The sequence below is a fragment of the Halobacteriovoraceae bacterium genome (assembly GCA_020635115.1).
In the GTDB taxonomy this organism is placed as follows: Bacteria; Bdellovibrionota; Bacteriovoracia; order Bacteriovoracales; family Bacteriovoracaceae; genus JACKAK01.
This window is the reverse complement of sequence record JACKAK010000003.1, coordinates 1-57671: the sequence shown is the minus strand read 5'-3', so window position 1 is coordinate 57671 and position 57671 is coordinate 1. Positions and strand designations below refer to the sequence as shown.

General features: G+C 33.9%; 47 protein-coding genes (1 of these 47 running past the window's edge). 28 read left to right on the top strand and 19 right to left on the bottom strand.

What is annotated here, in order from left to right; all coding sequences use genetic code 11:
• Positions 1-1019, top strand: partial view of a response regulator gene (locus tag H6622_04835; GenBank protein MCB9060828.1) — the end only. 1696 nt of this gene lie to the left of the window's left edge; 1019 of the gene's 2715 nt are visible here — the last part of the coding sequence; its start codon lies off the left edge, out of view; it ends in the stop codon at positions 1017-1019.
• On the opposite strand, the gene H6622_04830 is transcribed toward H6622_04835, so the two are convergent.
• Entirely contained in the window at positions 1016-1936 is a 921-nt protein-coding gene (locus H6622_04830) for a GTP cyclohydrolase I FolE2 (GenBank protein MCB9060827.1), read from the bottom strand. The genes H6622_04835 and H6622_04830 overlap by 4 nt on opposite strands.
• 182 nt (positions 1937-2118) lie before the next feature.
• On the opposite strand from H6622_04830, the gene H6622_04825 reads away from it, so the two are divergent.
• On the top strand, positions 2119-3015 hold the full coding sequence (locus H6622_04825) for a 6-carboxytetrahydropterin synthase (protein ID MCB9060826.1): 897 nt from the start codon (positions 2119-2121) through the stop codon (positions 3013-3015).
• Positions 3016-3019: 4 nt separating this feature from the next.
• Here H6622_04825 and cdd read toward each other — a convergent pair whose 3' ends face one another.
• Both cdd and H6622_04815 read right to left on the bottom strand, forming a co-directional pair.
• Complete coding sequence (cdd, locus tag H6622_04820; GenBank protein ID MCB9060825.1) at positions 3020-3427, bottom strand: cytidine deaminase; 408 nt, start codon at positions 3425-3427, stop codon at positions 3020-3022.
• Positions 3424-4749 carry a dihydroorotase gene (locus H6622_04815; protein ID MCB9060824.1) on the bottom strand — a complete coding sequence of 442 codons (1326 nt, stop codon included), beginning with the start codon at positions 4747-4749 and terminating at the stop codon, positions 3424-3426. Before H6622_04815 ends, cdd begins: the two co-directional genes overlap by 4 nt.
• Before the next feature lie 90 nt (positions 4750-4839).
• On the opposite strand from H6622_04815, the gene H6622_04810 reads away from it, so the two are divergent.
• Positions 4840-6297, top strand: a complete 1458-nt coding sequence (locus H6622_04810) for a cysteine--tRNA ligase (protein ID MCB9060823.1) — start codon at positions 4840-4842, stop codon at positions 6295-6297.
• Between the two features lie 10 nt (positions 6298-6307).
• Here H6622_04810 and H6622_04805 read toward each other — a convergent pair whose 3' ends face one another.
• Together H6622_04805 and H6622_04800 are read right to left on the bottom strand one after the other, a co-directional pair.
• A complete protein-coding gene (locus H6622_04805; protein ID MCB9060822.1) occupies positions 6308-6769 on the bottom strand; it encodes a DMT family transporter in 462 nt (153 codons plus the stop codon).
• Between the two features lie 315 nt (positions 6770-7084).
• The gene (locus H6622_04800) at positions 7085-7495 is read right to left on the bottom strand and encodes a hemerythrin domain-containing protein (protein ID MCB9060821.1); all 411 of its coding nucleotides are present in this window, start codon (positions 7493-7495) and stop codon (positions 7085-7087) included.
• 226 nt (positions 7496-7721) lie between these two features.
• Here H6622_04800 and H6622_04795 point away from each other — a divergent pair, with 226 nt between their 5' ends.
• Both H6622_04795 and H6622_04790 read left to right on the top strand, forming a co-directional pair.
• Complete coding sequence (locus H6622_04795; protein ID MCB9060820.1) at positions 7722-8456, top strand: hypothetical protein; 735 nt, start codon at positions 7722-7724, stop codon at positions 8454-8456.
• A gap of 253 nt (positions 8457-8709) precedes the next feature.
• On the top strand, positions 8710-10845 hold the full coding sequence (locus H6622_04790) for a hypothetical protein (protein ID MCB9060819.1): 2136 nt from the start codon (positions 8710-8712) through the stop codon (positions 10843-10845).
• Here the strand turns inward: H6622_04790 and H6622_04785 are convergent.
• Entirely contained in the window at positions 10833-11879 is a 1047-nt protein-coding gene (locus tag H6622_04785) for an alpha/beta fold hydrolase (GenBank protein ID MCB9060818.1), read from the bottom strand. The genes H6622_04790 and H6622_04785 overlap by 13 nt on opposite strands.
• A 173-nt stretch (positions 11880-12052) precedes the next feature.
• Here H6622_04785 and H6622_04780 point away from each other — a divergent pair, with 173 nt between their 5' ends.
• The 7 genes from H6622_04780 (at position 12053) to H6622_04750 (ending at position 18230) form a co-directional block, all read left to right on the top strand.
• Positions 12053-12685 carry a M23 family metallopeptidase gene (locus H6622_04780; protein MCB9060817.1) on the top strand — a complete coding sequence of 211 codons (633 nt, stop codon included), beginning with the start codon at positions 12053-12055 and terminating at the stop codon, positions 12683-12685.
• Between the two features lie 44 nt (positions 12686-12729).
• Entirely contained in the window at positions 12730-13233 is a 504-nt protein-coding gene (locus tag H6622_04775) for a hypothetical protein (protein MCB9060816.1), read from the top strand.
• A gap of 140 nt (positions 13234-13373) precedes the next feature.
• A complete protein-coding gene (locus H6622_04770) occupies positions 13374-13802 on the top strand; it encodes a TraR/DksA C4-type zinc finger protein (protein ID MCB9060815.1) in 429 nt (142 codons plus the stop codon).
• 21 nt (positions 13803-13823) lie between these two features.
• Positions 13824-14360 carry a dCTP deaminase gene (locus H6622_04765; GenBank protein MCB9060814.1) on the top strand — a complete coding sequence of 179 codons (537 nt, stop codon included), beginning with the start codon at positions 13824-13826 and terminating at the stop codon, positions 14358-14360.
• Positions 14361-14491: 131 nt separating this feature from the next.
• On the top strand, positions 14492-15400 hold the full coding sequence (locus tag H6622_04760; protein ID MCB9060813.1) for a hypothetical protein: 909 nt from the start codon (positions 14492-14494) through the stop codon (positions 15398-15400).
• 156 nt (positions 15401-15556) lie between these two features.
• Positions 15557-16783: a VWA domain-containing protein gene (locus H6622_04755; protein ID MCB9060812.1), complete on the top strand. Its 1227-nt coding sequence runs from the start codon at positions 15557-15559 to the stop codon at positions 16781-16783.
• Between the two features lie 175 nt (positions 16784-16958).
• On the top strand, positions 16959-18230 hold the full coding sequence (locus H6622_04750) for a S8 family serine peptidase (GenBank protein ID MCB9060811.1): 1272 nt from the start codon (positions 16959-16961) through the stop codon (positions 18228-18230).
• A gap of 63 nt (positions 18231-18293) precedes the next feature.
• Here H6622_04750 and H6622_04745 read toward each other — a convergent pair whose 3' ends face one another.
• The 6 genes from H6622_04745 to ubiE form a co-directional block, all read right to left on the bottom strand.
• Positions 18294-21833 (bottom strand): hypothetical protein, encoded by a 3540-nt coding sequence (locus tag H6622_04745; protein MCB9060810.1) that lies wholly within the window; start codon positions 21831-21833, stop codon positions 18294-18296.
• A gap of 238 nt (positions 21834-22071) precedes the next feature.
• Positions 22072-23037: a hypothetical protein gene (locus H6622_04740; GenBank protein MCB9060809.1), complete on the bottom strand. Its 966-nt coding sequence runs from the start codon at positions 23035-23037 to the stop codon at positions 22072-22074.
• The gene (gene menA, locus H6622_04735; GenBank protein ID MCB9060808.1) at positions 23038-23937 is read right to left on the bottom strand and encodes a 1,4-dihydroxy-2-naphthoate octaprenyltransferase; all 900 of its coding nucleotides are present in this window, start codon (positions 23935-23937) and stop codon (positions 23038-23040) included.
• A complete protein-coding gene (gene menD, locus H6622_04730) occupies positions 23909-25558 on the bottom strand; it encodes a 2-succinyl-5-enolpyruvyl-6-hydroxy-3-cyclohexene-1-carboxylic-acid synthase (GenBank protein MCB9060807.1) in 1650 nt (549 codons plus the stop codon). Before menD ends, menA begins: the two co-directional genes overlap by 29 nt.
• Positions 25510-26877, bottom strand: coding sequence for an isochorismate synthase (locus H6622_04725; GenBank protein MCB9060806.1), 1368 nt, complete (start codon positions 26875-26877; stop codon positions 25510-25512). Before H6622_04725 ends, menD begins: the two co-directional genes overlap by 49 nt.
• Positions 26878-27591, bottom strand: coding sequence for a bifunctional demethylmenaquinone methyltransferase/2-methoxy-6-polyprenyl-1,4-benzoquinol methylase UbiE (gene ubiE, locus H6622_04720; GenBank protein MCB9060805.1), 714 nt, complete (start codon positions 27589-27591; stop codon positions 26878-26880).
• Between the two features lie 168 nt (positions 27592-27759).
• Between ubiE and H6622_04715 the strand changes: the two genes are divergently transcribed.
• From H6622_04715 to H6622_04705, 3 genes are all read left to right on the top strand, one after another.
• Positions 27760-28734, top strand: a complete 975-nt coding sequence (locus tag H6622_04715; protein MCB9060804.1) for a polyprenyl synthetase family protein — start codon at positions 27760-27762, stop codon at positions 28732-28734.
• A gap of 96 nt (positions 28735-28830) precedes the next feature.
• Positions 28831-29145 (top strand): hypothetical protein, encoded by a 315-nt coding sequence (locus H6622_04710; GenBank protein MCB9060803.1) that lies wholly within the window; start codon positions 28831-28833, stop codon positions 29143-29145.
• Position 29146: 1 nt separating this feature from the next.
• Entirely contained in the window at positions 29147-29476 is a 330-nt protein-coding gene (locus H6622_04705; GenBank protein MCB9060802.1) for a hypothetical protein, read from the top strand.
• Here the strand turns inward: H6622_04705 and pyrF are convergent.
• The 3 genes from pyrF to H6622_04690 are packed head-to-tail and all read right to left on the bottom strand — an operon-like array spanning position 29468 to position 35560.
• The gene (gene pyrF / locus H6622_04700; GenBank protein MCB9060801.1) at positions 29468-30184 is read right to left on the bottom strand and encodes an orotidine-5'-phosphate decarboxylase; all 717 of its coding nucleotides are present in this window, start codon (positions 30182-30184) and stop codon (positions 29468-29470) included. The genes H6622_04705 and pyrF overlap by 9 nt on opposite strands.
• Complete coding sequence (carB, locus tag H6622_04695; protein MCB9060800.1) at positions 30181-34629, bottom strand: carbamoyl-phosphate synthase large subunit; 4449 nt, start codon at positions 34627-34629, stop codon at positions 30181-30183. Before carB ends, pyrF begins: the two co-directional genes overlap by 4 nt.
• Before the next feature lies 1 nt (position 34630).
• Positions 34631-35560 (bottom strand): aspartate carbamoyltransferase catalytic subunit, encoded by a 930-nt coding sequence (locus tag H6622_04690; GenBank protein ID MCB9060799.1) that lies wholly within the window; start codon positions 35558-35560, stop codon positions 34631-34633.
• An 81-nt stretch (positions 35561-35641) separates the two neighbouring features.
• Between H6622_04690 and H6622_04685 the strand changes: the two genes are divergently transcribed.
• From H6622_04685 to H6622_04665, 5 genes are all read left to right on the top strand, one after another.
• Positions 35642-36664, top strand: a complete 1023-nt coding sequence (locus tag H6622_04685; protein ID MCB9060798.1) for a hypothetical protein — start codon at positions 35642-35644, stop codon at positions 36662-36664.
• Between the two features lie 151 nt (positions 36665-36815).
• Positions 36816-38177, top strand: coding sequence for a glutamine synthetase (locus tag H6622_04680; GenBank protein ID MCB9060797.1), 1362 nt, complete (start codon positions 36816-36818; stop codon positions 38175-38177).
• Between the two features lie 16 nt (positions 38178-38193).
• Positions 38194-39339, top strand: coding sequence for an iron-containing alcohol dehydrogenase (locus H6622_04675; protein MCB9060796.1), 1146 nt, complete (start codon positions 38194-38196; stop codon positions 39337-39339).
• Positions 39336-40115, top strand: coding sequence for a gamma-glutamyl-gamma-aminobutyrate hydrolase family protein (locus H6622_04670; protein MCB9060795.1), 780 nt, complete (start codon positions 39336-39338; stop codon positions 40113-40115). The genes H6622_04675 and H6622_04670 overlap by 4 nt, the downstream gene beginning before the upstream one ends.
• Positions 40087-41448, top strand: a complete 1362-nt coding sequence (locus H6622_04665) for an aldehyde dehydrogenase family protein (GenBank protein MCB9060794.1) — start codon at positions 40087-40089, stop codon at positions 41446-41448. The genes H6622_04670 and H6622_04665 overlap by 29 nt, the downstream gene beginning before the upstream one ends.
• Positions 41449-41477: 29 nt before the next feature.
• Here H6622_04665 and H6622_04660 read toward each other — a convergent pair whose 3' ends face one another.
• Entirely contained in the window at positions 41478-43142 is a 1665-nt protein-coding gene (locus H6622_04660) for a carbon starvation protein A (GenBank protein MCB9060793.1), read from the bottom strand.
• Between the two features lie 105 nt (positions 43143-43247).
• Positions 43248-44282 carry an NADP(H)-dependent aldo-keto reductase gene (locus tag H6622_04655; GenBank protein ID MCB9060792.1) on the bottom strand — a complete coding sequence of 345 codons (1035 nt, stop codon included), beginning with the start codon at positions 44280-44282 and terminating at the stop codon, positions 43248-43250.
• Positions 44283-44471: 189 nt separating this feature from the next.
• Between H6622_04655 and H6622_04650 the strand changes: the two genes are divergently transcribed.
• From H6622_04650 to lpdA, 3 genes are read left to right on the top strand one after another with little or no spacing between them, the layout of a single operon-like run.
• Entirely contained in the window at positions 44472-47273 is a 2802-nt protein-coding gene (locus tag H6622_04650) for a 2-oxoglutarate dehydrogenase E1 component (protein MCB9060791.1), read from the top strand.
• A gap of 9 nt (positions 47274-47282) precedes the next feature.
• Positions 47283-48482 carry a 2-oxoglutarate dehydrogenase complex dihydrolipoyllysine-residue succinyltransferase gene (gene odhB, locus H6622_04645; protein ID MCB9060790.1) on the top strand — a complete coding sequence of 400 codons (1200 nt, stop codon included), beginning with the start codon at positions 47283-47285 and terminating at the stop codon, positions 48480-48482.
• A 20-nt stretch (positions 48483-48502) separates the two neighbouring features.
• The gene (gene lpdA, locus H6622_04640) at positions 48503-49906 is read left to right on the top strand and encodes a dihydrolipoyl dehydrogenase (protein MCB9060789.1); all 1404 of its coding nucleotides are present in this window, start codon (positions 48503-48505) and stop codon (positions 49904-49906) included.
• 24 nt (positions 49907-49930) lie between these two features.
• Here lpdA and H6622_04635 read toward each other — a convergent pair whose 3' ends face one another.
• Positions 49931-51277 carry a DUF4339 domain-containing protein gene (locus H6622_04635; GenBank protein ID MCB9060788.1) on the bottom strand — a complete coding sequence of 449 codons (1347 nt, stop codon included), beginning with the start codon at positions 51275-51277 and terminating at the stop codon, positions 49931-49933.
• Between the two features lie 142 nt (positions 51278-51419).
• Entirely contained in the window at positions 51420-52271 is an 852-nt protein-coding gene (locus H6622_04630; protein ID MCB9060787.1) for a hypothetical protein, read from the bottom strand.
• 246 nt (positions 52272-52517) lie between these two features.
• Here H6622_04630 and H6622_04625 point away from each other — a divergent pair, with 246 nt between their 5' ends.
• The 5 genes from H6622_04625 to H6622_04605 form a co-directional block, all read left to right on the top strand.
• Positions 52518-53798: a hypothetical protein gene (locus tag H6622_04625; protein ID MCB9060786.1), complete on the top strand. Its 1281-nt coding sequence runs from the start codon at positions 52518-52520 to the stop codon at positions 53796-53798.
• Between the two features lie 12 nt (positions 53799-53810).
• Positions 53811-55220, top strand: coding sequence for a hypothetical protein (locus H6622_04620; GenBank protein ID MCB9060785.1), 1410 nt, complete (start codon positions 53811-53813; stop codon positions 55218-55220).
• 43 nt (positions 55221-55263) lie between these two features.
• Positions 55264-55476 (top strand): class III signal peptide-containing protein, encoded by a 213-nt coding sequence (locus H6622_04615; protein ID MCB9060784.1) that lies wholly within the window; start codon positions 55264-55266, stop codon positions 55474-55476.
• A 216-nt stretch (positions 55477-55692) separates the two neighbouring features.
• Positions 55693-56781: a porin family protein gene (locus tag H6622_04610; protein ID MCB9060783.1), complete on the top strand. Its 1089-nt coding sequence runs from the start codon at positions 55693-55695 to the stop codon at positions 56779-56781.
• 183 nt (positions 56782-56964) lie between these two features.
• On the top strand, positions 56965-57671 hold a 707-nt coding region (locus H6622_04605), incomplete at its 3' end, for an acetyl-CoA C-acyltransferase (GenBank protein ID MCB9060782.1).

Here is a 57671-nt window from a genome sequence, read left to right as displayed (position 1 = left end):
TAGAAGGAGATAATATTGACAAAGATCTTCGTGACAATTTAGAAATGATCAAAGACTGTTCTTTTAGTCTTATGGGGATTATCAATAATATTTTAGACTATACAAAACTTGAACAAGGTAAATATCAAATTAATGAAGGCGTAATAGACTTACACAAGGTTTTTAGAGAACTAGAAACGGTCTATCTTCTTGAAGCTGGTAAGAAAAATCTAAACTTTAAAGCAACTTTTGACTCTAATGTTCCTTATAAGATTTTTACAGATGAATTAGCGATAAGGCAGATTCTCATAAATCTATTAGAAAATGCGATTAAATTCACTGAAAAGGGAATGATAGAGTTTCATGTTTCTGTCTCTATCGCAGGCAATAAACCAATGATAGTCTTTAAGATCTCTGATACTGGGATCGGAATTGATAAAGAAAATGAATTACAACTTTTTGAATCTCTTTATCAAGGAGATCTTACGAGTTCCAAAAAATATCAAGGTTCTGGTCTTGGACTTTCCATTGTAAAAGAATTTATTGATAAACTTGATGGGACTATTTCAATTGATAGTAAAACCGAACAGGGGACGAAATTTGTAGTGCATATTCCAATCAATTCTAAAAAATCTAAAAAGTTTATTGACGATTTTATCTATTCAAATGAGAATTTAAACGTTTTAGTTGTTGAAGATAATGAAATTAATTCGAAAATGTTAAGAAAACTCCTAGAAAAAAACGGACATACTTGTAAAGTGGCCTTCAATGGGCAAGAGGCCATTGAAATGGTTCGAAAATTTCAATTCGATTTAATTCTTATGGACTTACTCATGCCTGTTTTAGATGGATATGAAGCAACGAGACAAATACGAAAAATGAAAAGTAGAAGTGATCTACCAATCTATGCCGTTACGGCCAGTGCTGAAAATGATATAAAACTGGCCTGTCAAGAATGTGGTATGAATGGAATTATTACTAAACCTTTTAATATTTCAGAAGTTGTAAGGATTCTAAATTCGACCAAAAAGGCCAGTTAGTTTTTTGAAATATAAGCAACTGCATTGTGACTGTGAAGTGATTCCAAGTGATCTACTTTGGCCTTCCAATCTATTATTCTTTTATCTGAATTAAGTACTTTAGATAATCTTCGAGAAGCATGCTCAACAAACATTGGATTTTCACCATTCAAAATGGCAAAGGCCTGTTCATCAACGCGCTTTACTAAACTTTGAGTTTCCGTTGGAAGTGCAATCCTTAGCAAAGAGATGATCTCATCAATTGTAAGAGAATTTCCCATTTTACAAGTTACATCTACCGTTGCAACAGATCGCTGACTATGAGCTGTTGCAATTCCATTTCCTTCAGTCGTTAATCCCTCCGCATATTCTTTTTCATACTGCTTGGCCATTGAAAGTGAACAGGGACAAGTTGAAGAGTACTCATAATTTATTGTTGTCGTTAACAATTTACCCTGAGGTGTATCACTTCCATTGAGAGACACTTTATAATACTGCCAACCCCAATTTTCACTTTTTAAAGAGGGCTGCTTTACTGCGTATTGAAATTTCAAAGTTAGATAAGACTCAGGAATAAGTTCCTCATCATCAAAGTCTCGTAAATCCTTTCGAAAACGCTCTAAAATTCCCTCTATTAAGTGAGAACATAGAGGTGCTCTGTTGACTTCCTCTTGCACAATAGCGCAAAACCTGCTCATGTTAACACCTGTTTTGCCCTCCTGCAGGTAAACAAACATCGAGGCATGTGAATCATGTGACATAAGTGTTCCATCATCGTGCTTAATGGAAATTGGGAGCCGAAATCGTTCAATTCCAACTTTATTTATTGAACAAGCATGTTTATCTGGAATCTTTTGGAAATCATTTAGGCCAGTATCATCTTTTATGTCACAATCTAGGATTTTCTGGTGGTTATTTCTTAAAGCTTCTAAATTCATAAAGAGCTCCTTATGGTTCTGTATATACTTTCATTCTAGCAAATTTACGTGTAAAATAGGTATAAAAATAACGTATATTGCTAGATGGTGATAGTTTTACTATATATATGTTAAATTGCAAGACAAACTATAGAAGTTATTCAATTTGTATAGAGTTTGTCTTGGAGGATTAAGGGCAAAATATGAATATTACATTATTTTATAAGCACGTGACAGTTTTGGATTTTGCTTATCTTGATCATCTCAAGGGACTTGTTGGTGAATCATTGATCGTGAACGTCAAGTTTATCGGCAAAACGGATGATGAAGGCATACTTTATGACTTTTCTTACGCTAAAAAGAAAGTTAAAGAAATTATCGATAGGGACTGTGATCATAGATTAGTTATTCCTGAAAATTTGGCACAATCCAACCAAGGAATTTCACAATTTGAATTTAGTTTTGGACTTGAGGGGGAAATAATTCAATACGAATGCCCTGATCAAGGATTATGCATTATTCCGGCCAAGCATGTGTCACGCTCAAATTTAACAACTCATCTTGAAAATATTATCTTGAAAGAAATGCCAGAGAATGTCATATCCATTGAACTTGAACTTATTGATGAAATCCTACCCGCAAATAAACCTAAATTCCACTACACTCATGGACTCAAAGACCATTATGGTAATTGTCAAAGATTGTTCCATGGACATAGCAATACAGTAGATGTCCTTGTCAACGATCAAAGAATGCCCGAATTTGAAGAAATGTTTGCAAACGATCTTTTTAAAGGAAATATCCATTTTTGTTTCTGGGACAATGTTCAAAATAAAGAAGAAATTATTTCTGCTCATGGAGATATCCCGCTTGGGAGCGTTGAAAATTGCCCAAATGTACAGATTGCGTATGAATCATCCCAAGGTTTTTTTAAAGGTTTAATCCCTGGAAGACACGTCTTTTTCCTACAAGACGAATCTACAGTTGAAAACTTATCAATTAATTTTGCAAAAATTGTCAAAGCTCAAGTAGGGGAAAATGAGAGAGTTGAAGTCAGAGCATACGAAGGAATTGGCAAAGGTTCAATTACGGTACTCTAACAATTTATTCATAGGAATCAAAACAAAAGGGTAGAAGTTCTTTGTAGGTCAAGCTTTTAAATATCTCTTTTGTATTGGCCAGATAGATAATGCTTTCAGAAACACAAAATTCACTCAAATGCTGCAAACATAATCCACAGGGGGGAATTGGTGTTTCTTTGTCACAAACGACGATGAGAAATTCTAACTTACGTTTTCCAGACAAGGCAACACTTGTATTTAAAGCATTTCTTTCGGCACAAATGGTGGCCCCATAACTAACGTTTTCGACATTACATCCTACGTAAATTTGATCATCTCCTATCATTTTCACAGCTGATCCTACGTGAAACTTTGAGTAAGGAGCATAGGCCCTTTTTTGTGCCTCTTTAGCGAGTTCAAAAGCATTATTAACTAGTTGAGGATAATTCATTCTTCACTCCTTTTTATTGGCCTTCCATGGGGGGAACTGACAATCACTCCATTTTCCATAGCGACTTGCCCTCCAACAATTGTATGTGTTGGGTAACCTTTCACTTTTTTTCCTTTAAAGGGCGTCCAACCAGATTTAGAGGCCATCAGTTCATCTGAAAGCACAACTTCTTTGTTCATATCGACAATTGTTATATCTGCATCATATCCTTCATGAATTATTCCCTTTCCTTGTAACGAATAGAGGCTTGCAGGATTTTCACTTAATAACTCAACAACTTTTTTTAATGATATTTTCCCTTCATTTACAAAATTAAGCATAAGAGGAAGTATAGTTTGAACCCCAGGCATACCTGATGGAGACATCGGATAACCCATTTGCTTTTCTTGGATAGTATGTGGTGCATGATCAGATCCAAGCACGTCTACAGTACCTTCTTTCAATCCCTCCCATAGGGCATCTCGATGTTCAGATGTTCTGATAGGCGGATTCATCTGAGCAAAAGTTCCTAGCTGTTCATAACAATCAGGAGCGGTTAGAGTGAGATGTTGAGGAGTCACTTCAACCGTACAAAAATCTTTATTTTCCTTTAGAAATTTGATTTCATCGGCCGAACTTATGTGAAGGATATGAATTTTTCTGCCAGATTTTTTTGCAAGCTCAATGATTTTTTTTGTAGAACTTAGCGCTGTTTCCACATCTCTCCATACTGGATGATCGGCCACATTGCTAGAATTTTTAAGAATATCAATTCTTTCCTGTAATCTCTGCTCATTTTCAGAATGAACGGCAATCGGTAAGCTCGTATTTTCAAAAATTTCAAGAAGTTTCTGATCATCATATAGAAGAAGTGAACCAGTAGAACTTCCTAAAAAAATTTTAATTCCACAGCATCCGATATAGTTAGACGCTTTTTTGAGTTCATTTAGATTATTCTCTGTGGCCCCGATGAAAAAACCGAAATTTGAATAAGAGCGACCAATTGCTTTTTCAACCTTATAAGCAATTTCACCTTCAGTTGTTGTTGGAGGTTTCGTATTTGGCATTTCTAGAAATGTAGTCACTCCCCCTAATACAGCACTTTTTGAACCCGTTTCTAAATCTTCTTTGTGAGTGGCCCCTGGTTCTCTAAAATGGACTTGAGAATCTATAACGCCAGGCAAAACATGAAGTCCTGTCGCATCGATAATCTTTTTTGCTGTATGGGGGAGTTCATCTTCCGTAATAAAGATTATTTTTCCCTTCTTAATACCTACAGAACATTTGGTCTCACCATCTGGTAAAACACATGTACCATTGTTAATAATAATATCAAGTTCCATGAAAATTCCTTATCAGTCAGAACTGGCTGGCCAGTCATATCGTTAAAACTATATTATATTGCCTTAGTGCCAAAGAAATGTGGAGGAAAAATGTCACTTAAAATATACAACACAATGTCAAAAAGAAAGGAAGAATTCATTCCTCTTAAACAAGGTCTAGTGAAAATGTATGTTTGTGGCCCCACTGTCTATGATTATCTACATATAGGAAATTTTAGGGGTGCGATTTTTTTTAACACTCTGAGAAAATGGTTGGAGAAAAAGGGCAATGAAGTCATCTATGTTTATAATTATACAGATGTGGATGATAAAATTATCAACAAAGCATTGCAAGAAGGTGTTAGTGCTGCAGAAATAAGTCAACGTTATATAAAAGCTTTTGAAGAAGATTACGCCAGACTTGGTTTAACTCCTCATTCGCATAATCCTAAAGTAACTGAATATATGGATGAGATTATTGAAACTGTGAAAAAATTGATTGAAAACGATATGGCCTATGTCGTCGATGGCGAAGTGTTTTATCAAATAGAAAAATTCAAAAAATATTGTTGTTTGAGTGGTAAAAACTTTGAAGATTTAAATGCAGGGCAAAGGGTTGAAGTTGATCAGAAAAAAAGAAATCCAGCAGATTTTGTTCTTTGGAAGCCAGCAAAAAGTGGAGAACCTTTTTGGGATTCACCTTGGGGAAAGGGAAGACCAGGTTGGCACATTGAATGCACGGCCATGAGTCAAAAAATATTAGGAGAGACATTTGATATACATGGTGGTGGAATTGATCTGATTTTTCCACACCATGAAAATGAAATTGCCCAAGGCGAAGGGGCCAGCGGAAAAGAATATTGTCGATATTGGATGCACAATAATTTTATAAATATGGATGGCGAGAAGATGTCTAAATCCCTGGGAAATTTGATTCCTGGACGGGAATTCATGGATGAATATCACCCTGAAATTCTTAAATTTTTATTTCTTTCGGCCCATTATCGATCAGTTTTAAATATTAGCGACGAAAAAATCAATGGAGCGATGAGTGGTTTATCACGTTTCTATAATGCTTTAAAGGATGCAAATACCGTTCTTGAGAATGAAAATGTGGGAAACAAAGCACTCAATCAATTTGATAAACTGCTTAAAGTTAGTGGTGAAAAAATTAACACGGCCTTTGATGATGATTTTAATACTTCAGAAGTTTTTGGGGTCCTATTTGATGTGGTTCGTGAATTTAATAAATTAAATATTCTTAAGAAAATGAAGGATGCCAATGCTATTTACACGGCAAAAATTTTCAAAGATTGGTTAATGGATTACGGTAATGTACTTGGATTATTTCAGTATACTCCTGCAGAAATTTTAGCAGATATTGATGAAATTTTAATACGTCAAAAAAATATAGACAGAGTATTTGTGGAGAGTTTGTTAAGAGAGCGAACTCAGGCCAGAGAAGAAAAAAATTGGACAAGATCTGATGAAATTAGAGATCAACTTAATGATCTAGGAATTGAAATTATGGATTCACCTCAAGGAGTAACTTGGGGAATGAAAAAATAATTTCTAAAATCTATTTTGGAGAACTAAGCCTCGAATGGTTTACAAGAAAGACACCAACAAAGATAATTAGGATGCCAACGAATCTTTGCCAATTGAATTGATATTGTGAAAAACCAAACCATCCTTTGTGATCAAATAGAGATCCTGCGATGAATTGTCCTGCAAGTGCTATTGATAAAAAGGTTGTAATACCGATCCTTGGCGCAAAGAAAATCACAGAAGTAACAAATATAGCACCTAGAAGACCGCCAAACCAATAATAAAAGGGGATTGCTTTTAATTGTTCTAATGGAGGTAGTTTATATTTTGTCAGCAAAAGCATTATAAGTAATATGATGGTTCCACCCAAAAATGAAAAAAAGGCAGCGGCAATATTACTTGAGATCTTTGCTGATAGTAAATTGTTCACACCTCCCTGAATGGGGAGTAAGCATCCGATCAAGAATGTTGTAATTATATAAAATATCTTCACAGAATTTTCCTTTTTTGAATCATTTTATTTCTTGATCGAATAAAATCCAAGTCTAAGGGCAATATCTTTTCGTTATTCTGAAGAGAATATCCATTTTCAGATTAATGTAACCTTTTAAATGTTAAATCAGAGTTACATTCTCCATCTTTGTGTATTTTAATACATTTTACTTAATTGTTCCAAATGTGCGATAGGATATTTAGAAAAACAAAACGAGACACTTTCGAATAAATTACAGTTAGATGTAAAAAAATCGAAAGTGCCTAAAAAGTAAAATAATCTCTTTATAAATACATTTCAAAAAGTAAAAAGAGCTTAAGCAACTTCCTCTGCTAATTTGTATAGAACACTTTCTTCTTTTTCAATTCTGTTGGCCAAAGCTGAAAAAAGCCCATTTGCCTCATTATTAAAAGAATTGGAATCCGATTTTATTTTCTCAGAAGATTTCCATCTTGTAACAAAATCAACCCAAGCATCCTTTATCCCACCCATTTCATTTTGAAAGTCGGTTGCAACTTTTACAGCTTCAGTATTAGTTGAACTAATTAATTTGGGATACATATTTTGGTCTTCAGATGCCAAGTGGAGTTTAATTTTGCCTGTCATTGATCCCAGTGTTTTGACAATTTGTTCAGCATTATCAGAACTATTTCTCATTAATCCTTTAATCTCTCCAACCATCGCCACTAGATCTTGGTGCTCTTTACGATACATTGTTATTTTCATTAATAGTCTCCCTATAAATATATTGTGATTTCTTATTGTAATTCCAAGTTGTGTTCACTGCAAGTAGGTCAAGATGGAACAGATGTTTGCTTCAGGTTTAAAAACATTTTATTTCTAGTGTAATTTTATATAGTTGGCCTATTTGATTTAAGTTTATAAGTGAGTAATTTATATTAACCCTACAACATCTTGTAGAATAGTTGATCGTTTTGTGTTAGTTTAATTCATGAAATTTTCCATACTAATGCTAATATTGAATTTAATTTTAGTTGATTTTGCTTCATGCATTGAAGTGAAAGACTGTGAAACACTACTTTCTCATCAATACAAGAACAGGTATACTGTTTTTCACAAAGGCGCATATGGACAAGAAGGCGTTGTCTTTTTTCTTTATGATAATTACACAAAAAATAAGGTCGTGTATAAGCACTATCATGATTTTTTTAACATTGGGAAAAAGCATAAAAAAGAAGCAAACAGACATATAAGAGAACTATTCAGTAAAAATAGTGACACTGCAAGACCTAATAGATCTTTTTTTCATTCTCTCAAATTAAATAGTAAATCAGTTGAACACGGACTAGGAAATATCACTCCAGTTGTCTATTCAGTTGTTTATGACCAGGATGGTTTACCTCGTGGGATTATTATTGAACATATTGAGGGAGAAACACTTTTTGAATTAGTCAACGAAGAGCGTATCTCTTATGAACAAGCAACGAAAATAATTAATAAAGTAGAAGAAATTCTCAATTCATATGAGAAACTGGGTTTTGTTCATGGTGATCCAAAATTAGAAAATATTATGGTTATGCGAGATACTGAAAAATTGGGGGATTTTAAAGTTAAACTCATTGATCCTGATATAAGTGCTGAAAGTGATATGCAAATCTCAAAAGTAAATCAAAATTTCCAATTTTTAAGATCTAAACATTTAATTGAGAAAAAATTAAAAAAATAAATAAAAAATATGTATATGTGTGCTATTTTTTATTTAAAACTTGAATCTTCATTCTCAAAAATATAAGTATTCTAAACAAAAAAGGGCTGAGTCTTTGAAGCTTAAATCAGTTATATTTATAATATTTGTTTTTAATTGCTTGAGTGTAATTGCAAATGATTCACTAAAAGTACTATGTCAAAACAAATTATTAAGACAAAAGATTTTACAAAAAAATGAGATACGCACTATACTGAGAGCGTATGATGAGACTTTGAATACCTATAGTCATGCTTCTGCTCAACTACACTTCCAACACGCACTTTATATTAACCACAAATACAAAAACGCATTTATACGCGGAAAATTGATGAGTCTATTTGGCTATTGGGCCATTAATCATATTCCAGAGATTCAAAAAAAATTAGTTCTCTTTCAACACAAATCAAAAACCCACAAAGATGCTCTGGCAAGCTTGAGTGCATTATTTTCAAGTTCAGAATTGGAAATTAAAGGAGTACAGATTGTCGCTGAAAAAATAGCAAATTCTGCAGCTTTACTTGCAAAAGAAAAAGAAACTTTTTTAAAATCTCTCTCCCAAGACGAAATAATTTTGTTGTTTATGAAAAAGAATACATCCTCTCCAAAAAAATATTTGCAAGTTATCACAAGCAATCAAAGACTAAATGCGAATATTTTGATTACTGCAAATAGAACTAATATACCTAAATCTCATGATGAAATTCTTCAAAAAATTAAAAAGTCTCACCAAAATAACTCTTTACCTATTAGTACGAATATTTCTAAAACTAACTATAGTAAAAGAGAAATGATCTTAAACCTCGTAGATAATATAATTGATAATTTTGTTGAAAATGAAGGTGTAGATAATTTTTCAATATTATCTAATGAGATTCGAAAGATAGTGCAAAACCCATCGGTAGAAATGCAACTTCTAGTCGGAAATAAACTCTACCAATGGTACAAGGCCCACGATCCTTTTCTATTAGAATGGTCAGAGTCTTATAAACATGAATCTATTGAAGTTGTACATGCTATGAATGCAATTGCTTTCAAAGTCTCAAGGGATTTATTTGGGATGGACGCAAAAGAAAAAATAAATATGATGAAAAAATTTGAAAAAAAATTAAAAAGATATTCAACAATAGACCTTTTTCGGTTTAATTCACATATCATAGAAAAACTTTTAACAGATGAACATTTTAAAATAGGTCAGGCCCAAGCTGAACAATTAGAATTGGATAAAAAGAAAAAAGATACTGATTTTTTTTCTTCAGAGCACCTTTTAAATGAATCTGAGATTCCCTTAAGTACTTCTGAGTTACTCAATAAAAAATTTCCAAAGGGAATTCCGTCTTCGTTTACAAAAATAGCTAAACTCCTAGGTATAAATACGGCCATTAAATTTTACAAAGAAGTAGATTTATCCGATGCCTATCTTTACCACTTCTTAAAGGTAATTGATCAAATTGAGCATCTGACAATTACGCATCTTGAAAATGAATTTTATCATGTACTTAAAATTGATCCACAAGCAAATAAATGGCATATGGGTTTTTACAATCTTATAATTAGAAATTTACCTCCAAAACATATCAACATTTCAAGACTTTTCATGGCCGACCTACTTACGAGTCCCAAAATTGGTAAATTTATTAAAAAAAATCAAAGACTAAGAAAAACAAAGAAGAAACTAGCTTTCTACTTTTTTAAGGAACATCCATCATTTGAAGAAAATTTTTCGAAATTTGTAGAAATATCAAATTCACTTTTAATGAAAATCCCATATTATTATCACCATTTTATTTCAGAGGAAGACTATCTTAAAATTATTGAAAATCAATTTGATGCATTTGATTTTTTAAACAAACATCGTAAAATTGTCACAAATGTTTCTAATTTAAAGACAGAAAAAAATAAAATTAGCTCTAAAAATCCAAACAAAAGAATAAAAAAACAAGACATTTCAGATGATCAATTTACAATGTTTTATGAAACAGAAAGATCTCTAATGGAAAATGAAGTTCTACTGCAAGAAATAGCTAATAAAAATCTATCTTTAGTTTCAGGTATGGTTTACTTGGTTGAAACTAATACACCAAATGTATTTAAAAAATTTATGTTTTCAGAAAACTTAATCGATCAACTGAATAGGGCCCATCACACGTTGGAAAGAAAAATAATTAATACACTTTTACAAGCTGGAAAATCTCCTCTTATTGTAAAACTTCACGATTATGTAGATAGTAATGTTAGAAAGTTATCTCTTAAAAGAAAAACCGACTTCAGACCCATAGGCTGTGTAAGGCATGATGGCGTAATTGAATTTATGGAGATCGTACCCCATAGAGATCTTAATGATGAAATCTCAAATTATTATTGTGATTGATTTGAAAATATTTTTATTATTTTTTCTTTGATAATATTTAAAACCATATTTTTAATCTCATCTGTTTCAATGAAAGGTTCATGTTTAGAATCTTTTATAACTATAAGCTCACAATTTTTATGAGTTTTGCATACGTTATTTTGTCCAATATTATCTACAACTTCATCTCGTTGCGCTTGAATTATTGTAAAAGGGACTACTGAAGTAAATTCATTTTTACTTTGAATTTTTTCTCCTATCCGGACTGTTTCTGAAATCCAATGCACAGATGGCCCTCCAATGGCCCCGTCCATCCCCAGCATACCAAACTGATTTTTATTCAAATAAATATCATTTCTAAAATGTTTGAACCGAAAAGGAGAACTTGTAAGTTCATTTCCAATAAAAGAAGTTTTTTTAAAAGGCCCTAAACCAGGCCCAAAATCCTCACCATAACCAAAAAATGTCATCAATTTCAAAATAAGAAGAGCAAACCACTTGGGCATGGCCCCAAAAGAGATCTCAAAAGAAGGGGAGGTAAGAACTGCATACTTAAAAAAAAGAGGATATTTGGTATTCAATAAATGCACGATCACTCCACCCATTGAATGGCCAATAGCAAATCGACTTTGGTAATGTGAAAACTTTTTATCTCGAAGAAGCTGAGCTATTGATTCCACATATTGATCATAATTGTTGATATAACCAACATATTTATTTTGTACTATTCGTGATGAAAGCCCTTGACCCAATTGATCAATAATCAGAATATCAGCATTTACATTTCTTAAGTCATAAATAATTTCATAATATTTCTCTATAATTTCGGCCCGACCAGTTGAAATAAATATCAAGTTTTTCGAGTTCCTATTCACATGTAAATACCGCAGCTGGTAGCTTTTTAAATCATCTCCTTTTAGTTGATAATATTCGGAGGTCAATTTTTGTTCTGTAAAGTATTGCCAAATTAAAGGCCAGTTTTCAATTTCAACTTCTTCAGAATATATTGAATATAGAGGTAGGCAGAAAAGGAGGATATAAATAATTTTTCTCATACGTTTATAATAAGTAATATGGAGAGGTTGATCAAATCACATTATTGATGCAAATAGTCTGATAACAAACTGCGGTTTGACGGTCTAATTTTAAAGTCTGATAGTTACCCTCCGATATGAAGTATATGAAAATAATAATTTTATTGTCATTTTTCCTTTTTTCTTGTGCCAGCATGCAAAGTGGAAAGTTTATTCTTTTGCAAGAAGGTGACAGTCTAGAAGAAATCGCTATTTCATATGGCACTAAACCTCAGGCCATATTGAATGCAAATCAAGGGAAAGAATTTAGAGTAGGCAACTGGTTTTTTATCCCTCAGGTCGCTGGTATTAAACGGGCCTTTCAAAATCATCTTGATTATAACGATTTACTTTACGGAGAAGAACTCTATACAGGGAAATTTCTCTGGCCCGTGCCATCAGTGTTAAAAATAAGTTCATTTTATGGAAAGCGTTGGGGAAGAAAACATGAAGGAATAGATATCCCTGGGAAAAAAGGAGCATCGATTTTGGCCGCAGATGATGGTGTTGTCATTTATTCCAATAATGGTCTTTCAGGCTATGGCAATTTAACAATAATTCAACATAATGATGGAATTTCTACCGTCTATGCTCATGCAAAAAAAAATCTAACACGTAAAGGACAGAAGGTTTTTCGAGGACAAGTTATAGCCCTTCTTGGAAATTCAGGACGTAGTACTGGGCCACATCTCCATTTTGAAGTTAGAAAAAATGACTTTCCCATTGATCCAGTTCCTTTTTTAAAGAAATCCAGACAAGTATTTTTGGCCTACAAACCAAAAGAATGATAAGAAAAACAATGTGTAAAAGCTGAACAAAAGTAGAGAAGTTCATGTCAAATAAAAAGAAGAACCGATATTTTCACCTTTCGTATATGGGAATGGATGTACCTAAAAGTGTACAAATTGATTGTGATCAAGACGATTGGGCAAAAGAAATTTTGAGTGAACTTGAAGAAAATATTGACCAAGAAGATAGAGATGAAATTGGCCAGAAATCTAAATTAACTTTCATTGGGGAAATGATTAAAAAAAATAATTCACATCTCAATGATTTCATGATTTTGACAGGACAATTAAATGTCGAGTTTATTACCTATTGCACTTCAACAGGTGCGGCCATGAGTGATTCTATAGACGTTCATGTACAAGCTGTTTTTATCCAAGATAAAGTTCGGGATAAGTATGGACATGAAGAAGATACTGAAATTTTTGTAGGGGACGAAGTTTATGATTTGTTTTTTGTCGAAAATGATCAAGTCGACATTGCTCCCGTTATTAATGAATTTGTTTTTTTAAACAAAAATCAATACCCAAAAAAATCTCCGAAAGAATAGATGTTAGATTATAAAATTTCTAACAAAGTGTAAGATTAATTTAATTGCCACTATGACCTTATCTCTCTATTATCCCGCTACCCCAAATAACTTTTATGGTTTTTTGGGTCTTTTCTTGCATCACTACTGAAGGGGGAGGAATGAGGAAAAGGGAAAATCATCATTTAAGTAATAGTGAAATTGAAGAAATTAAAAAAATTTTACTTCTTGAAAAAAGAAAAATTTTTGATGAAATTAGCAAAGAGTTTGGTGAGCTCATCGATCAAGAAAAAGATATCAGGGATGTGGTAGACGAGGCAAACGAAAGTATACTATTATCACACACAACACGACTAACGAATCGTAAGAATCTCTATGTTAGAAAAATTGAAAAATCTCTCAAGAGTATCGAATGTGGGGAATATGGAATGTGTGAAGAATGTGGTTCTGAAATACCGTTTTCTCGTTTGAGAGCTCGTCCTACAAGCACAATGTGTATAGTTTGCAAAGAAGCTTCTGAAAGTGAAGAAGCTCAAAACTTCTTTGGTCGTCAGTCGAAGTCATTAGGTCATCAGATTCAGATCGGATGATAAAGCTAACTGGGGGGGCACATGATTTTATCAGATAAAGCAATCTTACAACAAATGGAACTTGGTAACATTGTAATAGAACCTTTTAATCGTAACGCCCTAGGTTCTAATTCGTATGACATACACTTAGGTAGAGAACTTGCTGTATATAAAGAAGAAATACTAGATGCAAAAAAAGAAACAGAACTCGAGTACTTCGACATTCCGGATGATGGTTTTATTCTTCAACCAGGAGTACTTTATCTTGGTGTAACTGAAGAATACACAGAAACTTATTGCCACGTTCCTTTCTTAGAAGGAAAATCAAGCGCAGGAAGGCTTGGTATTGATATACATGCAACTGCCGGCAAAGGTGATGTTGGTTTTTGCAATTATTGGACCCTTGAAATTTCATGCAAGCAGCCTGTAAGAGTCTACCCTTACATGCCCATCGGGCAGATTATTTATTTTGAAGTAAGTGGCGAAGTTGAAAACCTCTACCTTAATAAAGCATCTGCCAAATATAACAGTAAAACTCCTCGACCAGTTGGATCAATGATGTGGAAAAACTTTCACTGATATCTAAGAATATTGAAATATATATACATAAATTCTCTGGTTTTTTCTTTTTTTAGGCAAATCTTTAGTTCATTGACTATCTGATTAATGGAACGTAGAAAACAATTCTCTATAAAAAAAGAAGGAAAATAATGAAACATCTATTCTATGTGTTCGCATTAATATTTATCACAACGAATTGCTATACAATGATGCCTAAAAATTCATCTGAATTTCAGGAAATTATTTCTAAGAACGAAGAACTTCTACCGAAACAAAACATTGATTTTCATTACTACAGAAATATCGTAGGCACAAATCATCCTATTTTTGTAAAAATTGAAGACATACATCCAGGGCAAAGCAGATATTCATTTGATATGGTGAAAGTAAAACTTCGGACAAAGAAAAAGAAGTTTAGATCAATGCGAAATCGAAACGCTATTTTTAAACTCCATGAATATAAAGAAGGGATTTTAACAAAGGAAGGTATAATCCTTGATGATGGACATCACAGTGTACAGGAATCCTTATATCTTGGGGCAAATTCATTTCCTGTAAAATTAATTGCAGATTTGTCAAATCTTTCAATGGATAAGGCCTGGATTGAACTTGAAAAAATGAAAAGGGTCTATCTCATAAGTATTGATGGAAAAAAAAGATGGCCTCCAGCAAAATTTTCACATCTCATAAATGATCCTTTGAGATACTTTATAGGTTTAACAGCTCTGAAGTTATTTCGAGATTTAACTATTCAACCTAAAGGGACCGCATATCCACTGTGGATCAAAAACAATCAAACAGTTAAATTCATTGAGTTTATAATGGCCGATAGACTCTACTCAAGCGAAATTAATTTCATCGAGAAAAACATCTATAATCCACCATTTGATTCTGAAACAGTTGAAGACGCTAGAAAGATTTTAGCTACCGATTTATACATATTCGAAAATTATCTCATTGATACCCCTATCCCAACGGATATCATAGTTAGTGAATACACAACGAAGAATTTTAGAGACTGCCAAGAATTATTCAAAAGGCTAGGATATATTCCCTAGGCGCTTGAATAATTCATATTTAAATTTTATTTTTAAAATGAATAAATATTTTTTATTTCTTAGGGCCAAAAAAATTACATCAAGACTGAGCAACTCTATATTTTTAAAGAAATTTAGCTTAGTATGACCCGCTATCAAACAGGTGGAGGCCTTTTTATGAAACATATATTATTTACCGTGGTAAGTCTTTTGATATTAGCTGGTTGCAACGACAAGGAAACTAAAAAGACTGACTCTACTCCACCAACTCAGACACGTTCGCCTGAAAATAACCAAGAAGATAAGGGAAATCAAACGACAAGCTTAGATGCAAACAAAACTCAAAATATTGATTCTGTGGACAAGAAGGAAGAAAATATTGCTAACCAAGCTATTCAGAATACAGATGAACAACCTCAATTGAACAAACTTCCTGTTTCAGAAAATCAAGAATCTGAAAATAATACACCTATTCAATATATTTTGGGCAATGGAAAGAGTGTCTACTTTGAGCGCTTCTACGATTATTCAAGTGCTGTTGCAAATCCAGAAAACCCTTTTGAAGCATGGATTCCTGATTTTAAAGGAGATCAGCTTCACAGAATAAATACGATTGCCACCTATGAATTTCTTAGACTTACTCATAATCAAGGTTCACTAGTCCTTAACTGGAAAGATGAAAATTTAACCAAAGCAATGAGCTCCGTATTAGATAAAATAAAGCAACAGGTTAACAAAACACTAGGTGATCTTGATCTACTCATTGTTCTGGACAACACAAGATCATTTGAAAGAACTCGAAAGTTACGAGCTCTAGAGAAGGCCTTAAGCTCTATTGAAAGAGAATTCATGCTTTTTCAATCTTCAGGGAGAAAACTTCGTATTGCTCTGGCTTCATTCTCAGATGAAGGACAAGGGAGACTAATTGGCAACAGCTCTGGAGAATTTATACTTGATTCTTCTGAAACTTATGCAAAAAGAGTAAGCGAGTTTATTGAACAATTTTCTGAAACTTCAAATTCTGCTCTCGATCAGAGCTTTCTTTATCCAATCCTAAAAGAAGGTGTAGAGACATTTTTTGATGATTCCAATACAACTCAAAATAAGTCCGTAATTATATTTATCGATGAAGCTACACACAATGCACAGAACTCAAGGCCAAAAAATACAAACCCAATTACTCTTGAAAAGTTAATTTCAAAGTATAATGTTGAGAACTCAAAGATTGGACCTGTTGATTGGTATTGGACTGTAGAAGGTGATTCAAACGCAATATCTCAATTCACTGAAGTTAAAAGAAGATTAGATGAGAGAAATGATCTAATTAAAGAATTAGTTGAGGATCAGGATTGGTTTAGAGCACAGAAGTCTATCAATTACCACGTAATACTCACTAGGCGCTAGAAAAATAAAAAGTGGAAAGCTCCACTTTTAGAGCTCACCGTTCGCTATTAGCTAACAAATTCTTACAAAACATATTAAACGTTGAATACTAGTGGTTCTAGTCATAGCATGAATGTATAAATGAAGTTTAATACAAATTGGATGTATTAACCAAACAAACATCAAGGATGATGACATGAATATTAAGTATCTAACTTTTCTTTTTATCTTTGGGAGCTCGTTTTCAAGTTATAGTAACGAGTACCTTGTGCAATTGAATTCAAATTTTTCACTCAATAAAACACTGTTTCATGGACTTAAGGTCAATGACGTAGTCTCCACAGAAATTGGAGATATCGCAGTTGTAGATGTAAAAAATGACTTAGCTTTACGAGCTCTTAAAGCAGATCCTAGAGTAGAAATTGTAGAACCAAACTACACTTATTCAATTGATCCAATCATAAATAATGATGGTGAAGATGAAGATATCTATGAAGGTAAAAACCTTTTCTCTCAACAATGGGGATTAAGAAATAATGGGACCAATTCTGGCAAATGGTGGAAACCAGGCGTTGCCGGAATGGATATCAATGCTCTTAATGCTTGGAAAATGTCCAGAGGGAGTAAAAGAGTAAAAATAGCCATTATTGATACAGGCGTTGACTATACCCATCCAGATCTGAAAGAAAATATTTGGATCAATGAGGCCGAAGCAAATGGCCAGGACGGTGTTGATGATGATGGAAATGGTGTTGTAGACGATATCCATGGCTATGACTTTGCAAATATGGATGCTGACCCTTTTGATGATAATGGGCATGGAACTCATTGTGCAGGTGTTATTGGAGCAATTCATGATGAACTAGGAGTTGCGGGTGTTATGGGACGTGTTGAAATAATGCCACTTAAATTTTTAACTGGCTCTGGAAGGGGATCACTTCAGGGTGCTGTTAAGGCCATTCAATACGCCATCATGATGAATGTTGATATTATGTCAAACTCCTGGGGGGGGGGGCCAAAATCAATGATTCTAGAAAAAGTAATTAAGCTTGCTAACGAGAAAGGAATACTTTTCGTTGCGGCCGCTGGAAATAGCAATAATGATAATGATAAAAATGCTTCCTATCCTGCGAGTTATAAAGTCGATAACGTGATATCAGTAGGGGCCATGGACGGTCGAGGGAAAAGAGCAACTTTTTCTAACTATGGAGAAAAAAGCGTGCATGTATTTGCTCCTGGTGTAGATATTTTATCAACTTTACCAAATGGAAAATATAAAAAATTATCAGGTACTTCAATGGCAACTCCATTTGTTTCAGGAGTCCTGGGCCTTATGATAGCTAGAGACGGAAGACAAGATGTTGCAACAGTGAAAGAAAAACTTGTTAAATCGTCAGTTGAAGTTGAAGATCTAAAAAAATATAGCCTCTCAGGTGGCCGCGTAGACGCCTTTAATTTCCTTCAATAAATTGCTGTGACCCCTCTTTTATAAGAGGGGTCTTAATTCAAAAACTTGTATCATTAATTATTTCTAGACACTTAAAAGATGTGAGATAGCATTAAAACATTCATTTTTGTTTTTCTTAACTTTTGTAAAGCTATTTGATACTGGAACTTTAAAAGATGTATTTGAAATTTTGCTTTTTCCCTTAGTTTCTCTTTTTTTCAACTTGGGACTGTCATAAAACTCAGGGAAGAGGTAATGTTGTAATTCTTTTAGATGATACAACTGTAATGTATCAAACTTTGCTCTGGCCACTAATTTCATTTTCACAAGAGTTCTAACGATATTTTTAGACTTTAATAATTTTTCATCAGTTAAACCCGTTTGAGATAAGAGAGTATTAATCCTTTCAAAGTAAGTATTTATCCCATAATCAGGTTTTTCATATATAGCAATTTGATCAAGTACAAATTTGTTAATTTCCTTATAGGCCTTTATGATATCTCCCTTTTTAGGATTTTTTTCAATATGCTTAAGAAAATCAATATTTTCAATATCTACAATACCTGTATCTATGTTTTTAAAGCGAGCACTAATATCTTTAAGTTCTTTGTTTAAAAGATCGTCTTTCTCTGGAAGAGAGTCAGAGTATTCATTTATATAGAAATGTGGAGACTTCACTTCTTTCAATTTTTCATTATGTATACTATTAATAATTGCAATAGATGCCTTTAAAAAGTTCTTATTAGAACTATTATCAAATTCCTCAGTTATTCTTTGCTTGAGTTCCTTTGCTTCCTCAGATTTACTATTATAATCTATCTTTCCATTGGTATTGTAAGAACTATGAATGTTTTTGATTTCTTCAAGTCGCGAGCTTATTTGGATGCCTTCAAACTTCGAGTACCAATCTTTATATTTTTGCTTGTTTTCAAAGCGCTTATTTTTTGAAAGAGTTGTCAAATTTTCAAGCTTTAGTTTTGACCAATGAAAAGGCTTGGCCCAAACAAGTAGGTTTCGTGTCCATTTTTTCATCATTTCATGATAGTTTTGCATTAGCTTCTGATCGACGATGTGATCCTTCATTCCTAGCTTATGTGGAAAAAGTTCATCTTTTTCTAAAAGAAATTTTTGAAACCTTGCTTCTAAAAACTCATCTTCAAATTCAGTTAGTTCTCTGTAGATAGTACCATTTATTTTTGCAAGAACTTTAATTATTTCATCTTTGTATTCTGATTTTTTGATGTACTTTGAAAGTCGCTCATTACCCATTCCTATGAGTGCGTTATCTTTACTTTTGAATTTTTTTGCAATTTTCAACAACTGTCTTCGAAGTTTAAAATTATTAGGATACATTTCATTAACAGTTTCTTCTATGAGATAAGGAGACTTAAATAAAGCATCTAGTTTTTCCTTATAAGTTTTGTTGAAAGTCTTAAGAAGCTCTTCGAGCAAAATAGAGTTTGGACTTTCATTTAGTCTCTTTTGAAAAATTCTATCAATATCACTGGCCATATTTTTATTATAGATTTCTCGGCCCTTGTACATATAATGAGATCCATTTTCAAATTCTTTAATTAAATCCTGTAAACCTTTTTCATAAGCATTATCTAAATCTTTCTGTATTAGTCTTTCAGTAAACTTAATACCTAATGCCTGCACTGCTGGTATATGGGCCCAAAATAACATTTTAGCTAGAGGAAGAGTAAAATATGGAGTGTTTATACTTGGAATCACTATGTATGCTAGACGGAAACTAAATGGAAAAAGATATATGGCCTGATTTTCAACATTATATCTTGGCCAAAACGTATCCCATTCTTTGGCAATTGGATCAATTTTCCCAAATCCAAATGGCCTTCTTTCTCTATCCATAAAAAACTGATTAACCCTGCCAATAGTGTTGTCTATTGTGAATTTTAGAGGAGTTGCAATAACAGACTCAATAGACTTATACATTTTATTTTGAAATATTTTATTGTTTTCATAATTATGTGATGGTCTAAAATTATATCCCTTCAGTTTTACCTTTAATGTTTTGTCTTTTGTTGCTCCAACTTCAAATCGACTCTTTGGAATCGAGTAATAATGAGTTTTAACAACATTGTTTAAATATGTAGCAATTCCTAGTGTATAGACATAAACTTCTAAGAATTTTTGAGGATTTAGTGTTAATACTGCTTCCCAACCGCTTTTTATGGCAATTAAAAACCAACCAAAAGCAAATCCGTTCATCGCACCTTTGAATGTTCTCCAACTTTCAGTTCCTCTATTTGTGATACGTGCATATGTCCCTGAAAATATACCGATAACTGAGCCCCAGCCAGCTGATAAGGCAGACGCCCATCCCACAACGTCGAGTGGATATCCTCCAACTCCCATGACAATTCCTGTCGCTAAAAATTGAGATAATCCACATGTTAGTGCCAGAGCAATTTTAGACTTTCGCTTTTCTATTCTTGGATCGATATCAAATTTATCCACAGAGGCAATTTTCCAGCTTTGATTAAACTTTTTTGTAAATTTTGCAGGTTTTAAATGTTCTTCAATTTTATTTGGATTAAAAAGATCCTCTAGTTCTTGATCAAAAATATTTCCAAGTTTTTCTTGATCCTCTTTAAAAGTACTCAGATCAGGATCTTTTGTAAGCATTATATAAAGGTTTCTCCCATTGGCCTGGTTTGAGTCAATATGTTGTTTGGCTATATAACGTTTCAATTCTTCCATGAATTGTTTATTCTCTGTATCATAATCAGACTCCTTCATGATCATGTATGCATTTCCTGTTTCGTAATGTACTACTCGAATAAAATATTTATATGTAATTTCATCTGTTTCAAAATTTTCCAAAATCAACTTATTAAGTTCTGCTGCTCCTAGTTCCGGAAATTCATGTGAAACCTTATTTTTTTCGATAAACTGCTCCATGAATTCTTTTTCACTGAGATCAGAATGTTCTTTGATCATTTTTATCCAGTCCACAATCAAAGAAGAGGCCATATATTGAATTGATTGAATTACTTTTTGTTCTTCACTTTTCCACATGGTTTTGTAATCTTCAAGCTCTTCTATGGCCTTATTTTCCAAATCTTTTAAAAATTCTATTCCTTGCTTGGCCTTGTCTATATCGGCAGCTTTCTCAGGATTTAGTTGATAGAGAAGTTTCCAAAAATTTTGTCTGTAATTGTCATTTAATCTTTGGTGGATATCAACGGTTAAAGTTTTATATTCATGAGTTGCATCAATGTCAGGAGCATCATCAAGATAACTATAATGAATTTTATTATTTTCATAATCTGCAATTTCTAAATAGGGAACTTCGTTTTCATCTACTCTTAATACAGCTTGAAACTTACCATCATTTGATTGAGCACTAACAGAATTGTCATCAAGTTTATGAAGTTTTTCCCATAGATTTAAAACTGCGTTTGCAAGTTTCTCACGATAGACAGAGTTTTGAACTTGTTTATCACGAGGAGTTAAGATTCGAACTAAGTGTTGATCTGGATCTGAAACAAACTCAACTTGCTGCTCAGCAATTTGCACTTTAGTTTTTGCTTGGACATTGGTCGTCATTATCAAGGCGATAATGTTAAAAATAGTTGCAATTTGACGAAAGTGCTTCACAAAAAAACCTTATCGTAAAATAACCTGGTTAATGCACATTCACTTCACATCAACACTTCAACAACTTCCAGGTAGTAAATATTAGTTTGGCCTATAGATGACATAAGTAACTCTAATAGAAATTATTGTAAATAGCTTTCTTTATTAGGATTCTATCTCATGTAAAGCTTATCCATCCTCAATTTAGTCGATTTAGATTGTGAAAAAAAGAGATGGTTAAAAAAAGTTTACTTCTAAATTATTTGACGTCTTGGATATATTTGACAGTACCTATACCATGGCCCTGTTTCATATTTAACTTATTAATATTAAACAGAAAATTATAAAAGCTGTGAAAAGGACCAACCTCATAGCATGAACTTAAGACAATTGGATTATGCAAATGTTCATCTATGAAATTGAATACATGACTAATACCACTAAATAAAGTTGGTTTTATAACGAGTGTATTTTTCTCTGAAAATGGTGTCTTATTTAAAAGAGCAGGTGTATCCCAGGCTTTTTTACTTTCGTCTAAACCAGAATGAGTTGGGGGATCTTCGAAGTAATCAATAAAATTTATGTATTCATGACATTTTGAGATAAATTCATTCTTAATTTTCTCATTGCAATCTATTCTAACTATTTTCTTATCAGGTAACAAAAATAAGCTTTTTAAAAAATTCAAATCTTCAACTTCTTTTTGATAACCTAATTTTAATTTAAAATATGTAGCTCCTTCAGAAATCAAATCCCTTACTTCAGCTAGAGAAGTTTCTGTATCTGTCACAAATATTAAATTTTGTAGAGATGACATGATATTTTTATTTGATGTTGGATAGTAATCACCTAAAAATTCATGATTGTTGCTAATGACTTTTCCTTTTGAATGAATAAATTGAAGGAGGAGATGCTCTATGCCAGTTTGAAGTGGAGGTGGTAATTTCTCCTGCTTTATCAAATTGAAGAAAGGGGCGAATAAATTAAAGTCTGTGTGTTTGATTTTGTGATCATGTTCACAAAAAGATTTTAACAAAATCTCACATTCATTTATTGAGTTAAAATGAATGAGATCGATTGGAGTGCATTCACTGCAAAAAACATTATTTTCTATTTCTATTTTGATGAAAAGTGATTCAAGATAGTGAAATTCTTTATCCTTAATATAAAATACTTTTTTAGCTTTTATTTTTTTTTGAATATAACTGAATTTAGCTTGTATCATTTAAAAATATAATATGAGAGTAGTAATAATACAGTATAAAAAAAGATATTTCCCAATGACAGCAAGTATTTCATTTAGTCGTTCATCAATAGGGCTAAACAGTAGTTTAGACCAAGATTCTCTCAGCGAAAAGCAAAGACAAAGATTACAAATAAAGGCAAGTTTGTTGACAAAAATTAATATAAATACACTTAAGAGTATAGGGATAAAACATAAGTATCGACCAGCAGTTTCTCCGAAATATATTGCCAAAGTTTTCTTATTGGTTTTTTGATCGCTCTGCCTGTCTCTTAAGTTGTTCACGGCCATCAATGACCAAGAAATCAAACCAGGGCCAAGTCCATACCAAAGAGGAAGTAAACTATTTTCACCTGTATGCAAGTAATATGTTCCCCATACGGCCATCGGTCCAAAGGTAAGTAAAGCAATAATTTCTCCTAGCGCATAATGAGACAAAGGATAAGGTCCTGCTGTATAGATATAGGCCAAAAACATTGATGTCAGACCAATGATAATGATGGGTATTCCTCCAATGGCCATCAATTGAATACCGCTTATGAAAGCTATGGTATAAACTATTATAATTGCCCAGCGGATTTCTCTTATTGATAAAAGTCCTTGATTAGTAACTCTCGTAGGGCCAAGTCTTTCCTCATTATCAACGCCATTGATGTGGTCAAAATAGTCATTAACTAAATTACTTGCAACTTGTAAAAGTAAGGCACAAATGAAAATTAAGAAGGTTGTGGAAATGGAAAAATTATTTTTTCCTATGGCCAAACCACTCCCAAGTATTACTGGGCCCATAGATGCAAATAATGTCTTTGGCCTAATGGCCAAAGTGTAGTATTTGAATTTTAAGAGGGAACGATCAATGATAGGGTTTGACGATAAGTTCATAAATTTTTGGTCCTAATTGCCCTTTAAGTTCATTATAATTGACTAATAATTCGGAAATACTTTCACTTCTAAAATAATCTATATTGAACTGTTTTGAAATATATTGGAACTCAAAACTGTGAGGCGTTGAAATTTTTTGAATAACATCTTGGTCTCGGGCTATATTTAATTGATGGAAGATATCGCCTCGGAAATTATTTAGGATAATTATATTTATAGATTTCCTTTGAAGCATAACGAGAGAATTAAGATCATGGATAAAGCTTAGGTCTCCTAGTATAACGGTGACGTTTTTTGTAGGGAGCGCATCTTTGATACCTATCCCCATTGCAATATTACCCTCAATTCCACTTACTCCACGATTGGTTAAAATTTTATATGTTGGGGTTTTTGGTAGGAAATAATTGTCCATTGATCTTATGATGGAGCTATTACCTATGAATAATACATCTTCTTCACTCACATAAGAGCTAAATTCTTGTGAAAAAAGGTCAATATCTTGTGCAGCAATATGTTCTCTTCTATCGTCAAAATTCCATTTTAATGCGTTATTGAAAGAGTACTTTTCGAGAATTTGATAAAATGATGAAATCTGAAAATAAGTCGGGGAATTAAAAGAGCAGTCAGTTAACTTATCACATGAGGAAAAATTTAAAAAATGAGAGGTATTCATTGACTCACAAAATTGATAGAAATATTTTGATGTCAATCGACTTCCAACGTGAATAATAAAATCGAAATTTAGATTTTTGCTGGCCAAAAGTTGCATGTTTTCTTTTGTGGGAATGATTAAATTATCCAACAAAGATCTCTTATTGTTTGAGATGTCAGCAATTATTGGAAAAGAAAGACTATTAAGCAATTCAATATGATGGTTTTCGAAATTTTCTAGATCACTCCCAAGTGCAATAAGAACATTTTTATTTTCAAATGAAATCTCAGGGCAAAAGTATTGATATTTATTTTTATGATAATTTATATGTTTAATAAAATAGTTTTGAGCTTCAATAAGTAAGGATTGTGAAATCTCTCCTTGAGTTTGATCCAGTGGCTCTCTCATTGGGAAATTTAGATGAACTGGAAGTTGTTTATTTATTGCCGTTGTTGCAAGGATGTGTATATTGCTCGTCAATTCCTTTAGCGAGACATCCAAATTAGGTGTTCCTAAATTCATATGAAGACAACAAAATGATTGATATATTTTGTCTTGTTCAATAGTTTGATTAGTATCATTGTATAATAGTTCTGGTGGACGGTCACAGCTAATGACAATTAAGGGGGTGTTTGACTTGGATGCCTCCATCACTGCAGGGAAAAAATTTGCAAGTGCGGTACCCGATGTACAAATTAAAACACTAGCAGTACCAGATGTTTTAGATGCTCCCAAAGCGCGATATGCAAGACCTCTTTCATCTATTCCATGCTCAATACATAGATCAGTACGTCTAGATAGTGCACTTATGAATGGAGCATTTCGCATCCCAGGCGCATAATAAAAATATTTAATAGAATGTCGTGATAACTCTTCAATTACCAAAGAGCACCAGAGACGATTTATATTCTGACAATGATCTAAAACATTTGTAAGAAGTTTTTCATCTTGTTGTGAGTTTCGATCCACTCATCTTCTCCTATAGAATCATTAACAATTCCGGCCCCTCCATAGATATGGATATTATTATTTTCAATTAAACAACTTCTTATTCCAACAACCATTATAGTTGTATTCTTACTAATATAACCAACTGGAGCAGCATATAGACCACGGTCCATATTTTCAAAATCTTTGATGAATTCCTTCGCTATAACCCAAGGTCTTCCGCCCACTGCAGGGGTAGGATGAATCTTATCAATGATATCAAATACATCTATGCCTTCCCTGACAAGTCCATTAAAACTTGTATACAAATGTTGAACATATTTAAGCTTTAAAATATTTTCTTTTTTTGGGTTGATTGTGTCTGAGCATAAGGCCTGAAGTTTCTCTTGAATTTCCTTTGCTACAATATGGTGTTCATGAAGATCTTTGATAGAACCCTGCAACTGTTGAGCTAATTCTTCATCTTCTTTTGCAGTAACTCCTCGATTTCTTGTTCCTGCAATTGAATCGACTACAATTGTTTGTCCATTGAGTTCAAAAAGTTTTTCCGGTGAAATACTCAAAAATGAGTGGTGTTCATCTTTTTGCAAAAAGAAAATATAACATTCTTGAGGGTCTTCGAGAACTTGAGAAAGGAGATGATTTCCTTTTAGGTTTTGTGAAGCATGAAAAATGACTTTTCTGGCCAAAACAACTTTCTCCAACTGAGTTGACTTTATATCCTGAACGCATTTATCAATCATATCTACCCAGGTATTATGATCACCGTAATTTCTTAAGTCATTTTGGAAATTTTCACTTTCATTTTCAACATGAATATTATTTTTTATATTAAATGTGTTTTCAAGCCTCTTTAAAAAAGTATCTTGCATTAATTTGTCATAAATAATTTCAGAGGGGAAGTTGATCGTTAAAGTATATTTTTTATTTTTTCTCGACCATTGTGCCAGAGGTAAAAAATAAAAACAATCATTGAATTCTTCCCATTCTGCTGAAGGGTGGGAACTTAAATCAAAGCGTCTCCCTCCAAAATATCTGCAATTTTCGTTGAATTTACAGTTTTCAACGATAGTTTTAACCTTATTATATTCTGATATTTCATGAACACTATCTATTGCTAGAATTTCTTCGAATTGATTTTTATCTCTAAAATAACAGTAAGTGCGATGAGAAATATTCTTGGCCATTTGAGAAATATTGACCTCACTTAATTCTAATTGAAAATTATCAAAAGGAGCACCTTTTTTATAGAGATCTTCATAAACGCTTTTGGCCCAATATTCTTTTAATTTAGGCCATAAAATTGTAAAAATATCTCTGCTAGGGCCAGGAAGGATCAATTACTTTTCTCCGATGTAAAGAGTTGCGATTCCAAACGTAAGCGGAATATACCTTACATTCTTAAGTCCGGCCTTTTTCATAAGATTTGCGAATTCATCTCCATAGGGAAATTCTTCGACAGTTTGATTGAGATAGGTATACGCATCTCCATGATTAGAGATGAGATTTCCAATATAAGGCAAAATTTTTCTAAAATAAAAGAAGTAAAGAAATTTTATAAGTTTAGATTTTGGCAATGAAAATTCCATGATGAGTGCACGGCCATCTTTTTTAAGAACTCTCTTAATATTCTTTAAGGATTCTTTTGGTGAAGAAAAATTTCTTATTCCAAAACTTAGTGTGATAACATCAAAAGATTCTGCATCAAAAGGAATCTGAACCCCATCTCCTATTTTAAGTGAAATTCTATTTTCTAGGTTTTTTTTATGAATTTTTTTTAAACCTTCTTCAATCATACCGTGAGACATATCAATTCCTACAATGCTTTTAACTCGTGGACTTTTCTCAAGAGTAATGGCCACATCACCAGTTCCCGTGGCCAAATCTAAAATGTCGAGTTCATTTATTTTAGGTAAGTTTTTACGTATTTGATTTCTCCAATAAATGTCTATACCAAAAGACAAAAAATGATTAAGGAAGTCATAAGTCTTAGCAATTTGATTAAATATTTTATATGATTCCTTTTTTCTAGAATTTAAAGTGGTGCTGCCCATGGAACTTTCCTTTTCATAAAATTACTAGTGCAACATACTCATAATATTGCAATGTTTCAAGTTATCTGATTCTATTTGCCACGACATTTTTATGAATTTTTAAATTCATTTACATTTTGGTGTGCAGGTTGTAACAATTGGTCATTATTGGGTTTTTGTGGAGACGCGATGCTTCAAAAATTTCTTGCAGATATACCGGTTGAAGTTCTTAAGCGAACTAAAAGCATTGATCTAAATATCAATTCCGAAACTTGTAATCAAGAAATCAACAAATTACTTCAAAGAACTGTTCTATTAGGCGGAAAACGTCTTCGCCCTCTTCTCACACTTCTTATGGGAAAATGCTTAGGAGTTAATTTAGATATTCTGGAAACCTATGCTAGCGCAATTGAAATGGTACATGCTGCCTCATTGGCCCATGATGATGTTATTGACAATGCTCAAACGAGAAGAGGAAAAGCTTCCATCAATGTTCAATCCTCTAACCAGAAGGCCGTTTTGGCCGGTGACTATCTCTTAGCATATGTTATTCGCATGTTAACCGAGGCCGGAAATTTTAGATTAGTCTCTGAAATGTCCAAGGTCATAGGACAACTAGCTGAAGGTGAATGGTTACAATTAGATCTAATTAAAGACAAAAATTACACCAAAGATAAAGTGCGTAAAGTTGCAGAATTTAAAACTTCTAGTGTTATGAGCTGGTGTACCACTTGTCCTGGTATTCTTGCAGAGCTCAATGATAATGAAATTGAAAGTTTGAGAAAATTGGGTCTCCATTTAGGACTGGCATTTCAATTAATTGATGATACTTTAGATTACAGTGATCAGTCATTTAAAGATCTCAACTTAGATTTACAAAATGGAATTGTAAACTCAGTCACAATGAACTGGTTTGATAGAAATCCAGAAGAATTTAAAAAATTTCAAAAAAATGAAATGTCGCTGGTTGAAATTGATAAAATTGCTCTTAAAAAAGCATGCGAAGAAATTAAACATGAAGCAAAAAATCATTTAGGCATTTGCTATCAATTGACTAATGATTTGGCCCAAAATATTTCAAATCAAAAAATTAAAGAGTCATTTACTCATAATAAGAATGCTTTGTCTTATATCTACCGCTACCTTGAAAAGAGAATTTTTTAACACAAAATTCACAAAATACGTTCTTCATCATGACAAAAATTACTAAAGTCCTTGTTAAAATGAGTCTGTTAAAATTTTTTGTATTTTGGAGTTTTTATGAAATTTTCTTTTTGTGTCGTCTTTACACTTATATCTTTAAGAATTTATGGAAATCCTTTTTCTGATGATTTGAATTTAAAACCATTCTTTACAGTCAGTGATTTATCAGATGGGCCTCAAGAGAGGTCTCTGTTTATCTACGTTAAAAAAAATAGAAACAGAGAGATACTTTCAGAAATGAAAACGATTCGCACTCTTATGGGGAAATATGGGCGTATAAAGCATTTTATAAACCTTGGTGAAATTCAAATTTATGACAAAGTTGAAAATATAAAAAAAATTATATCATATCTAGAAGGACAAGAGGTTTAAGATGCACAAAATTTTAAAACTTCATCTAGGAATATTTTTACTTTGGGCAAATCCTGTTCTTGCAGATTACGTTGTAAGTGATCAGATTCTCCCTCCTTTTATCGATGTTTCGCAATTGCCCGAATATGATATGACAAGGATTCATTTTATCTATCAAATACCAGTCGATGCGCTTCAGGTGGAAGAGTTAGAAAATGAAATTCATAAATATTTAAGTTACACTGGAAAAATAAAAAGTATAAACAATATAAATGAACTACATATCTACGATAATGTAAGAAATGTTAAAAAAATAGTTGAATCTCTCAACAAGAAATTATTCTTAGACTGAAAAAAGGTTCTTTAAACCTGAAACCAAGTCTTCACATTGAGTAAGAGATCTACCCATAACTAAATAATCGGCCCCCTTGTCCATGGCCTCAGTTGGAGTCATGACTCTTTTTTGATCGTGCTGATTTTTACCTATTTCATGCGCAAAGCGAATTCCTGGGCACACTTTTAAGACATTGTTGTCATGAGCATTTTCAATTTCTTTAACCCAATCGAGTTCTAAAGGGGAACACACTATACCGTGTAAAGACTGATCGAGGGCCAGTTTAATGAGTCTTTGAAATTGACCTTTGATTTGTTCTTCTTCAAAACCCCAGAGTTGTTTAAAATCACTTTGGTCCAAGGACGTTAAATATGTAACCCCAATAATCTTTGTTCCCGCAAGATTTTCTCTGGCCGCGATAAGTGCTTCTTCTATCATTCTTGCTCCACCTGTAAGATGTATTGTAAGTAACTCTAGTGGAAGTCCGTTTAAAGATGCAATTGCTTTATGTACAGTATTTGGAATATCATGAAGTTTAAGATCAAGAAATATATTTAACTTATGTTTTTCTCTGATTTCAAAAACAAAGTCCTGGCCATAATTGCAAAACTGTTCAAGTCCAATTTTGATAGTAGGTATTTTATTGTCTGCTTTTTGAAGAAATTCAAAAATTTGATTCTTATTCATATTATCTAAAGCGACAATTACATGATCTAATGCACTCATAAATTATCCATTTTTTTTTGATGTAAATACTGTAATGATACAGGAATTAATTCATTATGTGTAGAAGCAATTAAGCACTCCACGACGGCCTTAATATTTTCTTCTCTCGTAAAACAAGGTATCCCGTAGGAAATGGCAGTATTTCGGATTTGTTCACCATCAGATTTTGAATTTCCACTATCCATTGGAGTGTTAAAGACCATTTTTACTCCCTCATCTTTCAAGGCCTGAACAATATTTGAAATATTGTCTTCTTTTTCATCTTCTAATTTAGAAACAAGAGTACATTCAACACCTTGTTTTTTTATGTATTTATAAGTCCCTGGTGTTGCTACAAATTCATAACCTCTTCGCTTAAGTGGTTTCAAATAGGTGAGTAGAATTTGTTTGCTTGTGTCAGCGAGTGAAATCACTATTTTTCCTGGCCCCAAAAGTTTTGGGTAATTTCCAAGATACGACTTTAGAATTGCCATCTCCTTGTCTTTGTCGATTCCGAAAGTTTCCCCGGTTGAGCGCATTTTTGGGCCTAAAATGATATTATCTTGAACAAATCTATCAAATGGAAAGGTTGATTGTTTTACACAGAAAAAATCACAAGTCTCACTATCCCAAGGTTGGATTGTCTCGCCTAACATTGCAGAACTTGCAACTCCTGGTAGATCTAAATTATAGGCCTTACTTAAAAAAGGTAGCGTCCGAGAACCTCTAGGATTTGCCTCAATACAATACACCTTTTCATCCTTTACAGCATATTGGAAATTGATTGGGCCTATCACGTTAAGTTCTGCGGCCATTTCTTTTGAGATCTTTTTTAACTTTTCATACATCTGAGATGTAAGAGCTACTGGAGGAGAGATCATTCCAGAGTCTCCAGAGTGAACTCCTGCATATTCAATATGTTCACAGATTGTAAAAATACAATTTCCTTCTTTATCTCGTATGAGATCAACATCATATTCAATTGCTCTTTCAAGATAAGTCTCAACTTGAAACAGTGCAGTTTCTTTATGTAGGGATTCAATAATTGGTTTTGGCAATTCGTTGACGTCATCAAAGTTTTTAAAAATAAACATTGATTCCCCTCCAATAACATAAGAAGGACGTATAATGACAGGAAGTCCAATTTCAGTCATCGCATTGAGGAGCTGTTTATGCCCTCTTACTTCCTTAGACTTTGTTTGCGAGATATCAACTTTTTGAAGAATTTCAGAGAAAAGTTTTCTGTCTTCAGTACGTTCCAAAGTTTCTAAAGATGAGCCTAAAAAATTGAAAGTTTGAATTTCTTTTCTAAAATCTTTTTCTATATAACCTCTAATTTTTATACCAGTTTGGCCACTAAAAGATGCAACTATACCAGTTGGATTTTCATGACAGAAAATATCAAATAGATCTTCTGAATAAAGTGGAGATAAGTACAATCTATCGGAACTATCATAATCAGTAGATACAGTCTCAGGATTTGAATTAACCATAACCGCATTTTTAGATCTTTGCTTTATCTTCATGCAAGATTTTACACATGAATAGTCAAACTCTATTCCCTGGCCAATCCGATTGGGACCTGAACCCATTACAACAATTGTTTCTTTATTATTTGTAAATGGACGAGCTTCATTTTCTCCGCAGTATGTGGAATAAAAATAAGGAGTCTGAGCATTAAATTCACCAGAACAAGTGTCTACTGCCTTATAGACTGGTTTTAGACTATGAGTAATTCTAGATTGCAAAATATCTTTTTGGGTTTTTCCACTAAGATAGGCAATGTATTTGTCAGAAAAACCATTTAACTTTAAATTATACAAATAATCTTTATCAATTGCACTTCGTTCGCCATTTTCTTTTAAGTCACGCTCATAATGTAAAAAAGTTTCCATTTGTTCGATGAACCAAGGGGTAATCTTGGATATAGAGTAAATTTCACTAGCATCAATTCCTAGTCTTAATGCTTCTAAAACAGTTAATAATGAAAGCTCTTTTGTATCTTTTAATCTTTGTCTAATATAGTTTTCTGTTATAGGAAATGGAGTTGTTTTAAGTTGGCCAAGAGAAGGTATTTCAAGCCCAAGTTCTAGAGATCTAAGAGCTTTCATAAAGGCCTCATTGAAGTTAGAGCCTAAAGCTAAGACTTCTCCAACAGATCTCATCTGAGGGCCAAGTATTTGAGAGGATTCTGGAAATTTATTAAATGGAAAAATTGGAATTTTTAGGGCCACATAATCTAATGTAGGCTCAAAGGCCACGGGCGAGGCCTGTGTAATATCATTGAGAATTTCTTTAAGGGTATAACCAACTGCAAGCATTGCAGAAATTTTTGCAATTGGATATCCTGTGGCCTTAGAAGCAAGTGCTGAAGACCGTGAAACCCTAGGATTCATCTCAATTACAATAATTTCGTCTTCATCAACTGGATTTATGGCAAATTGTACATTTGCACCTCCAGCAACAACTCCCATATGTATAGCAATTTTCAAGGCCATATCTCTTAAGTTTTGATAACAACGATCACTTATGGTTTGGGCCGGAGCAACAGTAATACTATCGCCCGTGTGAATACCACATGGATCAATATTTTCAATAGAACAAATGATTACCCCATTTTTTTCACAATCTACCATCACTTCAAGTTCAATTTCTTTCCATCCAATGAGTGATTTTTCCATTGTCACGGGAAATTTGATATCTGTATTATTGAAGATTTCACAAAGATCATCATCATTATAGACTAGTGCTGCTCCCGATCCTCCTAATGCAAATGATCTTCTTATGATGAGAGGAAAACCAACTTTAGCATTGGCCAGTAATAAGGCCTCATCTTTTGAATGAGCGTGATATCTCTTGCCCGTTTTAAACCCAAGAGTGTCAAGTTCAGAGCTAAAGAGATCACGATCTTCTGTTTTTTCAATCGTTTCAACATTAGCGCCTAAAAGCTGTATTCCTCTTTCATTAAAAAAGTTTTCTTGTTCTAGTTCAAGGCAAATATTTAAGGCCGTTTGTCCTCCCATCGTTGAAAGAACGGCATCGACATTTTCCTTTTCAACTATTTTTTTAATTGTAGATTTTGTAATGGGCTCTATATATGTATGAGTTGCCATTTCGGGATCAGTCATTATTGTTGCAGGATTCGAGTTGAGTAGGATTACATCTATTCCAAGACTTTTTAAAGATTTACAGGCCTGTGTGCCAGAATAATCAAATTCTGATGCTTGACCAATTTTAATTGGCCCAGAACCAACAATGAGAATTCTTTTATATGGGATAGTTTTTATGATTGGTGAATGTACATCAACTAGTGGAAAAAGATTTTCTGTTTTTACAGTATACTTGTTTCCTTCGAGATAATTTGCAATTTCCCTGAAAAATATATGCGCATCTTTTGGGCCAGGATTAGCTTCAGGGTGAAATTGGACAGATTTTAAAAAAGAATCTGTCGAAGCAATTCCTTCAACTGATTTATCAAAAAGAGATGTATGAGAGATAAATATTGTCTTATTCAATGGATTATTTTCAAATATATCTTTCAAAGATGATTCTTCACTCGCATAACCATGATTTTGGGATGTAATTAATATTTTTCCGGTTACATGATCGATGACGGGATGGTTTGCGCCTCGTTGTCCAAAAGGCAACTTAATGGTTTTAGCTCCTAAAGCAATTGTTAAGAGTTGATGCCCAAGACAAATACCTCTAAGGGGGATCTTAACTTTGAGTAGTTCTTTGATAACATCAATTTGATCTGTATATTCTTTTGGATCCCCTGGCCCATTTGATAAAAAGATTAGAGAAGGATTTAGAGCTAAAATCTCTTGTGAAGTAGTAAAAGCGTTTACCACGACTAGGGGTTTATTTAGAATTTTTAGCTGATCGACAATAGCTTGTTTGACGCCATAATTTATAAGTACTATAGGACTTGGGCCTTCGTTAATAATAGTATGACCTTTTTTAGGCCAAGTAACTTGAGATAAATCATTACAAATTAGAGAGTGTTTTTCAAATTCGCGAGCACTAGGAGCTTTATTACTTAGTGATAGAACACTTTTATGTTGGCCTTTATTATTTACAAGATATTTCACAAGTGATCTTGTATCAGTTCCACTAAATAGAGTAACTCCACTTTTTGCTAAGAATGTGTTGTAAGAGAAGTTTCTAGCTATAAGACAAGCTGCATGAATTTTTTCAGATTGGTTTACTCGTTCATCTGAGGGATAATTTCCTATGTGAGCAGAAGAAAAAATAATATGCTGTCCAAGAAATGAAGGATCTGTTGCAGTTTCTTGATACCCACTCATTCCTGTGGTGAATGCGGCCTCTGCCCAAATACCATTTTCAACTATTGGATCAGATTTATCCTTATTGATATGGCCTATGAATGTTTTTCCATCTGAGAAATGTAAATAGGCCTGGGTCTTTTTCAGATCCAGGTAAAATTGTGAAACTTCATCTTTCATATTATCCTCTGTGAAGCATGGCGCTTAAAATGGCCATTCTCATATAGATTGAATTCTCTACCTGGCGGTGAATCATTTGCCCTGCAGGATGTTTAAATTTTTTTCTAAGAAAATCTTTGTGTATTTCAACACCTAAATTTACTGGGCCTGGATGTAGTACTGGTGGTCGGTGAAAAAGTTTCTCGTATCTTTCTAGCGAGAGTCCATAATTATTCATCATTTGAAATGATTGTTCTGCCTGATCTACACTCAGTCTTTCTCCTTGGACCCTTAAAAAGTAGAGAAAGTCGCTTTCTAATCCCTCATCGAAATTATCTGTATGAATGACATTATCACTTATGAGTTCCATATCAACAAGTTCCAATGGCCCACACAATTTAATTTGTAGGCCGATCATTCTTAGAAGTTTGACAAGTGAATGAGCTACTCGAGAATGTGCACTATCTCCAAAGATAGTTAGAGATTTTCCTTCTAAATTTTCAGTACACTCCATCAATGTCATGAGATCTAATAAGGCCTGTGAAGGATGTTCATTTGTTCCATCTCCGCCATTTATTACTTTGATTTTTAGATCTTTTGAGAAATGTTTCCAATATTCATTTTCGCTGCTTCTAATGATGCAGATTTCGATTCCTTGTTGTGAAAGTGTAAAAAGAGTTTCTTCGAGTTCTTCACCTTTATTTAAGCTTGAAGTTGAGGGGTTAAATTGAATGGGTGTAAGACCGATAGAATGCGCTGCGCGTTCAAAGGATAATTTAGTTCGTGTTGAATTTTCTAGAAACAGACAGGTCATAAATCTTGGGGGATTTAAAAACTGAATAGGAGCACCCGCATTTTGTTTAAATTCAAAAGCAGTGCGGCAAAGTTCCTCGATATGTACTATGCTCAAATCATCTATCTTAGTGAGCATACGGGGAAATGGGTTTGCCATTAAACGATCCAACAGTTAATTTTGTTGGGGTGTATACTATAAAAAAAATTTTTAATTGCCTATAAAAAAATTGAGGTTGATATGCAAACTTTGAATCCAGAGAGCTTAAAGTCCTCACAAGCTCTTGTTAATGAGTATAAGGGCAATCTGTTTGAATTTGGTATGGCCAATGCTCTTTCACGAATATTAGGACTTGAAGAACAGTTCTTGACAAGTTTAAGTGGACTCTTCAAAGCAAAACTTGTTTTTTATGAAAGAGAATTGAGGAAAATAGAACCAAAGTTGATTCATAAAATTTCAGTCTGGGCATTTAATGCAGCAGATGAAATTACTCATTGCATTAAATTTGAAGTCAAAAATATCTTTCTTGTGGGTAAAATAACTGGAGGATCGCATAATGATGTATGGAAAGAAGCAGATATATTATTGAAAGGTAAAAATGATAATGAAATATTTCCTCTCTCAGTCAAGCTTACTAAAAAGGACGCTTTTGTAAATACCAAAAGTGGGGGGATAAAAAGCTTCTATACTCAATATTTTTCACAATTCGAAAACTCTATCAATTTACAAAATGAACTCAACGGACTTATAGAATATCAATTTTCTCAAATGTGTATTCAAATGCATAAAATTTCAGATTTATCTCCTTCGGAACAATTTGGAAACGATTGGGATAGAGCTGGGTTACCAAGTTTACCAGGTGATTTAAGTCTTGAATTAAAGTCAGTTCTTTTAGATTTTTATAAATCTATTAGAGATCATCTATTTAAAAGCTTAAATTCATTCTATGATCAGAATCAAAAAGAGTTTGCAAAGTCTTTATGTCCTCTATTGGGACAAGGAAGAGGTGACCTATTTCAGCTGACCTGCTACTACAAACAATTAGATGGTGAACTTGAATTTTCTCATGTTTCCATATTAAATAGTGAAAACATATTAAATGCCCTTGAAAATATTCAATTCTATCAATCTGAATCATCCTTCACAAGTTTTGAAATTAAATTAAATCCTTATCGATTGCAAATAAGAATTAAACCCATGAATAAGTTTACGACTCCAAGTTACAAAGTAAACTGTTCGACAAAAACTTGTGCAATATATTAATATTCAATTCCATATATTATAATCAGAGATCAATATTAGAGTGACACATCAATTTGTTAAATATATTAGTCTACTCAATTTAAATCATATTTCTTTGGTTTCCTTTTCTCATTTTGGATTGGATTCCGTCTAACATACAAGGAGGAAACATATGAAACTATCGAAGCAACAAGTTATTGATGAAGTAAATAGTTATCCTGGACAAAAAGTAAAATTTGCTGTGACTGATATTGACGGCGTCTTGCGAGGAAAGGTTATACATAAGGATAAATTTATAAGTGCTCTAGAAGGAAATACCGGTTTTTGTGATGTCGTCTTCGGTTGGGATATGAATGATCGTTGCTATGATATTGATCTAAAATTAACTGGATGGCATTCTGGATATCCTGACGCAATTGCGCAAATAGATATTAACACTTTTAGAACAATTCCATGGGATAATGATATCCCTTTCGTTCTTGGAGATTTTAGAAAAAATGATGGCTCACACCATGATATCTGCCCTCGCTCTGTTCTAAAAAAAGTTAATAAGGTAGTAACCGATAGTGGATATAATTCAATCTTCTCACAAGAATTTGAATGGTTTAATTTTGAAGAAGACTCTGAAAGTCTCCACGAAAGAGGTTTTTATAAACCAAATCCAATAACTCAAGGAATGTTTGGCTACTCCATTTTGAGATCATCACAAAACAATTTGTTTTTTAACGATTTATTTGATTTGCTTCTTAAGTTTAATATCCCTCTGGAAGGTCTACATACTGAAACTGGCCCTGGTGTATATGAGGCCGCCATTATCTATGATGACATTATTGAAGCAGCTGATAAAGCAGTACTCTTTAAAACTTCGGTTAAAGAAATCGCACACAAACATGGAATAATTCCTACTTTTATGGCCAAATGGAGTGACGATTATCCAGGCTGTGGTGGACATCTTCATCAGTCGCTATGGAAAAATGGAAAAAATGTTTTTTTTGATGAAAATAGTCCAAAAAAGATGAGCAAAATAATGAGATCATATATCGCTGGACAATTAAAACTTTTGCCTTATGTTCTTCCTATGTATGCTCCTACGATAAATTCCTACAAAAGATTAGTTGAAGGCGCTTGGGCCCCAACCACTATAACTTGGGCAATTGACAATAGAACTGTCGCCATTAGAGCTCTACCTGGAAATTCAAAATCGACTCGAATTGAAATGAGAGTTCCTGGTTCAGATGTAAATCCATACTTGGCAATGGCCGCATCCCTGGCCACAGGTTTTTATGGAGTGAAAAATAACCTTGATTTGGAAGTCGAAGAAACCATTGGAAACGGGTATAAGAATTTCTCAAATGGAACCTTGCCTAAAAGTCTTACAGAGGCCAGTGAACTGATGAACTCTTCTGAGATTGCAAGAGATCTTTTTGGAGATGCTTTTGTTGACCACTTCACAGCGACCAGACTTTGGGAGGCAAAACAAGCAGCATCATCCGTAACGGATTGGGAATTAAAACGTTATTTTGAAATAATTTAAGGGGGCAAAAATGAATATAGACTGGAATCAACGATATACCTATAATTTTCCAACACCTATAAGATTTGGTGCAGGTGTGATTAATGAGTTATCTGAACACTTAAAAAAGGTGGGTAAATCTAAACCTCTCATTGTAACTGATTCTGGTTTAGCAAGTTTGCCGATATTTAATAAGATTCTCAATCAACTAAATTCTAATGGTATTTCACCTCTACTTTTTACTGAAATTGCTAAAAACCCTGTAAAGTCTAACGTTTTAGCTGGAGTGAAGGAATTCCATAAAACTCAAGCCGATTCTATCATTGGAATTGGAGGTGGAGCTTCAATGGATGTGGCCAGGGCCATTGCTCTAGGAGCACACCATGAAAGAGATCTTTTCGATTTTGATGATGCCAAAGGTGGAGATAAATATGTAACCGAAGAAATACCATACTTCATAACCGTACCAACCACTAGTGGAACAGGATCTGAAGTTGGAAGATCAACAGTGATTTCAGATGACAATACTCATGAGAAAAAAATTCTTTTTTCACCCCGTTTAATGGCCAAGATTGTTTTTGCAGACCCAGAACTGACGTTAAATCTTCCTGCTAGTATTACGGCCACCACAGGTATGGACGCCCTTACTCATAATGTTGAGGCCTATGTTGCAAAAGGATTTAATCCTCTTTGTGATGGAGTCGCATTAAATGGAATTAAGCTTATTGCTGAATCCATTGTCAAAGCAACAAAAAATCCATGTCTAGAATCTCGTTCGAAGATGATGATGGCCGCCCTCATGGGGGCAACCGCGTTTCAAAAAGGATTAGGTGTTGTTCACTCTCTGGCACACCCTCTTTCAACTCTTTTTGATACCCATCATGGACTGGCCAATGCTATTTGCTTACCTTATGGAATTGAATTTAATGAATCAATCGTCAAAGAAAAATATAATTTTTTAGCTTCAATTATCGGAAAAGAAGATTTTAAAGAGTGGATATTTGAATTAAACAAAGAAATTTCGATTCCTAAAACACTCAGTGAAATCGGTGTTAGTTTAAATGATATAGATGCTTTATCTAAAGTTGCCATTAATGATGCTTGTCATCCTTCAAACCCAAAACAATGTACATTACAAGATTTTAAAGAGATTTACAAAAAAGCGATAACAGGTTCTTTATGATTAAAATAGGTTATAGTTCATGTTTTATGTACCCTGATCCAAGTAGAACAGTTTTTGGACACAAAACTTTAAGCTATGTGGAAAATGACATGGTACGCTTTTTATCAAGGCCTGGTGTGATGCCTATACTCATACCTGATGTTTCAGAAATCGAACTAGACCAGTATTTTAATGAAATTGACGCTCTCCTGCTTCAAGGAGGAGCTGACGTATGCCCTGAAAGCTATGGTGAAGCTCTTATCGAAAATGGAAAATGGCCAGGTGATAAGTATCGAGACAAGTACGAACTTAATCTCATTGGAAAAGCAATAAAAAAAAATATTCCGATTTTAGGAATTTGTCGAGGCCTACAGATTATTAATGTCTTTTTTAAAGGTACTTTATTTCAAGACATTTCACTAGAAACAAGAACTTTAGTCGAACACAGAAGTGCAGAAAAATATGATAGAGTTTCACATGAAGTCTTTTTGGAAAATGATTCCCTCCTCAAAGAAGTCTATCAATCACAGAAAATTCATGTTAATTCTGTCCATCACCAGGCCATCAAAAAACTTGGAGTTGATTTAAAAATTGAGGCCAGTAGCATTGAAGATGGTCTTATCGAAGGGATTCGTTATATTGGAGATGCGAAACAGTTTATTTGGGCAGTACAATGGCATCCTGAATTTAATCATACTTTGGGTGATCAAGTGGCCTCGGCCGAAAAAATTGCAAATAAATTTTTAACTATGATTAAAAGTAGAAAAGATGAAAATTATAAATCCAGCAAATCATGAGATAATCTCAGAAGTGAAAGAAGATACACTTGAGAGTGTGAAAAAAAAATATGAAATCTTACAGACTGGCCAGAAGGCCTGGGCCAATCATCCAATTGGTGCTAGATTAGAAATTATTAAAAGATTTTCTAAACTCTTAGACGAACATGCAGATGAATTAGCTGAAGAATTATGTCGTGAAGTCGGAAAACCAATCAACGAGGCCAGAGGAGAAATCAATGGGGCCATCGTTAAAATAGAATTTTTCCTGAATGAATCAGCTGAAATTCTCAAACCCTCGATAGTACATAAAGCAAGTAATACTCAAGAAGTTATTGATTATTCACCTCTTGGGACGATTGCAAATATTTCTGCCTGGAATTATCCTTATCTTGTAGGAATAAATATTTTTATTCCTGCACTTATATGCGGTAACGCCGTCCTTTATAAACCTTCAGAATTTTCAACCTTAGTGGGACAGAGCATAGAGCGTCTCCTGCATAGAGCTGGTGTTCCAAAAAATGTTTTTTTGGCCGTTTATGGGGATGGGAAAGTCGGTAGAATGCTTTGTGATCTTCCACTTGATGGCTATTTTTTTACTGGTTCTTATGAAACAGGAAAGAAAATTGCTGAAACTGTTGCTCATAAATTAGTTCCAGTAGGGCTAGAGCTAGGTGGAAAAGATCCTTTATATGTGACAGACCAATTAAGTGATATTAAACAAACAGCTGAATCCGTAGTTGAGGGAGCTTTTTATAACAATGGTCAGTCTTGTTGTTCTGTGGAGAGAGTCTATGTTCATGAAAAAATTTATGATGAATTTGTTGATTATTTCGTTGAGGTTGTTAAAAAATTAAAAGTTGGAAATCCTTTGGATTCTACTACTCAGATGGGAGCAATTACTCGGGCCAGTCATCTTGATTTCTTAGATCAACTAATTAAAGATGCTGTGTCAAAAGGTGCTAAAATCGTAGCAGGTGGAAATAGAATTGATTCTGAAGGAAATTATTATGAACCAACTGTTTTACTTGACGTGAATCACAAGATGGATGTCATGATCAAAGAAACATTTGGGCCAATCATAGGGATTCAAAAAGTAAAAGATGATGAAGAGGCCATACGTTTGATGAATGATAGTGAATACGGTTTAACCTCTTCGGTCTATACCTCTAACAATGAAAGAGGAAATAAAATACTTTCTCAAATTAACTCAGGGACAGGTTATCTCAATTGTTGTGATCGAGTTTCAGGTTATTTACCATGGTCAGGTAGGGGACATTCCGGCCTAGGTTCGACTCTTTCTAAGCATGGTGTATATGCTTTCTGCCATCCAAAAGCATATCATCTACGATAAATTTATCTCAAATTCAGTAGATGAAAAGTTTACTTATTTTTTAGATTTTTTAGCAGAAAAAAAGATTCAATGATAATCCAAAGTTGAGAAAGCGTAAGAAAAACTCCGAGTACAAGAAGAAGGAATTTCTTTTCATTTAAATAATGTTGTATATTCAAGACTAAAGACATGAAAGTCATGGCCAAGATAAAAAATGCTGGAATAAGAAATGATTTACATGGTCTCCTATTTTTATAGAGATAGACACTAATTATGATCAAACTTAATCCGGCCAACATCTGATTTGTTGCTCCAAATAACGGCCATAAATGCAACCCCCCTTTCCCACCGTCACTTGTTAGCATCAGAAATAGAGCTGATAAAACTGCAATTGAAGAACCAATATATCTATTTTTTAAAACTTTAACTCCTGTAACATCTCCAAATTCAGCAATAATATAACGCTGGATTCTACAAGCAGTGTCCAAACTTGTAGCTGCAAAACTTATTATTAATACAGCTATAAATGTTTGTGAAATGTCTTCAGATATTCCAATACTGTTCAAAAACTTTGAAGATCCTGTAACGAAGGCATTTATCTTTGCAGATAGTCCATTGGCCGCGTTCCAAGTGGCATAATGATTGTGCCAAAGCGCTTTTGATTCAAAACCAGCAGTTACTGCAAGTGTTGCAATTAAAGCTAATAAACCTTCTCCAAGCATTGAGCCATAGCCAATTGGACGTGCGTCTGTCCATTTTTGAATCTGCTTACTTGTCGTTCCTCCAGAAACAAGTCCATGAAATCCACTGATCGCTCCACATGCGATCGTAATGAAAAGAAAGGGAAACCATGGTGGAGCTCCAACTGGATTTGGATTTATGGCCGGAGCAACTATTGTCGGACTTGTAACAAATAAACCTACTAATAACAATCCAAGCCCTAAAAATAATTGATGCGAATTGATAAAATCCCTTGGCTGGAGAAGCATCCAAACAGGCAAAACAGAAGCAATAAAACTATAGATTAAAAGAAAAATTATCCAGGCCATAAGTGAACTTTGTCCAAAAAGGGGATCTAGTGAAATAGGATACTTCGTACCAACAAAAACCATGATGATTAGACCTATTTGTGCTAATATCGAAGGTATTTTTAAATCACCTTTATGATGATTGATATAAAGTCCAAGTAAAACAGCAACTATAATTTCAAAATTGATCGGTATAACTGACGCTGGATAACTGATAAATAAATTTGCAATAACTAATGTAAATACAGCAATAACCATCCAAACAAGAAAGAAAATGATAATAAGAAATAGATATTTCGTCCTAAGACCAAGTAGGCCTTCGGTAAATTCTGCAATAGATTTTCCATTATTTTTCATTGAAACAAAAAGAGTGCCAAAGTCATGGCAAGCACCAATAAAAATTACTCCAAAGACAATCCACAATATAGCAGGTACCCACCCCCATATGGCCGCAACTGCTGGCCCAACGATAGGTGCAGCTCCTGCTATTGAACTAAAATGATGACCTATCAGGATCTCTTTTCTAGTGGGTACAAAATCGATTCCATCTTCATATTTTAAAGCGGGAGTTTTTTCTTCATTGAGTAGGTCAAGTTGGAAGATTTTCGTAGAGATATAACGTGCGTAAAAACGATACGCCAAAGCAAAAAGGACAAGACATCCAAGCGCAATATATGAGGCATTCATATTTTCTCCTGGCCAATGAAGTAGTGTTTGGGAGTCCATTTTTACTAGGGAATATATTTTTATGTCAAATAAAATGAATGGATACTATCTTGCATAGAAATCATACTATGGACAAGGATTGCTGTTTTCGAGATGAATTTCTTCAATTTTTGCCAATACTTCATCATTTAATTTTATATTAACTGATTCTATATTTTCCTTGAGTTGTTCTAAATTTGTTGCACCGATAATATTGCTCGTGAGAAATGGCCTCGAGTTTACATAGGCCAATGCCATTTGTGCTGGAGATAATTCATAAGTTCGAGCTAAATCGACATATTTTTTTGTGGCCTCAATCCCACCGTCAGACATGTACCTACTAAAACGAGGAAATAATGTAATTCTCGCATTGGCCGGCATACTTTCAAGGTATTTTCCAGTGAGAACTCCAAAACCCAGAGGTGAGTAGGCCAGAAGTCCAATTTTTTCTCTATGTGAAATTTCAGAAAGACCTATTTCAAAAGTTCTGTTAAGTAGACTATAGGGATTTTGGATTGATACAATCTTTGGTAATCCTCTTGTTTCAGCTAGATATTTAAATGTCATGACTCCCCAAGGAGTCTCATTAGATACTCCAATGTGTCTAATTTTTCCTTCGGATTTCATTTTTTGAAGTGCTTCTAAGGTTTCTAAAATAGGTGTAACAATTTCATTTGAATTTGGCATATAGCCAAGTTGACCAAAATAATTAGTATGTCTATCTGGCCAGTGCAATTGATAAAGATCAATGTAATCTGTTTGTAAGCGACGCAAACTTTCTTCAACGGCCTTACGGATATGGGCCAAAGTGAGTCTCGAACCACCTCGAATATAGCGAACCATTTCTCCTGGCCCCGCTATTTTGGAGGCCAGTACGATTTCATCTCTCTGATTTTTTATTTTGCCCCATTTCCCAATGGCCTGCTCAGTTTTTCCATAAGTACTTTCTCGAGGAGGGACTGGGTACATTTCAGCTGTGTCAATAAAGTTAACACCTCTTTCAAATGCGAAGTCTAACTGTTCATGGGCCTGTTTTTCGTTATTTTGCTCACCCCAGGTCATCGTTCCTAGACAAATTTCACTTACGGTAAGGTCCGTATCTCCCAATTGATTATATTTCATAAATTTCCTTTTGATGACATTATGATTATTAGTCTATATAATCTGCCTCGCTTTTTTACATGAGTAAGATTAGTTTTAGACGGCAAAGTCTTCTACATACAGTATACTCGTGAAGGCGATATAATAAAGTGAATTAATGAATAAACAAATGGCGCAGATTCCTGTTGGTCTTGTTTTAAATGAGGAAAAATGAAAAAGTCAGACAACTCCCATCTCACCGGTTCAGATAATGCTTATGTTGATGCTCTTTATGAAAATTTTTCAAATAATCCTGACTCTGTAGATGAAACATGGAAAAAGTTTTTTCAAGGCTTCGAATATGCTTTGAATTCTGGCAGTGAACATTTTCCAATTGAGATGAAAAATCCAAATATCGAAAATGCTGAAAATGCTCAAGTTTTTCCAGGAGAAAGTAATCATGTTTTCTCTGGCGCAACAACTGATACAGACAAAGAAATTCATGTTTTTCGTTTGATTCAATCTTATCGCGCTAGGGGACATCTTCTTTCTGATACTAATCCAATACGGCCAAGAAGAAATCGCGATCCCTATCTCTTTATCGAAAATTTTGGACTTGAAGAAAGTGATCTCCACAAACAATTTTCAGTTTCTAAATTTATAGGAGAGGGAAATCTCACTCTTATGCAAGTCATTGAACATCTTAAAAGATCCTATTGTTCAAGCATTGGTATAGAGTACATGCATATCAATAACACTCAAGAAAGGCGTTGGATTAAAGAACATTTTGAAGGAACCATACAAGGCTTTGACCATTCTTTGGAAAAGAAAAAAAGAATATTGGAAAAACTCAACGAGGCCGTTGTGTTTGAAAATTTCTTACAACTAAAATATCTAGGCCAAAAGAGATTTTCTCTTGAGGGAGGGGAGAGTGCTATTCCCGCACTAGACGCCATAATTAATAAAGGATCTGATTTAGGTGTTAATGAATTTGTCATAGGTATGGCCCATAGAGGTAGATTGAACGTTTTGGCCAATATCATGGGAAAAACTTATGAGTATATTTTTAATGAATTTGAAGGAACTGCTAGACCTGATCTATCCCTTGGTGATGGAGATGTAAAGTATCACTTAGGTTTTAGATCTAAAACAAAATCCAGTTCAGGAAATGATGTCTATCTTAAATTAATGCCCAACCCTTCACACTTAGAAGTTGTCAGTCCTGTGGCCATCGGTTTTACAAGAGGTCAAATTGATAAGGTTTATGGACATGATTCAAGTAAAATTTGTCCCATTATTGTTCATGGAGACGCTGCAATTGCAGGTCAGGGTATTGTTTATGAAACAGCACAGATGTCTAACTTAGAGGGATATAGTGTTGGTGGAACAATTCACTTTGTTATAAATAATCAAATTGGTTTCACAACTGATTTTACTGATGCTAGAACTTCGATTTATTCAACTTCAGTTGCAAAGGCCATTGATGTTCCGATTATCCACATTAATGGAGATGATGTAGAGGCCGTGATCTATGCAGTCGAGCTCGCTATGGAATATCGTCAGAAATTTAAAAAAGACGTTTATATTGATATGGTTTGCTACAGAAAACACGGCCACAATGAAGGAGATGAACCAAAATTCACTCAACCGACATTCTATGACTTAATTGCAAAACATCAAGATCCAAGAGAAATTTATGTGAGTAAACTTGTTGGTGGAAATAAAATTGAAGCAAATTTAGCTAAAGAAATGCAAACGCATTTTAGGACAAAACTTCAAGAGAGATTAGATTTAGTCAAACAAAAGGATCTTGAATATCTTTATCAAAAACCTGATGAAGAGTGGAGCAAGTTGAGAAAATCAAACAAAAGTGATTTTGATGAATCTCCTGAAACACAGGTGAGTGAAGAAAAACTTGCCAAAATTGTTGAAAGAATATCCACAACTCCAGATGAAATTTCTCCAATAAAGAAGGCCCAGAAGATAATTGAAGAGCGTCGAAAAAGATTTGATAACGGGCAAATTGATTGGGCCCTTGCAGAGATGATGGCCTATGGGTCACTCTTGCAAGATGGACGAACGATTCGAATCTCGGGTCAAGATGTTATTAGAGGAACTTTTTCTCATAGACATGCCATGGTTTTTGATTCTAAAACTAATAGGCCCTACTGTGCACTGGCCTCTTTGGCCGAAAATGAAAACAAATTTTATATTTATAATTCGTTACTGTCTGAGTATGCCGTTTTAGGTTTTGAATATGGTTACTCACTTGTAAGTCCAAACAACATTAATCTTTGGGAGGCCCAATTTGGAGATTTTTCCAATTGTGCTCAACCCGTCTTTGATCAGTTTATTTCTTCAAGTGATTCAAAATGGCAAATGTCTTCTGATCTAGTCGTTCTTCTTCCACATGGCTATGAAGGACAAGGCCCAGAACATTCATCAGCAAGGCCTGAAAGATATCTACAATTGGCCGCTGAAGAAAATATGTATGTTTGCAACTTAACAAAACCTTCAAATCTTTTTCATGCCCTCAGAAGGCAAGTTGCTATTCCATTTAGAAAACCTCTCATTGTGTTTACTCCAAAATCACTATTAAGACACAAAGATTGTATTTCAAATGTTGAAGAATTTACGAATGGAAAATTTCAGGAAATTATCGATGACTCCTTTGCCAAAAAAACAAAAGTTAAACGAGTTCTAATGTGTACTGGAAAAGTTTACTTTGACCTATTAGAAAAACAGTTAGCAGATAAACGTGATGATATTGCAATTGTTAGACTTGAACAGCTTTATCCTCTTGCAGATAAACAATTGAAAGCCATCCTTAAGAAGTACTCAAAAGCAGAATTTATATGGGTTCAGGAAGAACCTGAAAATATGGGCTATTGGACTTATCTTTTAAGATACAAAGAGTTTAGAGGTTTTGAAATTATCTCCCGAAAAATTTCAGCTTCTCCTGCTTCAGGTTTTGCTTCTGTACATAAAAAAGAACAAGAAGACATAGTAACGAGATCATTTCAAACTAAATAAGGATATCATATGACGATTGAAATCAAAGTCCCAAGTGTGGGTGAATCGATAACAGAAGTAACATTAGTCACTTGGTTAAAAAGTGACGGTGAATTTGTCCAAGAAGATGAGGCCATTTGCGAGCTCGAATCAGATAAAGCAACCGTTGAAGTTCCGGCCGAAAAAGGTGGCGTTTTAAAGATTGTCGCTTCTGAAGGTGATACTTTAAATATTGGAGCGCTACTTTGTACAATTGAACCAGGAATCAATGAACAGATAACTTCTCCTCCTAAAAAAGAGGAAGTTGAAACTTCTCCCATCCCACAACCATCAGGGGCCGATAAATTTTACGACGAGAAAAAATATGCCTCCCCCGCTGCTCAAAAAATTCTCTCAGAAAAAGGAATCGAAACTAAAGATATTTCAGGTTCTGGCAAAGATGGACGAATAACCAAAGAAGATGCTTTGAAAGCAAATATTACTCGTCCTGCTTCAATTGATTCACATCTTGTTTCAGAATCTAAAACTGAAAGATCTGTCGAAAATGTACCGATGTCCAGGCTAAGAAAAACAATCGCTAAAAGACTAGTTGAAGCTAAAAATACAACGGCAATGCTTACAACTTTTAACGAAGTTGATCTTCACGAAGTCATGCAAATTCGAAAAAAATATAAAGATATGTTCAAAGAAAAACATGAAGTAGGACTTGGATTTATGTCTTTTTTTACGAAGGCCGCTTGTATGGCATTGCAAGAGTTTCCAGATATTAATGCTCAGATTAATGGTGATGAAATTCGTTACCATCACTATTGTGACATAGGTATCGCTGTTTCAACTCCAAAAGGACTAGTTGTACCTATAGTAAGAAATGCTGAGCAACTAACTCTAGCTGAAATAGAAAAAGATATTTTACGACTTGCTAAAAAAGGTCGAGATGGAAAAATTTCAATCGATGAAATGCAAGGCGGTACCTTTACTATCACAAATGGTGGCGTTTTTGGATCGATGCTGTCTACTCCTATTTTAAATCTACCTCAATCAGCAATACTTGGAATGCATAATATTGTTGAAAGACCAGTCGCTTTGAATGGACAAGTTGTCATTAGACCAATTATGTATTTGGCACTTTCTTATGATCACCGTATTGTAGATGGTAAAGAATCTGTGAGCTTTCTAAAAAGAATCAAAGATCTTCTTGAAGATCCTTGTCGATTGCTCATAAATGTTTAATTAAATTGAAAGGCAAAAAAATGAAAGAATTTGATATAGTTGTAATTGGATCTGGCCCAGGTGGGTACACTTGTGCCATTCGTTGTGCTCAGTTAGGCATGAAAACAGCAATCGTTGAAAAATATAATACCCTAGGCGGAACATGCTTAAATGTTGGTTGTATCCCCTCAAAAGCATTTTTAGATTCTTCAGAACGTTATCATGAATTACTCACAGGCCACAAAGACCATGGAATAGAAGTAGGTGAAGTAAAATTAAATTTTAAAAAATTGATGGATAGAGTTGCAAAAGTTGTATCTGATACATCATCTGGTATTAACTATCTAATGAAAAAAAATAAAATTGAAGTTTTTCAGGGTCATGGATCCTTCAAAGACAGAAACACTCTTGAAGTACAATCACAAAAAGAGCAAATTATTTTGAACTCAAAGAAATTTATCATTGCAACAGGATCAAAACCATCAAGTTTACCCGGTGTAAGTATTGACAAAAAACGTGTCATCACTTCTACCGAGGCCTTAAAATTAGGTGAAGTACCTAAACATTTAGTTGTCATTGGTGGAGGAGTGATTGGATTAGAACTTGGTGCTTGTTATCGTAGACTTGGCTCCGAAGTAAGCGTTGTTGAATATGCACCTTCTCTTGTAGGTATGATGGATGGTGATTTAGCCAAAGAACTCACAAAAGTTTTCAAAAAAGATGGATTTAAACTCTATACAGGTTATGGAGTTACTGAAGTTACAAACAAGGGTAAAACGGTAACGATAAAAGCTAAAAATACAAAAAACAATGAAGAAATTTCTATCGAAGGTGATTATTGCCTCGTCGCAGTGGGAAGAAAGGCCTATACAGAAGGACTAGGTCTAGAAAAAATTGGTATCAAAACCGATGAACGTGGAAAAATTTTAGTAAATTCAGAATTTGAAACAACAATTCCTAATATATACGCTATCGGAGACGTTATTGCTGGAGCAATGTTGGCCCATAAGGCCGAAGAAGAAGGAGTTGTTCTCGCTGAAAAAATCGCAGGTCAAAAACCACACATACATTACAATCTTATACCCTCTGTTATCTATACGTGGCCAGAAGTGGCCAGTGTTGGAAGTACTGAAGAGGAACTTAAAAAGGCCGGAATTTCATATAAAAAAGGGAGCTATCCCATTAAGGCCCTTGGAAGGGCCAGAGCTTCAAATGAATTTTTTGGTTTTGTTAAGGTTTTGGCCCATAAAGATACAGATGAAATTCTAGGTGTTCATATGATTGGCCCTAGGGCCGCAGACATGATCGCTGAAGCTGTACTAGCAATGGAATATAGGGCCTCTGCTGAAGACGTTGCTAGAACTTGCCACGCACATCCGACATATTCTGAAGCGTTCAAAGAGGCCTCTCTTGCAACGACTGATAATAGAGCTATTAATATTTAACATTTTTAATTTGAAAAAAAAGAGTTAATAATTTTCTTCTTCTTCAAGAGGAGGCAACTCCTCATCAAATAATTCTGGTTCTTCTGCGACTCCATCATATGAAGAATTTTCATCTTGATCTTCGTAATATTCATCTTCAGCTCTGGATTTTTCTTCTCTTTCTGTTCCAGTACTTGAATTTGATCTTTTGTTTGCTCTAGAAGCTGGTCTTCTTGGGTTACTGGTAGCTTCACCTTCTAATTCAGGAACATCATCATCATAATAATATTCGTCAGAAGGTACATAATCATCATATGTAGCAGCATCATAATTATCCCGCTCTCCTAATCTTTTTTGTTCTCTATTTCTTTGTCTTTCTTTTCTTCTTTGTTCTTTGTCTATTCGGGCCTGAAGTCTTTTTTCAATGGCCTCTTGTCTTTTTGAGTCAGACTCAAGTTTCTCTTGTTCATCCATTTCCTCAATACTATTGTCTTTGGCCAAAGTATCATTTTTAGATGACTTATCAATCTTAGTTGCTTTAGATTTTTTTTGTTTATTTACTTCGGCCATGTCAAATTGTTTTTTTATTTCATCAGTAAATAAAAAGGCAACAATACCCAATGCAACAATCGAAATTAACCCAATGGCCCAATAGCGATACTTTTTATTCGATAGAACATTGCTTGAATTTGAAATTTGTGTTCTTGATACGGCCAGAAACTTTTTAGCTCTTTCTGTACTTAGGGCCATTAAATTGGCCAGAGAATTCCTATTTTGATCTTCTAATAATTTATTTGCATCTAGTATTTGCGATACTTCTTCTGCACTTTTTTTAATCAAATCAACATCAGGAGCATCGGGTAGTTCTTCCTCTTCATCCATTCCGGGTAATGTTGCTCGTCTGTCAAATCCTGGTATTTTATAGATTTTATCCCAGTCGTCTTCTTCATTACTTCGAAAAAGATCTGTGTAATATAAACTTTTATGAAGAATTTCATGTTTGAGTTCTTCATACGAATAGGGGCCTAAAGACTGTCCATTTTTCAATATAAAATATTTTGATTTTTCGGCCAATTCCTGAGACATATTCTCAAGTACAAGTTCGGGCTTTCTCCTTTGAAATAAAGGATGTTCATAAAAATTTATCCAATGACCTAAATTGTGTTTTTCTTTCTCGTTAAAAATTTTAAGTTTGTATTTTTCAAAGAAAAAAGGGTCCATTTGATTAATAGCTTGAAGATCATCTTTGCATAATGGGCCAAAGTACTCACCACCATGAAAGAGCATAAATAATTCATGTGATGGTATTGCTCTTGAAACAATTTCTTTATTCGTAAGAATAAGATCTATTAATCCCTCACGATTTAATTCTTTTATGACTGTTTGGCCCATAATCCATCCTTAATAGTGCCTTAGTCGTTAACGGATGAAATTGGAATGAATTTGAATTTGAATTCAAAGAAATAGCTTGATGGAAAAATATGCCGAAATTTGGGCCCAAATAAAGGGCCCAATACTAGTATTTATCTAAATTTTAAAGAGTCGTTGACAAGTTTGCGAAAATTCCAACAGATGTATTTTCAAATGTTTTAGCAATTGTTTTAAGGTCATGATCAAAATAAACTCCAAGAGTGATATCCTCATTGATTGCTTTACCAATTTCAACAGTATTTGAAATAGAAAGTTTAGTATTTTTACCAACAAAGTTATTTTTCATCTTGTAGTTTAAATCTTGGGTTATATGCAAAGAGAAATCCTTAGGAAGTGAGAAAGATTGAATTAATAATTGTCTAAAACGGTATCCATCACTTGAGTCCTTTTTAAATTTATTATTAAAATATACATATGGCCTTGACTGTGAAATGAGAGTGAATTTTGGTGAAATAGTCTTAGAAAGCTCAATTATTCCCATTGCATATCCATCATATTGAATCTCTTTTCTTTTAGACGCTGAAGTATATCCAACAAGAGATCCACCAAGGGTTAAGTTAAATCCAGACTTGTCTTCAGTTAATATTTTACTTCTCAGATATCTTGCTTCTACTAATTCGTGATTGAAAGTTGATCTACTGGCCTGTTCATCAAGGGGTCCCGAAATTTGAACTGATGATGTTGAAATTGAATACAGCCTAAGTTCATCCTTTGGAGTTAGTTTATAACTGGCAATGATATCATTTTCGTTATTTATGTTTTGAATATTACGTTCCATTTCGTCTTTTTCGTTACGTGTATTATAAAAATAACCCATATAGTTTAGTTTAAATGAGTTCTTGAATTCTGTATCTACAGTTGCTGATGACGTATTAGATGAGGAATCTTGAGCAATAGTAAATGGTGAAATAGTCATCAGTGAAGTTACGAGTATTGATAGTTTTTTGAAATTCATTATTCCTTCTCCCTACGTGTAATCATTAACGTAAAATTTTTCTTAACAAATTTTTTAACAAGAATTTTAAATAGATGCCATTAAAAAAGTGCAAGTTGTCAGAACTTATAAGAAATTACACAGTGCGTAGTAGCATTATGACACCGATTCGTAGTAATCTCTCTCTCAAAATGCTCTGACAAACTTTCTTTCTTAAGTTAACTTAGAGATTTTAGAGGGATGTTCGAAATGTATGCTGATTTAATTATGTTAAAGATATTTCATTTATGCTTTTACATCTTTCGAGATTTAATATGGTGCTTGTTGTCAGTTTTTCCAGTACCGAAAGGAAAATTATATGAAAGAAAGCTCTTAGAAACCAGTTCAAGACAAGGCAAATTTAGTTCTAGGGCCGATATTTGTTTTGAGTTCAGTTCTGAAGGTGAGTGGGAACAAGTTAGACCGATTGCTGAAAAAGCAATCAGCCAAGGAAAGTTAATAGAAATTGTTTACTGTTCTCCTAGTGTCGATTCAAAAATACAGTTCTTTCACCAGCAGTATCCTAATCAGACAAGAATCTGTTGTTATCCCTTTTTATCTCCAACTTTTTCAAAATTTAACCTTAGAAATTGGGTGACAGCAAAAAAAATGATTCTATGCCGATACGATTTTTTCCCAGAAGTTGTAGACATTGGATTACGCAAAGATACTCAATTCATTCTCATCAATGCTTCACTTAAAGGAAAAGAGTCTTTCGTAAACTCTCAAAGTTCTTTTAAAGGACATTTTTATAGAACTCTTTTCAATCAGTTTAATAAAATAATTTGTGCCAATGACATAGAAAAAGAAAAATTCTCAAAAATTTTAGAGAACAAAAGCATACTTTCACAGAGTTTTGATTTTAGAATTTCACAGATAATAAACCGCTTAAAAGATAAAAAACATCTATTAGACAAATACACCAAGATGAGAGAACTTGCGCAGTCTCATCAATATAATCTTATTATCGGCTCCGCTTGGCCAGAGGATCTTGAAATTCTCGACGATTCTCAAATTGTTAAAAGAATAGAAAAAGGTGATATGTATATTGCCATTGTTCCACATAGTTTAAACAAAACAACATTACAGGTTATAACCAGCAAAATTCAAAGTATGGGGTTTGAAACCCAAATCATTTCAGAATCAACTGACCTTAATGATCTTAATGCCAAAAAAATTACAATTGTTACAATAAAAGGTATTCTATGTGAGCTCTATTCTTTTTTTAGGGACGCCTATATTGGAGGTGGACATGGAGAATCTATCCATTCTGTTAGCGAGCCGTACTTATCAGGTTTAAGAGTTTTTTGTGGCCCCAAAACAGACAGATCTACAGAATATGACTTCATCATGTCTCATTCACCTGAATCTCTTAAAGTTGTTCATGACACAGCAGACTTTGCTCATCTCTATTTCTTTCGTCAAAATGTTCAAATTGATTTTAATGAAATGATTTACAAAAACTTAGAGATAGAATTCAATAATTGTATTGATTCAATCATTAATTAACTGGCAATAAGAATGTTAAATAAAGAAACAGATTATATTATTTTGGGTGAAAATTTTATTTCATATCTATTAGCTATTTCATTACTTGAAAAGCAAAGAAGTGTGATCTTACTAGATGAAAATAGAATAAATTATGGAGACAATTTTATTTCAAGAATGACTTATCTTGAAGCCGCTTATCTCAAAAGTTGGGGATCAGGCGGACAAATTTCCCCATTAATGTCCATTCACAAATACCTTAAATCTGATCAGATAGTTTTTGTATATGGAAGTAAACAATTGAGGCTAGGTGGTGATCCTGTCCAAAATGCAATGGAGTTGGCCAGAAAACTACCGTCCGTATTTCAAACTAAAAATAAAATTATAGATTTTCTAAAGGATAAAGATATCGATTTGATCAATCAAGAAGTGACAAATTATATTGATAGATTTTCACTCCAACTTTTTTTTCAAAAGTCATATCAAGCAGTTGATCTATCTACTTTAAGAGCACAGGCCCCTAAATTAGTTGAAATGTGCTATCAATCAATTGTTACTCAATCCCGCTCAATGGAAAAAAACACCGATTCGAAAATGCTATGGCGTAACATGCTTTACCTATTAAGAGGACATTTCCATAAAAAACTACTTGTAAATGCAACTGACTTTGAATATTTTTTACTTACCCTCCAAATGCTCTCTCCTTCTTATTCTCTCAACCATTCACTACTTTCACAAGATATGAAAGAAGTTTTCGAACGAAAGGGAGGGCAGTATAAATCAAGTAATGTGAAAGACTGGATTTTTTATAAAAATAGACCCTGGGGACTTGAACTAGATTGTTACGAAGGAGCGATTCGACCAGGAAAAGTTTGTATATTAGGAAGTACATTAACTAATCTTCCTATATATCTACTCCCCAAATTGACATTTTATCAGTGCTTAAATGTTCACCTCAAACTTGTTGAAGATGTCTATTTGACTGATGGACTATCCTTTATCTGTTCAAATTCTCTTCAAATGGGAACCAATATTCCCTTTTATGAAGTAGTGAAAAAAGATAATATATTAGAAGTAAAACTCTACATCTTATTTGAAGAAGGGAGTAAAGAGTCCTTTTATGAAAAAGATGTCTTTTCAATTTTACAGAAAGACCTAAAAAAAATTATAGTTCAAAATTCAAAAGATTTATGGCCTAAAGCTGAAAATATCATTTCTCAAAATTTATCAAGTGAAATCTATATCGCAGGTGAGAAAGTATATGAGAAGCAAAATTTTGGACACAAAACTATTCCATACGGTAAATTAACTGTGCACGATTATTCATTGCCAAGTGGAAAAGACGAATTAAAAGACGTCTCTTATTTTGGCCCATATAGAAAAAGCTCATTCGGTCTCATGTCTACGGCCATGGAAATCAACGAAAAAGTAGAGTATTTCTAAGCATAGTCTTTATAAACTTCAATAAACAAGTTAAAATAATTCTATGTCTAATAAAAAAGGACAAACGTCCGTTGAATATATTTTCATCATCGCAATAGTTTCGGCCATCATCTTCTCTGTGGCAAAGAATCTTAGGTCTGCTTTTATTGAACAAAAAGGTCAATGCACCGAAAAATCAACTTCACTGACTTGTATGGTTGATAGACTCTTCTATGGAAGAGATAATTTTCGATACTATGTCATCCCTTTTAGATAGTTAGTGGAAGTTAAATCGTTTATTATTTGCATGAAATTTGTTTACATATTCTAACTAGTTGAATTTTTGTATTAGGTCTAAAAAGAATACAGTGTCCGTCAACAAATAATGCATAGCATTTTTCTTTGTGCTAATGTCCGCCCAAACAAACGAACCTTCCCCTAGTTGAAGCATGGGGAGCTTTTCTTTTAGAGAGGAAAAGGCCAGGAGGAAATTATGGAACTTTCAAAAAAGAACTTATTCTTAGTTCTTACCCTTTTAGGTGCATTTACAACAAATGTAATGGCCGATCAACTACTGGACGAAACTGAAGAAGTCTTGAATTCAGAGGAAATCGCAATTGACGGGACATTTCAGCAAAAACCGCAAAAAACTGCTGCTGATCACATGGCCGACAGAAGAAGAAGAATTGAAGAAAAAAATGAAGAAATGGTTCGAAAAAGAATCGAAAGCATCAGAATGAATGAGGAAAGAGAACTCGCAAAAAAACTTAAGGGCGCATTTGCCAACGGCCTTCAAGAACCAGAGCAAGAACACAAAGACGAAGTTAAAGAGGTAAAATCTGCTCCAGAAAAAGAAGAACCTACGCAAGTAACAAAGATATATGTACCGGTTCCTATAAAACCAGCTCAACCAAGCTATAAAGAGTTTAGTGCTGGTATTAACGTTGGTGGACAAGAAATTAAAGGAACAAGAGATGATTTTCAAACAAGCTTAAGCGGAAGCGTAGATTTAGACTATCACCTTACAAGTCAATTTTCGCTTGGAGTGCAAATCGGAATGTCAAAAATGGACATAACTGATACAGCTTGTGTTTCATCATATTCATGCAACATAAATGGTTTTAATCCCTACTGGACTAACTATAATAGTTTCTACCCAAAAGGTAGAGAAATCTCTTATCGAAACTTGTCATTTGGTTTTGGTGGAAAACTTAGTTTTGGAAACTCATCACGTTTCAGACCATATATTGGGGTGATGGGTGCTTATAATAGATTAAATATGGTATATACTCAATCGTCAGAAAACCACTATCAAAACTACTACTATGGTGGAGAAGAATTTAGTGCAAATTATATGTCTGTTACTGGTACACTTGGTGCACTTTTTGCAGTGACTCCGAACTTTGGACTGTCTGCTGACATCAGATATGGGCGTGCAGTATCAGATCTTATGAGTATAAGCGAACCAACATTTCCGGATTACCAAACTAGAGATGATCAAGAACGTTTAGAAGGATTGGCCGAGAGAATAGTAGATGCTGATTTTATCTCTGCGAACCTAGGTTTAGTTGTTTCGTTCTAGTGGAAGTTAATGGGCCGAACATCTAGGTGCGGCCTGCTCTCTCTAAAAATAAGGGAAGGTGTTTAGACACCTTCTCTTTTTTAGTATCGCAGATTATAGAAGTCAAGTGACATTCACATGGACGTAAACATTTAGAAAGTTTAGAATCTCCTTGTCAAAAAAGCCACAGACAAGGATTTGCGTATGTCACAAAAAGAGGTTTTTCTCGTTGAAGGAAAACGTACACCACAAGTAAAGGCCGGACTTGAGTTAAAAGAAGTATCGGCGCCCTTTTTAGGGGCCTATCTCATCAGAAAAATACAAGATAATGTAGGTTTACCAGATGATATCATAGACGAAGTCATCATTGGAAATACCGGAACTCCTGCAAAGTATCCAAATGTTGGTCGGGTGATTGCCCTTGAAGCTGGATTGCATAAGAAGACAAGTGGATATACTGTCCACCGAAATTGCGCTTCTGGACTTGAGGCCATGTCTCAGGCATTTACTAAAATCGCGCTTGGAAGGTCCGATTTAATTTATGCCGGTGGGGTTGAGTCCATGTCTCAAATGCCACTTATCTATTCAAAAGAAATGACTGAATTATTTATGAATATGATGAAAGCTAAATCTGTGACTGAAAAAATTTCAGCAATATCTTCGTTTAGACCCCCTTTTTTATCACCCATCGTGGCCATCGAACAGGGCCTGACAGATCCCTTTTGTGGATTAAATATGGGACAAACAGCAGAACTTTTGTCACGTGAATTTGGAATTACGAGATTACAACAAGATGATTTTGCAAATTCATCTCATCATAAGGCCATCACTGCGCAGAATGAAGGTAAATTTGATGATGAAATCGTCCCCATTATTTATGGTAAAAATTTTGAGAAAATTCTATCAAAAGA

What these genes read in the sequence shown, in the direction of transcription:
- H6622_04830 (MCB9060827.1), bottom strand. Translation starts at nt 1,936, where the DNA reads ATGAATTTAGAAGCTTTAAGAAATAACCACCAGAAAATCCTAGATTGT.
- H6622_04825 (MCB9060826.1), top strand. Translation starts at nt 2,119, where the DNA reads ATGAATATTACATTATTTTATAAGCACGTGACAGTTTTGGATTTTGCT.
- cdd (MCB9060825.1), bottom strand. Translation starts at nt 3,427, where the DNA reads ATGAATTATCCTCAACTAGTTAATAATGCTTTTGAACTCGCTAAAGAG.
- H6622_04815 (MCB9060824.1), bottom strand. Translation starts at nt 4,749, where the DNA reads ATGGAACTTGATATTATTATTAACAATGGTACATGTGTTTTACCAGAT.
- H6622_04810 (MCB9060823.1), top strand. Translation starts at nt 4,840, where the DNA reads ATGTCACTTAAAATATACAACACAATGTCAAAAAGAAAGGAAGAATTC.
- H6622_04800 (MCB9060821.1), bottom strand. Translation starts at nt 7,495, where the DNA reads ATGAAAATAACAATGTATCGTAAAGAGCACCAAGATCTAGTGGCGATG.
- H6622_04795 (MCB9060820.1), top strand. Translation starts at nt 7,722, where the DNA reads ATGAAATTTTCCATACTAATGCTAATATTGAATTTAATTTTAGTTGAT.
- H6622_04785 (MCB9060818.1), bottom strand. Translation starts at nt 11,879, where the DNA reads ATGAGAAAAATTATTTATATCCTCCTTTTCTGCCTACCTCTATATTCA.
- H6622_04780 (MCB9060817.1), top strand. Translation starts at nt 12,053, where the DNA reads ATGCAAAGTGGAAAGTTTATTCTTTTGCAAGAAGGTGACAGTCTAGAA.
- H6622_04775 (MCB9060816.1), top strand. Translation starts at nt 12,730, where the DNA reads ATGTCAAATAAAAAGAAGAACCGATATTTTCACCTTTCGTATATGGGA.
- H6622_04770 (MCB9060815.1), top strand. Translation starts at nt 13,374, where the DNA reads ATGAGGAAAAGGGAAAATCATCATTTAAGTAATAGTGAAATTGAAGAA.
- H6622_04765 (MCB9060814.1), top strand. Translation starts at nt 13,824, where the DNA reads ATGATTTTATCAGATAAAGCAATCTTACAACAAATGGAACTTGGTAAC.
- H6622_04760 (MCB9060813.1), top strand. Translation starts at nt 14,492, where the DNA reads ATGAAACATCTATTCTATGTGTTCGCATTAATATTTATCACAACGAAT.
- H6622_04755 (MCB9060812.1), top strand. Translation starts at nt 15,557, where the DNA reads ATGAAACATATATTATTTACCGTGGTAAGTCTTTTGATATTAGCTGGT.
- H6622_04750 (MCB9060811.1), top strand. Translation starts at nt 16,959, where the DNA reads ATGAATATTAAGTATCTAACTTTTCTTTTTATCTTTGGGAGCTCGTTT.
- H6622_04740 (MCB9060809.1), bottom strand. Translation starts at nt 23,037, where the DNA reads ATGATACAAGCTAAATTCAGTTATATTCAAAAAAAAATAAAAGCTAAA.
- menA (MCB9060808.1), bottom strand. Translation starts at nt 23,937, where the DNA reads ATGAACTTATCGTCAAACCCTATCATTGATCGTTCCCTCTTAAAATTC.
- ubiE (MCB9060805.1), bottom strand. Translation starts at nt 27,591, where the DNA reads ATGGGCAGCACCACTTTAAATTCTAGAAAAAAGGAATCATATAAAATA.
- H6622_04715 (MCB9060804.1), top strand. Translation starts at nt 27,760, where the DNA reads ATGCTTCAAAAATTTCTTGCAGATATACCGGTTGAAGTTCTTAAGCGA.
- H6622_04710 (MCB9060803.1), top strand. Translation starts at nt 28,831, where the DNA reads ATGAAATTTTCTTTTTGTGTCGTCTTTACACTTATATCTTTAAGAATT.
- H6622_04705 (MCB9060802.1), top strand. Translation starts at nt 29,147, where the DNA reads ATGCACAAAATTTTAAAACTTCATCTAGGAATATTTTTACTTTGGGCA.
- pyrF (MCB9060801.1), bottom strand. Translation starts at nt 30,184, where the DNA reads ATGAGTGCATTAGATCATGTAATTGTCGCTTTAGATAATATGAATAAG.
- carB (MCB9060800.1), bottom strand. Translation starts at nt 34,629, where the DNA reads ATGAAAGATGAAGTTTCACAATTTTACCTGGATCTGAAAAAGACCCAG.
- H6622_04690 (MCB9060799.1), bottom strand. Translation starts at nt 35,560, where the DNA reads ATGGCAAACCCATTTCCCCGTATGCTCACTAAGATAGATGATTTGAGC.
- H6622_04685 (MCB9060798.1), top strand. Translation starts at nt 35,642, where the DNA reads ATGCAAACTTTGAATCCAGAGAGCTTAAAGTCCTCACAAGCTCTTGTT.
- H6622_04680 (MCB9060797.1), top strand. Translation starts at nt 36,816, where the DNA reads ATGAAACTATCGAAGCAACAAGTTATTGATGAAGTAAATAGTTATCCT.
- H6622_04670 (MCB9060795.1), top strand. Translation starts at nt 39,336, where the DNA reads ATGATTAAAATAGGTTATAGTTCATGTTTTATGTACCCTGATCCAAGT.
- H6622_04665 (MCB9060794.1), top strand. Translation starts at nt 40,087, where the DNA reads ATGAAAATTATAAATCCAGCAAATCATGAGATAATCTCAGAAGTGAAA.
- H6622_04660 (MCB9060793.1), bottom strand. Translation starts at nt 43,142, where the DNA reads ATGAATGCCTCATATATTGCGCTTGGATGTCTTGTCCTTTTTGCTTTG.
- H6622_04655 (MCB9060792.1), bottom strand. Translation starts at nt 44,282, where the DNA reads ATGAAATATAATCAATTGGGAGATACGGACCTTACCGTAAGTGAAATT.
- H6622_04650 (MCB9060791.1), top strand. Translation starts at nt 44,472, where the DNA reads ATGAAAAAGTCAGACAACTCCCATCTCACCGGTTCAGATAATGCTTAT.
- odhB (MCB9060790.1), top strand. Translation starts at nt 47,283, where the DNA reads ATGACGATTGAAATCAAAGTCCCAAGTGTGGGTGAATCGATAACAGAA.
- lpdA (MCB9060789.1), top strand. Translation starts at nt 48,503, where the DNA reads ATGAAAGAATTTGATATAGTTGTAATTGGATCTGGCCCAGGTGGGTAC.
- H6622_04635 (MCB9060788.1), bottom strand. Translation starts at nt 51,277, where the DNA reads ATGGGCCAAACAGTCATAAAAGAATTAAATCGTGAGGGATTAATAGAT.
- H6622_04630 (MCB9060787.1), bottom strand. Translation starts at nt 52,271, where the DNA reads ATGAATTTCAAAAAACTATCAATACTCGTAACTTCACTGATGACTATT.
- H6622_04625 (MCB9060786.1), top strand. Translation starts at nt 52,518, where the DNA reads ATGTTAAAGATATTTCATTTATGCTTTTACATCTTTCGAGATTTAATA.
- H6622_04620 (MCB9060785.1), top strand. Translation starts at nt 53,811, where the DNA reads ATGTTAAATAAAGAAACAGATTATATTATTTTGGGTGAAAATTTTATT.
- H6622_04615 (MCB9060784.1), top strand. Translation starts at nt 55,264, where the DNA reads ATGTCTAATAAAAAAGGACAAACGTCCGTTGAATATATTTTCATCATC.
- H6622_04610 (MCB9060783.1), top strand. Translation starts at nt 55,693, where the DNA reads ATGGAACTTTCAAAAAAGAACTTATTCTTAGTTCTTACCCTTTTAGGT.